Annotated in this window: 56 protein-coding genes (2 of these 56 only partly in view); 19 read left to right on the top strand and 37 right to left on the bottom strand. The window is 64.0% G+C overall.

Annotated features, from left to right (window positions below; genetic code table 11):
- The 25 genes from L8G49_RS19780 to L8G49_RS19660 all read right to left on the bottom strand — a co-directional run.
- Positions 1-482 carry the beginning of a hypothetical protein gene (locus L8G49_RS19780; protein ID WP_242187593.1) on the bottom strand. Its footprint begins 553 nt before the window's first position, so the window shows 482 of its 1035 coding nt (coding positions 1-482); the start codon lies at positions 480-482; its stop codon lies beyond the left edge, outside the window.
- A 664-nt stretch (positions 483-1146) separates the two neighbouring features.
- Positions 1147-2118, bottom strand: coding sequence for a phosphoadenosine phosphosulfate reductase family protein (locus L8G49_RS19775; protein ID WP_242187592.1), 972 nt, complete (start codon positions 2116-2118; stop codon positions 1147-1149).
- Positions 2115-3038: a zincin-like metallopeptidase domain-containing protein gene (locus L8G49_RS19770; protein WP_242187591.1), complete on the bottom strand. Its 924-nt coding sequence runs from the start codon at positions 3036-3038 to the stop codon at positions 2115-2117. The genes L8G49_RS19775 and L8G49_RS19770 overlap by 4 nt, the downstream gene beginning before the upstream one ends.
- Before the next feature lie 140 nt (positions 3039-3178).
- Complete coding sequence (locus L8G49_RS19765; RefSeq protein WP_242187586.1) at positions 3179-5242, bottom strand: ParB/RepB/Spo0J family partition protein; 2064 nt, start codon at positions 5240-5242, stop codon at positions 3179-3181.
- Between the two features lie 125 nt (positions 5243-5367).
- A complete protein-coding gene (locus tag L8G49_RS19760; protein WP_242187583.1) occupies positions 5368-9588 on the bottom strand; it encodes a strawberry notch-like NTP hydrolase domain-containing protein in 4221 nt (1406 codons plus the stop codon).
- A gap of 177 nt (positions 9589-9765) precedes the next feature.
- Positions 9766-10668, bottom strand: coding sequence for a replication initiator protein A (locus L8G49_RS19755; RefSeq protein WP_242187577.1), 903 nt, complete (start codon positions 10666-10668; stop codon positions 9766-9768).
- A gap of 265 nt (positions 10669-10933) precedes the next feature.
- Complete coding sequence (repC, locus tag L8G49_RS19750; RefSeq protein WP_242187575.1) at positions 10934-12268, bottom strand: plasmid replication protein RepC; 1335 nt, start codon at positions 12266-12268, stop codon at positions 10934-10936.
- 679 nt (positions 12269-12947) lie between these two features.
- Entirely contained in the window at positions 12948-13418 is a 471-nt protein-coding gene (locus tag L8G49_RS19745; RefSeq protein ID WP_133192490.1) for a winged helix DNA-binding protein, read from the bottom strand.
- Positions 13388-13867: a hypothetical protein gene (locus tag L8G49_RS19740; RefSeq protein ID WP_242187571.1), complete on the bottom strand. Its 480-nt coding sequence runs from the start codon at positions 13865-13867 to the stop codon at positions 13388-13390. Before L8G49_RS19740 ends, L8G49_RS19745 begins: the two co-directional genes overlap by 31 nt.
- Positions 13868-13890: 23 nt before the next feature.
- On the bottom strand, positions 13891-14232 hold the full coding sequence (locus tag L8G49_RS19735) for a hypothetical protein (RefSeq protein WP_133192488.1): 342 nt from the start codon (positions 14230-14232) through the stop codon (positions 13891-13893).
- Between the two features lie 39 nt (positions 14233-14271).
- Complete coding sequence (locus L8G49_RS19730) at positions 14272-14769, bottom strand: RNA polymerase subunit sigma-70 (protein ID WP_242187569.1); 498 nt, start codon at positions 14767-14769, stop codon at positions 14272-14274.
- 215 nt (positions 14770-14984) lie between these two features.
- Positions 14985-15296 (bottom strand): hypothetical protein, encoded by a 312-nt coding sequence (locus tag L8G49_RS19725; protein WP_240699159.1) that lies wholly within the window; start codon positions 15294-15296, stop codon positions 14985-14987.
- 233 nt (positions 15297-15529) lie between these two features.
- Positions 15530-15667, bottom strand: coding sequence for a hypothetical protein (locus L8G49_RS19720; RefSeq protein ID WP_242187567.1), 138 nt, complete (start codon positions 15665-15667; stop codon positions 15530-15532).
- Positions 15668-15967: 300 nt separating this feature from the next.
- Complete coding sequence (locus L8G49_RS19715) at positions 15968-16300, bottom strand: copper-binding protein (RefSeq protein ID WP_242187565.1); 333 nt, start codon at positions 16298-16300, stop codon at positions 15968-15970.
- Positions 16297-19458 carry an efflux RND transporter permease subunit gene (locus tag L8G49_RS19710; RefSeq protein ID WP_242187564.1) on the bottom strand — a complete coding sequence of 1054 codons (3162 nt, stop codon included), beginning with the start codon at positions 19456-19458 and terminating at the stop codon, positions 16297-16299. The genes L8G49_RS19715 and L8G49_RS19710 overlap by 4 nt, the downstream gene beginning before the upstream one ends.
- Complete coding sequence (locus L8G49_RS19705) at positions 19455-20669, bottom strand: efflux RND transporter periplasmic adaptor subunit (protein ID WP_242187562.1); 1215 nt, start codon at positions 20667-20669, stop codon at positions 19455-19457. The genes L8G49_RS19710 and L8G49_RS19705 overlap by 4 nt, the downstream gene beginning before the upstream one ends.
- Complete coding sequence (locus L8G49_RS19700; protein ID WP_242187561.1) at positions 20666-21919, bottom strand: TolC family protein; 1254 nt, start codon at positions 21917-21919, stop codon at positions 20666-20668. Before L8G49_RS19700 ends, L8G49_RS19705 begins: the two co-directional genes overlap by 4 nt.
- Before the next feature lie 90 nt (positions 21920-22009).
- The gene (locus L8G49_RS19695) at positions 22010-22378 is read right to left on the bottom strand and encodes a hypothetical protein (RefSeq protein ID WP_242187559.1); all 369 of its coding nucleotides are present in this window, start codon (positions 22376-22378) and stop codon (positions 22010-22012) included.
- 138 nt (positions 22379-22516) lie between these two features.
- Complete coding sequence (locus L8G49_RS19690) at positions 22517-22891, bottom strand: DUF305 domain-containing protein (protein WP_242187646.1); 375 nt, start codon at positions 22889-22891, stop codon at positions 22517-22519.
- Between the two features lie 77 nt (positions 22892-22968).
- Positions 22969-23553 (bottom strand): DUF305 domain-containing protein, encoded by a 585-nt coding sequence (locus L8G49_RS19685; RefSeq protein WP_242187558.1) that lies wholly within the window; start codon positions 23551-23553, stop codon positions 22969-22971.
- Between the two features lie 39 nt (positions 23554-23592).
- Complete coding sequence (locus L8G49_RS19680) at positions 23593-24813, bottom strand: copper resistance protein B (RefSeq protein ID WP_242187553.1); 1221 nt, start codon at positions 24811-24813, stop codon at positions 23593-23595.
- Entirely contained in the window at positions 24810-26762 is a 1953-nt protein-coding gene (locus L8G49_RS19675; protein ID WP_242187551.1) for a copper resistance system multicopper oxidase, read from the bottom strand. The genes L8G49_RS19680 and L8G49_RS19675 overlap by 4 nt, the downstream gene beginning before the upstream one ends.
- Positions 26763-26829: 67 nt before the next feature.
- Complete coding sequence (locus L8G49_RS19670) at positions 26830-27399, bottom strand: RNA polymerase sigma factor (protein WP_010165211.1); 570 nt, start codon at positions 27397-27399, stop codon at positions 26830-26832.
- Positions 27396-27836: a periplasmic heavy metal sensor gene (locus L8G49_RS19665; RefSeq protein ID WP_242187547.1), complete on the bottom strand. Its 441-nt coding sequence runs from the start codon at positions 27834-27836 to the stop codon at positions 27396-27398. The genes L8G49_RS19670 and L8G49_RS19665 overlap by 4 nt, the downstream gene beginning before the upstream one ends.
- A complete protein-coding gene (locus L8G49_RS19660; protein WP_242187545.1) occupies positions 27833-28108 on the bottom strand; it encodes a hypothetical protein in 276 nt (91 codons plus the stop codon). Before L8G49_RS19660 ends, L8G49_RS19665 begins: the two co-directional genes overlap by 4 nt.
- 126 nt (positions 28109-28234) lie before the next feature.
- Between L8G49_RS19660 and copC the strand changes: the two genes are divergently transcribed.
- The 4 genes from copC to L8G49_RS19640 all read left to right on the top strand — a co-directional run bounded on the left by copC (position 28235) and on the right by L8G49_RS19640 (position 32594).
- Positions 28235-28603: a copper homeostasis periplasmic binding protein CopC gene (copC, locus tag L8G49_RS19655; protein WP_242187544.1), complete on the top strand. Its 369-nt coding sequence runs from the start codon at positions 28235-28237 to the stop codon at positions 28601-28603.
- A gap of 4 nt (positions 28604-28607) precedes the next feature.
- A complete protein-coding gene (gene copD / locus L8G49_RS19650) occupies positions 28608-29534 on the top strand; it encodes a copper homeostasis membrane protein CopD (protein ID WP_242187541.1) in 927 nt (308 codons plus the stop codon).
- A 409-nt stretch (positions 29535-29943) separates the two neighbouring features.
- Complete coding sequence (locus L8G49_RS19645; RefSeq protein WP_347272086.1) at positions 29944-32214, top strand: heavy metal translocating P-type ATPase; 2271 nt, start codon at positions 29944-29946, stop codon at positions 32212-32214.
- Positions 32211-32594 carry a MerR family DNA-binding protein gene (locus L8G49_RS19640; protein ID WP_242187538.1) on the top strand — a complete coding sequence of 128 codons (384 nt, stop codon included), beginning with the start codon at positions 32211-32213 and terminating at the stop codon, positions 32592-32594. The genes L8G49_RS19645 and L8G49_RS19640 overlap by 4 nt, the downstream gene beginning before the upstream one ends.
- A gap of 214 nt (positions 32595-32808) precedes the next feature.
- On the opposite strand, the gene L8G49_RS19635 is transcribed toward L8G49_RS19640, so the two are convergent.
- The 7 genes from L8G49_RS19635 to L8G49_RS19605 form a co-directional block, all read right to left on the bottom strand.
- Complete coding sequence (locus tag L8G49_RS19635) at positions 32809-33495, bottom strand: transporter (RefSeq protein WP_242187536.1); 687 nt, start codon at positions 33493-33495, stop codon at positions 32809-32811.
- A 10-nt stretch (positions 33496-33505) separates the two neighbouring features.
- Positions 33506-34480 carry a cation diffusion facilitator family transporter gene (locus L8G49_RS19630; RefSeq protein ID WP_242187534.1) on the bottom strand — a complete coding sequence of 325 codons (975 nt, stop codon included), beginning with the start codon at positions 34478-34480 and terminating at the stop codon, positions 33506-33508.
- 10 nt (positions 34481-34490) lie between these two features.
- Entirely contained in the window at positions 34491-37718 is a 3228-nt protein-coding gene (locus L8G49_RS19625) for a CusA/CzcA family heavy metal efflux RND transporter (protein ID WP_242187533.1), read from the bottom strand.
- A 3-nt stretch (positions 37719-37721) separates the two neighbouring features.
- Positions 37722-38894, bottom strand: a complete 1173-nt coding sequence (locus L8G49_RS19620; protein WP_242187531.1) for an efflux RND transporter periplasmic adaptor subunit — start codon at positions 38892-38894, stop codon at positions 37722-37724.
- Positions 38891-40156, bottom strand: coding sequence for a TolC family protein (locus L8G49_RS19615; RefSeq protein WP_242187529.1), 1266 nt, complete (start codon positions 40154-40156; stop codon positions 38891-38893). Before L8G49_RS19615 ends, L8G49_RS19620 begins: the two co-directional genes overlap by 4 nt.
- 64 nt (positions 40157-40220) lie before the next feature.
- A complete protein-coding gene (locus L8G49_RS19610) occupies positions 40221-40586 on the bottom strand; it encodes a hypothetical protein (protein ID WP_242187527.1) in 366 nt (121 codons plus the stop codon).
- The gene (locus tag L8G49_RS19605; RefSeq protein WP_242187525.1) at positions 40573-41232 is read right to left on the bottom strand and encodes a cation transporter; all 660 of its coding nucleotides are present in this window, start codon (positions 41230-41232) and stop codon (positions 40573-40575) included. The genes L8G49_RS19610 and L8G49_RS19605 overlap by 14 nt, the downstream gene beginning before the upstream one ends.
- A 69-nt stretch (positions 41233-41301) precedes the next feature.
- Between L8G49_RS19605 and L8G49_RS19600 the strand changes: the two genes are divergently transcribed.
- Positions 41302-41706: a helix-turn-helix domain-containing protein gene (locus tag L8G49_RS19600; RefSeq protein ID WP_242187524.1), complete on the top strand. Its 405-nt coding sequence runs from the start codon at positions 41302-41304 to the stop codon at positions 41704-41706.
- 123 nt (positions 41707-41829) lie between these two features.
- On the opposite strand, the gene L8G49_RS19595 is transcribed toward L8G49_RS19600, so the two are convergent.
- From L8G49_RS19595 to modA, 3 genes are read right to left on the bottom strand one after another with little or no spacing between them, the layout of a single operon-like run.
- On the bottom strand, positions 41830-42540 hold the full coding sequence (locus tag L8G49_RS19595; protein WP_242187523.1) for an ATP-binding cassette domain-containing protein: 711 nt from the start codon (positions 42538-42540) through the stop codon (positions 41830-41832).
- Positions 42533-43198, bottom strand: a complete 666-nt coding sequence (modB, locus tag L8G49_RS19590) for a molybdate ABC transporter permease subunit (protein WP_242187520.1) — start codon at positions 43196-43198, stop codon at positions 42533-42535. The genes L8G49_RS19595 and modB overlap by 8 nt, the downstream gene beginning before the upstream one ends.
- Before the next feature lie 9 nt (positions 43199-43207).
- On the bottom strand, positions 43208-43999 hold the full coding sequence (modA, locus tag L8G49_RS19585; RefSeq protein ID WP_242187518.1) for a molybdate ABC transporter substrate-binding protein: 792 nt from the start codon (positions 43997-43999) through the stop codon (positions 43208-43210).
- 101 nt (positions 44000-44100) lie between these two features.
- Here modA and L8G49_RS19580 point away from each other — a divergent pair, with 101 nt between their 5' ends.
- From L8G49_RS19580 to arsH, 10 genes are all read left to right on the top strand, one after another.
- Positions 44101-44484, top strand: coding sequence for a LysR family transcriptional regulator (locus L8G49_RS19580; RefSeq protein ID WP_242187517.1), 384 nt, complete (start codon positions 44101-44103; stop codon positions 44482-44484).
- Positions 44465-45040: a chromate transporter gene (locus L8G49_RS19575; RefSeq protein ID WP_242187505.1), complete on the top strand. Its 576-nt coding sequence runs from the start codon at positions 44465-44467 to the stop codon at positions 45038-45040. The genes L8G49_RS19580 and L8G49_RS19575 overlap by 20 nt, the downstream gene beginning before the upstream one ends.
- Positions 45037-45573 carry a chromate transporter gene (locus L8G49_RS19570; RefSeq protein WP_242187503.1) on the top strand — a complete coding sequence of 179 codons (537 nt, stop codon included), beginning with the start codon at positions 45037-45039 and terminating at the stop codon, positions 45571-45573. The genes L8G49_RS19575 and L8G49_RS19570 overlap by 4 nt, the downstream gene beginning before the upstream one ends.
- A 115-nt stretch (positions 45574-45688) precedes the next feature.
- Entirely contained in the window at positions 45689-46054 is a 366-nt protein-coding gene (locus L8G49_RS19565) for a hypothetical protein (protein WP_242187501.1), read from the top strand.
- A gap of 55 nt (positions 46055-46109) precedes the next feature.
- Positions 46110-46463, top strand: a complete 354-nt coding sequence (locus tag L8G49_RS19560; RefSeq protein ID WP_242187499.1) for a metalloregulator ArsR/SmtB family transcription factor — start codon at positions 46110-46112, stop codon at positions 46461-46463.
- Positions 46460-46999, top strand: a complete 540-nt coding sequence (locus L8G49_RS19555; RefSeq protein WP_242187497.1) for an arsenate reductase ArsC — start codon at positions 46460-46462, stop codon at positions 46997-46999. The genes L8G49_RS19560 and L8G49_RS19555 overlap by 4 nt, the downstream gene beginning before the upstream one ends.
- Complete coding sequence (gene arsC, locus L8G49_RS19550; RefSeq protein ID WP_242187495.1) at positions 46996-47421, top strand: arsenate reductase (glutaredoxin); 426 nt, start codon at positions 46996-46998, stop codon at positions 47419-47421. The genes L8G49_RS19555 and arsC overlap by 4 nt, the downstream gene beginning before the upstream one ends.
- Positions 47421-48707 (top strand): arsenic transporter, encoded by a 1287-nt coding sequence (locus L8G49_RS19545; RefSeq protein ID WP_242187493.1) that lies wholly within the window; start codon positions 47421-47423, stop codon positions 48705-48707. The genes arsC and L8G49_RS19545 overlap by 1 nt, the downstream gene beginning before the upstream one ends.
- 5 nt (positions 48708-48712) lie before the next feature.
- Complete coding sequence (gene arsN2, locus L8G49_RS19540) at positions 48713-49138, top strand: arsenic resistance N-acetyltransferase ArsN2 (RefSeq protein WP_242187645.1); 426 nt, start codon at positions 48713-48715, stop codon at positions 49136-49138.
- Positions 49138-49884, top strand: coding sequence for an arsenical resistance protein ArsH (gene arsH / locus L8G49_RS19535; protein WP_242187491.1), 747 nt, complete (start codon positions 49138-49140; stop codon positions 49882-49884). The genes arsN2 and arsH overlap by 1 nt, the downstream gene beginning before the upstream one ends.
- Before the next feature lie 1604 nt (positions 49885-51488).
- On the opposite strand, the gene L8G49_RS19530 is transcribed toward arsH, so the two are convergent.
- Entirely contained in the window at positions 51489-51737 is a 249-nt protein-coding gene (locus tag L8G49_RS19530) for a hypothetical protein (protein WP_242187488.1), read from the bottom strand.
- A 278-nt stretch (positions 51738-52015) separates the two neighbouring features.
- Here L8G49_RS19530 and L8G49_RS19525 point away from each other — a divergent pair, with 278 nt between their 5' ends.
- The 4 genes from L8G49_RS19525 (at position 52016) to L8G49_RS19510 (ending at position 56553) form a co-directional block, all read left to right on the top strand.
- Positions 52016-53134, top strand: coding sequence for a site-specific integrase (locus L8G49_RS19525; protein WP_242187487.1), 1119 nt, complete (start codon positions 52016-52018; stop codon positions 53132-53134).
- An 86-nt stretch (positions 53135-53220) separates the two neighbouring features.
- On the top strand, positions 53221-54426 hold the full coding sequence (locus L8G49_RS19520) for an SIR2 family protein (RefSeq protein ID WP_242187485.1): 1206 nt from the start codon (positions 53221-53223) through the stop codon (positions 54424-54426).
- Positions 54423-56321, top strand: coding sequence for an ATP-binding protein (locus L8G49_RS19515; RefSeq protein WP_242187483.1), 1899 nt, complete (start codon positions 54423-54425; stop codon positions 56319-56321). The genes L8G49_RS19520 and L8G49_RS19515 overlap by 4 nt, the downstream gene beginning before the upstream one ends.
- 13 nt (positions 56322-56334) lie before the next feature.
- Positions 56335-56553: a KTSC domain-containing protein gene (locus tag L8G49_RS19510; protein ID WP_165954609.1), complete on the top strand. Its 219-nt coding sequence runs from the start codon at positions 56335-56337 to the stop codon at positions 56551-56553.
- Between the two features lie 87 nt (positions 56554-56640).
- On the opposite strand, the gene L8G49_RS19505 is transcribed toward L8G49_RS19510, so the two are convergent.
- Positions 56641-56977 carry the 3' end of an AAA family ATPase gene (locus tag L8G49_RS19505; protein WP_242187479.1) on the bottom strand. Its footprint extends 2294 nt past the window's final position, so the window shows 337 of its 2631 coding nt (coding positions 2295-2631); its start codon lies off the right edge, out of view — the gene reads right to left on this strand; it ends in the stop codon at positions 56641-56643.

The raw sequence follows: 56977 nt of genomic DNA, 5'->3' as shown, positions 1-56977 counted from the left end.
AAGAGGTAATCAATCATGTAGAACGCGCCGTATTGCGCGATGCCGGTGGCATAGAGGACACCGAGCGCGGCGCCGGCGGGAATGGACGCGCGGGGGATGAGCACCAGCACTGCAAACGCGAGCTGGACGCCAGCCAGAACCCTCCCGCGACCAAGAAGGTCAGGCGTGAGAATCGACCCGACCGAGCTGTCCGCCCACATCACCACGGCCAGATTGGCCCAGAGACAAACCGCGTAGGCGGACATGCCGACGCGCAGGATCAGTTCCCCGATCGCGTCCCTGCCTGTGAACCTTGCCGCCGATCCCAGCGCGGTTCGGGCAAGAACAGCGTCGAACAGGGCGCCGGCCGCCACTAGCATCGCGAAGAGCGGTACTGCCAGCAGAAAAGTAGGCGACAGCACGTCGCGAGGCGCTGCTGGCGGAAGCGAGGGGTCAATGACGCCGCAGAACCACTTCACATGGGCTTGCGCTGCGCTCGCCATCGTCAGCGAACAGCACATCGCCAGTGCCGCTCTGCCGGGACGGAACTGAAATCTAGCTCTCACGGTCGCCCTTCCTGTCCGATGCTCGCTCACGTGAGCCGGCAGGTGCGCTCCGCCGCAACCTTGCGAACGTATAGGCGCCTACGGTCCCCATGTAGCCGAAGGACGGCACGTCATGCGGTTAATTACGTTTCGTCTGCGACTGCGGATGCGACGACACCTGACACGTTATGCGGGTATAGCGCTTTCCCGATTGGGAAGGCTGAACGGGAAAGCCGGGGCGTGGCGGTCGTGTCGTCACCCACGAAGGAGCCGCTTTCTCAAAATCTGTTCCCAATTGAGCTTTCCCGAAATTGCGTCCCAGACATGGAAAAACGGGAATTGTGCGGTTGGCTCGAACAGTCGGTTTGGGGATGGCCCACAAACAGACTGAACGACCGGTTGGACAATCGCTGCCGTCATAGCATCCTGTCGACTGGATAGGCAGAGCGGGAGGCGGCGTCATAGCCTTGTTGCCAGGCGGTGCGGAGCTTGCTCCCTCGGCGGTAATGGCAACGGTCGTTGCCCATGACGAAGCAGCGCCATCCCGATTTCTCGGCTTCCCAAAGCGGGTCTTCCCGCGTGGGAGCGAGCAGGTCCATAAGATCGACGCGCGTGGCGGCGTTCATGGCGGGCCTGCATGGTCGCCGAATGCGCCGGCAGGGAGCGTCCAGCGATCCGCCAGGATCGAGAGACGCCAGACCGGATCATCGGCTTGCGCCAATTCGTCGGGATGGAGCGTCGCAGCCGGGAACGCCGTGCCGCGGTCAGCGAGCTGCGTGACGGTGAGCGAGCGATGGATCGTCTTCCCGCTCGCGACTTCGCGAGCCGCAACCCGTCGGAAAGCGGCAGGGAAGACGAGCCGGAGTGTCGCCCATTGGTCGGGCGAGCCGAAGATGCAGGCCCGACACGACAGACGCCCCCATCCGAGGACGTAGGCCGGGTGGGGACGGATGCGCGCTTGCGAGATCGCGTCCCAGGTCAGGCGCTCGGACCAGTCATGGACCGGGCGCCAATGATCGACCGCACGCGCAAGGGTGGAGGTGCGATGCGGCTCAAGCGTCGCATAGCGCGCACGCAAGGGACTTTCCTCTGCGCGCTCGCCGGTGATGACCAGCGTGCGGCCATCGAGGAAGCGCGGCTGATTCCGGATCGCGGCGGCGAGGACGTCGATCTTCAAAGCGGGGCTGCACCAGCGCACCCGAAGATCGGGAGACGTCTGGGGAAAGAGCCCGCGCGTGCCGGCAGGGCCGTTGCCCCCGGCACGGCCGATGCCAGTCGGCGTCTCGAACGCGATCGGCGCGGTCGGCGCGTCGTCGCGCGCCAGCTCGCGCGCGAAGCCGCCCTCGCGCCACGAGACGTAGAGAGCGATCCCGAAATGCTCGGCGATCGCGCGGACATAGGCGGGGGTGCACGGCCAATCCATGAAGGTCGGGCCGTGGCCGTCGACATCATGGTGATGCAGCTCGATCGCGTGTGCCGGCACGCCGAGATTGAGGAGGTGGAGCAGGGCGGCAAGGCTGTCCTTGCCGCCGCTGAACGCCACGACGAAGCGCCGGTAGGCACCGAGGTCGGGGAGGGCAGCCGGATCGGTCATGCCGCTTCACGGTTCTGTTCCTCGATCTCGGCCGAGGCGTCGAGCCCGGTCGCGCGGAGCAGATAGCCGGCTGCGGCTTCGGCCTTCGCAGCGGCGGTCATGATCGCGCGGCTGTCCTTGCGCAGCACCTTCAACCACGAACCGATATAGGCGGCGTGGTCGTCCATATGCGACGTCGGTAGACCGAGATCGGCACCGAGCAGCGCTGAGGTCATCTCAGCGCAAAGCTCTTCGAACGCATAGGCGTCGTCGCCGAAGCGCTTGCCGAACGTGCGATCGAGCCGGTCGGGATGGCCGGTCCAGTGGCCAGCCTCATGGGCGAGCGTGGCGGCGTGGTAGGCGCGGGTCGAGAATAGCTCGACGGGCGGCATCGTGATGCTGTCGGCGGTGCGGTCGTAGAACGCGCGATCGCCGCGCGTGTGGACGGTTGCCGGCAGCGCATCCAGGAAGCGCTGCGCGCGCTCGTGGAGCGCATCGGCCGGGGGCACGATGCTGACAGGGCTCGGGTAGAAGTCAGGAGACAGCCCGTCGATCTGGTCGCAGTTGAACACGGCGTAGGAGCGCAGCACGCGCCGCATCTCGTCGGTCGTGTCGCCGGTGACGACGGATTCGACGGTCTTGCTGTAGGATTTGTAGAAGATCGCGATCTGCGAGCGTTCGCCCTCGCGGACCTGGCCGCCAAGTGCCTGCGCCTGTTTGTACGTCATCCAGGTGCGCGAGTTGTAGCCGGTCCCCTCCGCACACAGCCACAGCCAGAAGCAGTTGATGCCCTTGTAGGGGTCGCCGGTCGCGCGCAGCGGACGGCCGCCAAGGCCGGGGCGCCACGGCTTAACCCAGGGACGCACCCCGGATTCGAGCTTGTCGATGATGGTGTTGGTGATGATGTCGGCAGGCGAGGGCTTGTCGGTGATCTGTGCCACGATCGTTCTCCTGATTGAATTGAGGCAAACCCGCGTGAGCATCCTCCCCTCTGGGAGGGGTCGGTGCCGGGTCACAAAAAGAGGGGCGACACTCCGCAAAGAGTGCCGCCCCCAGGTGCCTCGAACTGTGCAAGCCGGTGTCAGGCCGCTTGGCTCAAATCCTCCCCTTCCTCGTGATCGATCACTGCGTCCTCACCGGTATCGAGGTCGGTATCCTCGTCCTCGTCCGGATCGGTGCCGGTTTCGTCATCGGCGAAGCTCGAGCGCAACGGCGTGCGTGCCGGCTTCTCTTGTCCCTCGAAGCGCATGGCTTCCGGCAACCAGGCCGTCGCCTTCTCGCGGATCTCGGCTTCGACGATGCCCTGGCCGTTGCACAGCGAGGCACAGGTGCCGGCAAGGTCGCTCTTCTTGGCGTCCTTGTAGCGGCCGCGCAGGATCGGGCCTCCAATCTCCTCGAGCGCGTCGAGCATGACGGTCTTCTTGACCCGGCCGAAGAAGTTCTCGGCCGTCGGGCGCCACCAATTTTCGACCTGGATGTCGAGGAGGCGACCAAGATGGTCGTGGAAGCCGTTGCTCCGATAGCCCTCGGCGACGTTGAGCGTCGGCTCGAGAGTTCGTGCTATCGAGTATGAAACCCATGCGCCCCGGGCCTCGTCATCAAGCGCCCGGAAGGCGTCGAAGCGTTCGGTCATGGTCGGCAGACCCGCCCAACTCGTGTCGAGCTTCTGGCGCTGGTCGTCGATCGTCTGCGACGCCATCGATCCCTCGTCGCGGAAGGCGAAGATCGGGAAGCCCGCGGCGCTCGACTTCAGGGTCGAGTGGTTGGGGATGTGCGCCTGCTCGAACACCACGTTCTGCGCCATCAGGAAGATGGTCAGGTCGAGTGCGAGTCCCGGGTCGCTGGCGACGCGGGCGGCGAGGATCTGGCGGCGCTGCGTCGCCAGTTCATCGATCAGCGTGGCGCTGAGCTTCGGACCCTGCTCGGCGTCGCCGGCATCGCCGTCCCCGGTTGCGCCGCCCGACTCCTTGGGCGGGGCGTTCGGATCCACGACCGGCTTTTCGCTGAAGAGGCGGGTGTGGACGCGGGGTTCGCCATCGCCCCCGATATAGACGAACGTCCCGATCTGGCTTTTAAGCGCCGGATCGATCTCGTGCCGGGCGTCCTCGATCATCTCCAGCTCGCGCTCGATCGCCTCGATACGCGCGTTCGCCGCCTCGGCTTCGGCGCTGCCGTCGGGCAGTTCCTGCTCGAGCTGGCCGATCAGCGCGTCGTTCTCGGCCGACAGAACCTCGACACGCGCGGTCTCGTCCTCGGTAAGGGCGCGGGCGGGAGCGTGATACTCGTGAAGCTGGCGCTCGAGGTCGTAGGGAACGTGCGTCGCCGCGATCGGCGTGACGAACGCGAGGCCTTGGTCTCGCGCCAGTTCGGCCGCTGCGGCTTCGAGCTTCGAGGCGGCAAGCGTCTCGATCAGGTCGACGTCGATCCAGTTCTCATCGCCCTCCGTGGCGAACAGGTCGCCCTCGATGCGACCGCCTGCGGCAACATAGGCTTCGCGACCGACGAAGCGGGCCTTGGCGTCGTTCGCCTTGACGGTGCCGTTGAGGATGGCTCGACGGATGTTGTCGGGGTTGTCGCCATAGTAGGACGTCTTCATCTGGGCGAATACGCGCGTCTGGCGATCGACGTCGGTCGTGACGGCGTAAGCCTGCGCAACGCCGAGCGTGATCTCGCCGGCTGCGAGCGCCTCGAATACTGGCGGGGCCAGCTCGGCAAGGCGTACGCGCTGCTCGACGAAGCGGGTGGTCACGCCTTGGCGCTTGGCGACGTCCTCGGCGGTCATGCCCTTCTGGATCAGGAAGTTGAACGCGGTGCATTCATCGGCCGGATTCATCGGCACGCGCTGGAAGTTCTCGGCGAGGCTCGCCTCGATCGCGTTGTCGTCGTCGCTCAGCACGAGGACCGGGACGGTGTGATCAGCGGGGAGGGTGCCCTGCTCGATCAGACGTTGGAGCGCGCGCAGGCGGCGACCGCCCGCCTTAACGGTGAACGTGCCCGCCTTCTTGAGCGGGGTGACGATCAGGTTCTGCAACAGCCCCTGGGCTGCGATGTTCGCGGCGAGGGTGTCGATCCCCTCGTCACGGTTGGATTTGCGCACATTGTCCTTCGACAGCGTCAGGTTCTTGACCTTCACGGACTGGATCATCGGTCGTCTCCGTTTGGAAATGGCGCGCCGCGTCCCGCGGTCACGCGAGCCTGGTCCTCCAAGCTCACAAAGCCGAAGGCTCCCTCCCCTCCCTTTGATGACCCGGGAAGAGAGCCTCGATCGTGTCAGGCGGTGATACGGTCGATCACGGTCGCGGCAGTCGCGACGGGAATGAACATCCGTGTCTTGTGCTGGATGATCTCGGTGAAGCACCCGGCTGCCTTCAGTTCGGGCAATCGCGTATGCGGCCAGTCGAGCAGCTCAAGGCGCTGCTGGCCTGCGACCAGGCTGCGCTTCAGCCGGTACGCACCGAGCGCGGTGATCTCGGCAGTGCCTAGGACGTGCTTGGCGGTTTCGGCCCCCGACACCGTGATGGTGGCGGCGATGCCGAAGGCGTCCGCAAGCTTGGTGACGAGCGGGGCGGGGACGATGCGGCCGAGGAAGGACTGGCCGTCATCGGTGTTGAGACGCCAGACCTGGACGTGATCGTCGGGCAGGCGATCCCAGACCGGCAGAAGCAGGCCGGTGACGAGGTAGAGCGTATTGGTGCGGGTCTTGCCCGACATCTCCTCGACCTCGGCCTGCCAGAGCGCGGAAAACTCCGCCTCGCTCGCATCTTCCCACATCGTCTCGACGAGAAGATCCTGCCGCATCCGTTCGGTGCGCGTCGGGCGGACCAGCTCGTAGCGGCGCACGATCTCGCCGTCGTCGTCGGTGAGCGAGTAGGTTCTGCACCGGATCGCGGCCTTGCCCGACTTGCGGTTGACGATCGGGCGGGCGTCGTCGCCGAGAATCCGCAAAGCGCGATCAAGCGCGAGCGGCTTGTAGCGCTCCTCGGTCTCCAATCGTAGGATCTCGGTCTCGGCGCCGCTGGTCTGGTCGCGCCGGATGACGGTGCGATCGAGGATTGTGATGCGCTCGGCGCTGATGCTCTCGACGCCAAGATCGAGCGTACCGGCTTCCTTCGCCGCCTCGATCCGCGCCTCGATCAACCCGAGATACTCGTCGAAGATCGCGTTCTGCATGGCGATGCGCAACGCCAGGATGCGATTGAGCCAGCGCTGGATCGGGGGCATCTCCTCCTTGAGCCCGCCACCTTCGCCCTCCAGCTCGAGGCCGGTCAGTTTCTGGAACTCGTCCAACGTGGTCGAGCGCAGCTTGCCATTGGCGAGCAGGCGAAACCACTGTTCGAGCGATTCCTTGGCATAGTCGCTTTCGAGATTGTCGCGGGGGTCGAACAGGCCCTGACCGCCGGTCTGGCGCTGCCCGCGGGTGAGCGCGCCCAGGCTGTCGAGCCGGCGTGCGATCGTCGAGATGAAGCGACGTTCGCCGCGGCAGTCGGTCGACACCGGCCGGAACAGCGGTGCGATCGCCTGGTGGGTGCGATGCGTGCGTCCGAGCCCCTGGATGGCGGCGTCAGCACGCCAGCCCGGCTCGAGGAGGTAGTGATTGCGGCGCGACTGGTTCTCGCACGTCAGGCTCGCATGATAGCTGCGTCCGGTGCCGCCAGCGTCGGAGAAGATCAGGATTTTCTTGGCACCGCGCATGAAGGCGTCGGTTTCGGCCAAGTTGGTACGGGGCGAGCGGCTTTCGACGCGCTGGCGACCGTGCGCGTCCATGATGACGCGACGGCTACGCCCCGTGACCTCGGCGACCGCATCGGTGCCGAAATGCCCGATAATATGGTCGAGCGCGGACCCGACGATGGGTAGTGCACAGAGCTGCTCGAGGAGGTTGTCGCGCATCTCGAGCGCCTCCTGGCTGAAGACGGGGCGGCCGTCTTCGTCCGACATTGGTTCGGAACGGGTTTTGCCGGTCTCGTCGACGAAGGTCTTCATCTGCCGCACCGGGAAGGCGGCCGTGAGGTACGACATGAGGAACTCGCGGGGAGAAAGCTCGATGTCGAGATTGGCGCGTTCTTCGACGGTCAGCGCGGCCAGTGCCCGGTTGAGCATCGCCTCGGACGTCGAGACGAGCTGGATCACCACGCTCTCGCCGCGCGCGAGATCGGCGCGGACCGCGGGAACGAGTGAGGGCAGCTTCATGCCGATCAGGAGTTGGCAGAAGAAACGCTGCTTGGTGGACTCGAAGATCGACAGCGCGGCCGCCTTGGCGCCGCTGTTATAGGTGTCGTTCGAGAAGCTGTCCGTCACGCGGGTCGCGTCCAGCGCCGCGCGCAGGTTGCTGTGGATGATCGCCCACGCATCGGCATAGGCGTCATAGACCTCGATCTGGTCTGGTGTGAGGTTGTGCTGGAGGATATCGTATTCGACACCGGCGAAGCTCAGCGCGCGCGAGACGTAGAGGCCCTGCATTTTCAGGTCGCGCGCGATCAGCTCCAGCGCGGCGATACCGCCCCGGCGCAGGGAGTCGACGAAGGTCCGGCGATCGGCGAACGCCGTGCCCGGACCCCACAGGCCAAGCCGCGTTGCATAGGCAAGATTGTTGACGTCGGATGCACCGGTCGCGGAGACGTAGAGGACGCGGGCGCGCGGGAGGAGGTTCTGGAGACGGACGCCGGCGATGCCCTGGTCGGAGCCTTGTTTGGTGCCGAAGCTGCCTTCGCCACCTGCGACACCGGCCATCTCGTGCGCCTCGTCGAAAACGATCATGCCGTCATAGTCGTCGCCAACCCATTCAAGGATCTGCTGGAGCCGGGTGCCCTTGTCGCCGCGATTGGAGCGCAGCGTCGCATAGGTGAGGAACAGCACGCCCTCGCCAGCACCGATCGGCGTTCCCAGCTTCCACTGGTTGAGATGCTGGATATCGAGTGCGAGACCGCCAACAGCGGTCCAGTCGCGCCGCGCATCTTCGAGCAGCGTCTCGGTCTTGGAGACCCAAATGTGCTTGCGGCGACCGCGCAGCCACTGGTCGAGAATGATCGCGGCGACTTGGCGGCCTTTGCCAGCGCCGGTGCCGTCACCGAGGAAGAAGCCGGTCCGATACGGACGGCCATCCTCGGATGGTGCGATCGATAGCCCCTCCTCGACAGGTTTGAACAGGCCGGGGATGTCACGCTCGAAGGCGTCGCCGGCATAGATCAGCGTCTCGAGCTGTGCGTCGGAAAGCGTCTTCGCGTCGACGACGGCTTGCGGGAGCGTGGGGACGTAAGTCGGCCGCGGTGCGGTGATCGAGCCCATGGCGATCGATTCCACCAGCGCGGTTGGATGCGCCGATGCGCAGCCGATCGCGATCCGGCTGGGCCGGTATGGCAGGTACACACCGACAGACTCGCCGGTCGGGAGTGGCTCGGCGAACACGGTGTAAACGATCGGCGTCGCGGTCTGCGACCTCGCGGCTTTTGCAGGTGGTGCGTTGAGGCGCGGTTTGCTGGCGAGGCGGCCAAGCAGCGAGCTGCGCCCTGCAGGGCGCGCGAGCAGCGAGGCGGTGCGCGGGACAGGCGCGGATACGGGGGAAGCGGCCTTTGCCGCGATCGCCGCGAGCGCCTCGGCGAGCGTCGCGCAGCGGATCAGTTCGGCCGGCGTGCCGGTGCCTTTTTCCAACACCATGATCTTCACGGCCTGGCTGGTGCCGTGCTTGGCATAGGCATTTGCCGGCAGCTCAAGGTGCGACGTGAGGGTGCAACCCTCCGTCGCTTTGGCCCAGGCGCGGCTCGATGTGTCCACGCGATCGGGCAGGATTGCGGCGCAGCGGCCTCCGGTGCCGAGACGCATCAAGGCGACGCGAAGATGCCGGAACGCTGCCAGCGGGTCGGCGTGGCGACCGATGCTGCGCGAGAAGGGAGGATTGATGAGGACGGCCGTTGGCCGGATCGTTGGTTCGAGTAGATCGTGGATCAACTCGCCGTCGTGCCGCGTGACAGCAACGCCCGGGAACGCGGCAGCGAGCATCTCAGCGCGCGCCGGATCGATCTCATTGAGGACCAGGCGGGCACCGACGCGGTGCGCGAAGGCGGCGAGTAGGCCTGTCCCGGCAGACGGTTCGAGGACCAGATCCGTGGCCGCGATCCTGCCGGCGAGCGCAGCGAGGTAGGCGATCGGGGCCGGGGTCGAGAATTGCTGAAGCTCGATCTGCTCCTCGCTGCGAACGGTATGCGTCGGCAGGTTGGCGACCAGCTCGGTCAGCGCGGCAAGGCAATCGCCGGGTGTGGACGGCAGGTCGGCCTTCGCCAGGTGCATGACCTCGGCGAGTTCGAGCATGTCGTAAGCGTCGCGTAGCGACCAACGACCGTCGGCCGAGGATCCGCCATAGGCTTGCTCCATGACCCACAGCAGCGTTTCGCGCTGGAGCGATCCGTTCCTGGCGATGGTGTCGGCGACCGCCTTGGCGGCCGTGATCGAGGGTTCGGTGAAGTCGAGTTCGAGAGCTGCGGCTGAGGTGCGCATCGAGGGCTTCCTTCTTGTCGCCCGGTGCCCATCACCGGATCAACAAGCCGAAGGCTCCCTCTCCTCTGCACGCCTTGTGCCCGACGAAGCATCGCTACCGCGAAGCCATCTTCCAAAGCCAGTCGGGACGCGTCGGCCGCAGATAGTTGCGCAGGACGTCAGGCATATGGATCGATATCAGGCGGCCAACGCGGCTCGAGTTCCTGTCAAACGATCCTTGGGCTTCATCACGACGACCGTCTCGGGCTTCCCGACCCGTCGGCCTAGTTTATCCCGCGCAGGAACTTCCGGAACAACTTCCCGCACTTCGATTGAGTAGCTCGGCATTTTATTCTCGACTGCGATCTTCTTCAGCTGACTTTTCAACGTGCGGAGCGGCGACGTTGAGCCGATCTTCGCACCCAGCATTTCCAGAGGCATTTCATATTCTTCATCACGACAATAGCAGTGCGCCAATTCATAAAGGCGTCGTTCAATCGAGCCGAGACGAAAATAGTCGTTGTGGTAGTCATAGATACGGCTGTCACGAGAGACCGCGCGGACGAGCCAGTCACAGAGCTGGACGCGGACCGGCATGAGTTGATCGACGCCGCTCGCCGTTTCGCGAGTGGTCGCCTGCGCTTCCGCGAACCAGGAGAAGAAGCCCTTCGTCCCCACGGTGCCAGTTTTGATGTTCGTCCGGATCTGCGTGCCCTGCAAACGACCGAGCGCTTCGATGAAGCGATCGTAATCACGCTTTGATGGGCGTCCAACGCCGGTCGCCCGGAAGAAGTCGTGTGCATTGAAGGTGAAGACGTTCTGTACTTCACCCCCGGTCCGACCAATATGCTGCACCATCAGCGACAGGACGTAGATCAGGACCTCTTTATCCCACATCGTCGCGATACCGCTCGAACTGGGCTTGATCTCGATTTTGACGCCGTCCATCTCGTAGGTCATCGCCTCCATCTGAGGCCGCTTCGCTAACGAGAAGAGTGGAAAGTCCATGATACTCTGCTCGCCACGGACTTTGCCGTGCAGCGGGCTGTCGAGATAGTCGAACAGCTTACCCTGGGTGAGAGCGACTTCTCGCGAATCCATCGTCGGGGCTCCCACCAGCTTCACTTAGCAAAGCCGCTTATAGCGGATCGGCCGCAAACCTGCAGTCGGATAAGCGACCGCGTTATCGATAGCACGAGGATTTGGAGCGATTTAGCCGGTAAATCGGGGTGTGTTTCACATTTCGGTAGGTGCGGGCCACCGCAAACTCGGTCGGGACTCGTGCTATCGGTAACGCCGTGAAAGCCGTTCGAAGACCAGGTGTGCAGTACGAGCTCCAGGCCTTTGAAAAGATGACGAGATCCCGTCATCGTAGTCCGGCTCCCCGGGAAACCAGCCGCGACATCAGGCTCCCGATCGGCGTTGCAGCGGTCCCATCGGACATCCCCCGCATGGCGACCGCGCGGCTCGTGTCCTTGAGGCCGTGGAGCGTCCGCCCAAGGTTCAATTCGCCCTTGTCAGCTTTGCTGCTCATTCCGCGAAGATACGCGCCGGGCCGCTGAACCTCGCCGCGCCGGTATTTCTGGATGGTGGCGATGACGGAGGCAGCAGCACCTCGCTGGCCCATGATGCGACAGGCTTCCTTGAACGCGTGATTGCTGATCCCCGACTGGCCCGCAAGCCGCTCCGCGGTGGCGACCACCTCGCCCCACGATCCATCGCGGTAGGGCAGACCGGAACAGAGCTCCGGCGCGATCGACATCATGAATTCCGGGTCGACACCGTGTTTCTCCAGATCGTCGTCGACTGCAGTTTGAGGTTGAGAGGGGAGCGCGTCCCCATTCTCACTACTTTTATTCGCCAAGCCACTACGGGTATCTGCTTTAGCAGATTGGAGTTGATTTGTAGTTGTAAAGTGGATGTCCTCAGGTCCATCCCAGCATGAACAATCATCCTGATCGCTAACCATATTGGGGACGGCAATCTTGGCCGAAACAGCCTCGGCAAGACGACGCGCACGCTCTTCGATCTGCTCCACACAGGCCGTCAGAAGGCCGGCATCGCGGACGCAGCGCATCTGGTCGGTGGCCATCAACGCCAACGCGAGATCGTCACCCGCGTTCAAATCGTGAAGGTCGGCGTCGAATGCCGTTTGGGCCAGAGCCCTGATATTCCTGCGGGCAGCGGCAAGGCGCTTGCGGAGCACTGTCAGTGCCGCGTCCTCTGCGGCTCCCTTGGCCGCGCGGGCAGCAAATTCTTGAAGCCTGGTCCCGATCGGAGCGAGCACGATGCCGTAGCCCCACGTGATGAAGCCGTCGGCCCCGCGGCGTCCACCACGATGACCGTTCGGACTATCCCGAAAGCTGATCAGACCGAAGGCCTGTGCCTGGTTCAAGAGCTTTTGAACCTGTCGAACGGTTACGCCCAGCTTTTGCGCGAGCAGGTCGTTCGACGGCCAAACGACGGGGATTTGTCCACCCTGCCAGTCCTGCGGCTTCGTCCAGGCAAACAGGAGATCGATGACGGAGACCACGCGCAGGGGGACGCCCATATAAGGAGCCGCCCTTTTGAGCGCCGCAAGCGCGTTGGAAGGTGCCATTCCGGTCTCGAGCCCGCAAAATCCATCGACAAGCTTCGTCGCCTTGGCGGCATGCTCGTCAAACCGGCGTAGTCCCCGACCGGGGCTTTGGGCAGCAGCCATTGTTCGTTCTCCCTGGGAGGGGAGCCCGTGCAGACACAGCGACACCGTGGCGCCACGGTCGACGCTTTGGGGTAGCAATATGAAAGGGAGCCAGCTAAGTGAGGGTTCTCACATCCGCCCTAGCAGGCGTCCCGAAAAGCCCGGCCTCGTGCCGGGTTTTTCATGTCCGCACAGCGTCCCCCTTGATCGTTGTGGCGCCCGCCCGGGTGGACGGCGGCGGTCAGCGTTGAGCCGATCCACAACGTCGATTGTTAAGCATCGCTGGCGGGTCGGTCGTGCGCGATGAATCGTGCTATCGGTAACGGAACGGGCAATAATCACGTGCTATCGGTAACGAAGCGTCGATCTTCGCTCGTGCTATCGATAACGCCGTGCCGCTGAGACACGTGCTATCGGTAACGCCGTCGCGTTCTCGCTCGTGCTTTCGGTAACGGCGTGAGAATCGTGCGATTCGGCTGTCTTACGTGACATGTAGCGCAGAAGGAGAGCATCCTCCTCTGCGCCGCGCCGGATAGGCGTGGCGGAAAAATTGCAGTTAAGGCGGCAAGGGCCTGCAAGTTCAGGCTCGAAATTGGCTACCGCCGTCTGTCCTAGCAGTAGATCGAATGGGACTTTTTCGATCGTTCGATATGTCACTGGTGACCGAAAGAACGGAGTCGAGCGTGACCCGTAGAAGTCGTCAGCCCGATCTCCGATCCTGTATTCGGGACTCGGCGATTTGAAGATCGAGCCACTGCTCCGAAGCAGCAAGAAGGGGAGCGAGCGTGCCGACAATCAGGCGGCGTCCGTCCTCGGGATCCGTTTGTCTGACTATGTATCCAAGCGCCTCGAGATGCTCGATGTGGCGCAAAGCGGTGGTCGTCGAGCCTCCGCTAAGCTTACAAAGCTGGGACACAGCGATGCGGCGCCGCTCGCACGTGGCCACGTAAAGCTCCAGGATCATGTCCCAGCTCGGATCATAGAAGCGGACCCCGTTGAAGTGGGTCGCCCGCCGACGCCGGCCGACCAACACCGCCCTGGCCTCGGCAAGCCTGCGCTCGGACAGGTCTCTCGCGTCTGGCGGCATAGACAGCAAAGTGTCCTCGATCGCCTTGCGCGGCAGCCGCACGACGACGTCGATCAGGTCGTCTCCTTCAGATGCTGCACCCATAATCGTCTTGATCCGTTTCGGATGTAGGGCTCGGCGTTCGCCGGCAAGCGGAACGTGCCGAGTGCAAGCGCGCCGAGCGCGAGGTAGGCGTAGATTCCAAGCCCGGTGTGGTAGGCAAAGAGCGGCACGCGGGGCAGCAGGGCGCCGAAGATGCTCATGAAGAGGTCGGCGACTGCGAAACCGGCCGCCCAGACGGGCCAGAAGCGGATTGTAGTTACACCCAGCCAATAGAACCCGCCCGCTACAGCGAGATCTATTAGCAAAGTGATCGTTTCCGCGGGCGCGAAATACGATGCATCCATCAGCCGAAGGGCGGTCGTCACGACCGACGCTATAAGATTTATAGCCGCTCCGACACGCTCAGGTCGCCCGCCCTTCAGTGCGGCATAGCCACAAGTGAGCAGCAGTGTGACGTCGAACAGCAGAGCCAAAATAATCTGCAGCGACATCACTTCTCCTGAGGGGTTCGCCCCTAAATTGGATGGCTCTCAAACTCGGGCAAAGTGGCCAATGCGGGCTTCGGTGCGCCTTCCCCCCAACTCGTCTCGGTCAGCCCCAGCTGTCGCCCGACCTTTTCGATCGAAAGATGCGCTCGTATCGCCATGTGATCTTGGCCTTCGATGAGGGAGGCCAGAGCTGCGACGGTAGCTTTAACGGTCCGCTGTGTCATCGCGGGAGCTAGGCGGTGCGCCTCCGTCGCATCAAGCGTCGTCAGTAGAAATTGCGCGGTGTCGCGCGCGGCGAGGTTGATCGACCGCTCCGCCTTTCGGAGCTCATCCGCGATTACCCGGCTCGTATTGGAAAGTCCTTGCATTACGGCTCCCTTGGACGATCAGCGCCCATCATAGTGGTTTCAGCCAAGCAGGAGGAGCAGCGTTACGACCGCCATGCCGGCCGCAGTTAGGCCCAAGGGGGTCACGATCGAGATGATCGCGGTCCAGAAGGCAACCTGCTTCCAGGTGAGCATATTCGCTGCCGCCCCAGCGGTCGGCAACGGGAGGGGAAGCGGGAAAGTTGATGGCGGTGAAGGTAGGTCGTTTGCAGGGGGTAAAGGCTCTACCCCTCCGTCGTACTCCGCCAGGAGCCGCGCGGCATCGAAACGGGTCGGCACACCGAGGATATTATTGGCCTTTAACAGCTGCTTATCGACCGCCCGGTGGCTGCTACCCGTGGCCGCCGCGATCTCCTTCGAGTTGCGGTTCTGAAGCACAAGACGGAGATAAGACCGTTGCCGATCGGTCAGGCGGGCAATGCGATCAGGTGCGCTTACACCGGGCGTCGGGGTTGGGGGCGTCTGTTCGGCAGGACGTCTATCCGGTTCGTTGGTCAGCATGCTCTCGAAAATACTCACGATGCGGAATGATTCGGCTCCAGATCAGCGATAACTCCTGACGGGCTCTGTCGATCAAATTGACATCGCGAATGGGTTCAGTCGGCGCGCGAACGCGGCGAACGGCTCCTGTTCGAGCGCCCACGACGCCTCGCCGAGTTCTCACTTTGAAGCAGGCCGAACCCATGCGCACCTTGGCGATCAGCAGCGGCCGCCAGTCAGCATGAGTGATAGCCCTAGTGAACGGACGGAAAATTGCCGAGAGTTGCGGCTGTGTCGTTCAAGCGTGAGGCCCAGAAGGAAAGGATCTGTCCCTCGGCAGGGCGATCTTCGGCTGTATGCGCGGCAAATTCGGACAGGGTGCGGGCGAGTTCGGCGCCTGTAATCACGCGTTCGCGTTCCAGTATCGTGGCAAGAAGTGCCAGCCAATCACCATGTGCCTGCACCAGCGCTTCGACCTGAAGCATTCCCGAACCACTTCCGGAGAAACCCTTTGAAGGGCTTTGATGCCGGCGGAACCTCGTAAGCAAACTTTTGATCAAGGACATGGCGCGCGTTCCATCAACCGCCCGTAGCCGGGACGGTTGAACACGCGGGAACACTGGTAACCACGCCCCACGTATTCCCCGCACCGACAAGCGGTAGCAAGGTCTTGTATTTCGCGGGCCGCCCGACGGAAATCGGGGACCCAGCATTCGACCGCACATGCGGGCCAAGGATGGTGTTCAAGCCATGCCCAAGCCCGACCGCTATGGCACAAGGCTCAGGCGAAAACACGCTGTCATTGCAAATCCAAGCAGACCCCAGCATCCTGGAAGTAGGCGTCGCGCTCGTTGCCGGATCGATCTGCCGCATGGCGGGCGGCGCGGGAGCTCGCCCGGACGATCGTCGTGTCGATCGCCTCCGTGGGGGAGGTCATCAACAACGATCGGCATTGCTCGCGCGCTGCGCGTCCACAGGTGTGCCACGTGGCACACCTCAAGCGAGGATCCTCACCCGCGAGGGCAGAGACGCTGGCACGGTGGCTTGGTCGGCGCAAATGCGCCGATGGAGCCGTGCCCGGTAGGGTCGCGCCCGATCATCGGCAAAAGAGTATGTATCTCACAAGCCGGCAGCGGCGACGGCTACCGCGAAGATCCGGATACTTGGGGGGATCGGCTGAGTTCGGGAAGGTGCGATGGTCGCCGCGTACCGATGAAAACGATCGCACCGCCCAGGATCAGCGCGCGCGGATCGCTGTAACCTCCGCCACGGAACCGCGCATCCTCATGGCAAAGTCGACCCGCTGTCCGACTTTCACGGTCTTGAGCAGTGCCGGTGGGATTGCCGTGAACGCCATCGTCATCGCAGGCCAGCTCAGTGCCGCGATCGGCCCATGCTGGATTGTAACCTTGGCGGCCTTGGGATCGATCGCGGTCACGACACCACTGCCGCGACCGACCTTCACGGCCCCTTTCATCGGCATGCCGTGCATGGAAGCGCTCGACTGCGCCGATGCTGTGGTCGTCGTGAGGCCCGCGAGGACGGCGAATGCCAACAGGGTGTTCTTCATAGCGTATTCCTTTGCAGCGGTGGGACTGGGATTGAAGGGTGAGGGGAACGCCGGGAGCGCCGCAGCAGCAGGAACGCTGCCGGCAGTACCAGCATCGAGAGCAACGGTGCGGTGAGCATGCCTCCGATCATGGGAGCCGCGATCCGGCTCATCACTTCGGAGCCGGTGCCTGTACCGATCAGGATCGGAAACAGGCCAGCCAGGATCACCGCGACCGTCATAGCCTTGGGCCGGACACGAAGCAGGGCGCCTTCGCGCACGGCCGCTTCGACCTCGGCATCGTCCGGCACCGGGCCTCGGGCATCCAGCGCATGCTTGAGGTAGATCAGCATCACCACGCCGAACTCCGCTGAGACACCGGCGAGCGCAATGAACCCAACACCGGTCGCGACCGATTGGTTGTAGCCGAGCAGATAGAGCAGCCATAGACCGCCGGTGAGCGCGAACGGGAGCGTGCCCATCACCAGCGCGGCTTCATCGAGCCGGCGAAAGGTCGCGTAGAGCAGCAGGAAGATGATGACCAAGGTCGCCGGAACGACGATCTTCAATCGCTCGACCGCGCGCTGCAGATACTCGAACTGGCCGGTATAGGTGACACTGACGCCGGGCGGCAGTTTCACCTTGGCGGCGATCGCGTTTTGCAGATCACGAACGATGGTGGTGAGTGGCGCGCCGCGTCCGTCGATGTAGATCCACGTCACCGGTCGACCGTTCTCGCTGCGCAGCATCGGCGGTCCATCGGTGATGCGAACGTCGGCGACGGTGCCGAGCGTGATCTGCTGCCCTGCCGGCGTCAGCACGGCCAGGTTTCGCAAACCCTCGATGCTATCGCGCAGCTCGCGCGGATAACGCACGCTGATCGGATAACGCGCGAGGCCTTCGACGGTCTGGCCGATCGTTTCTCCGCCGATCGCGCCCGACACGATCGACTGCACGTCGGCGACGTTGAGGCCATAGCGTGCCGCGGCGGCCCGGTTGATATCGACATCGATATACCGCCCGCCGGTGAGCCGTTCGGCCAGCGCCGATCCGACCCCGGGCACGATTTTCGCGACCTGTTCGATCTCGCGCGCGGCCGCATCGATCTCGGCGAGGTTCGCGCCTGCCACCTTGATGCCGATCGGACTCTTGATGCCGGTCGACAGCATCTCGATCCGATTACGGATGGGGGGGATCCAGAAATTGGCGAGGCCTGGCACCTTTACCGCCTTGTCGAGCTGATCGATCAATTTGTCCTGCGTCATGCCCGCGCGCCACTGATCCTTGGGCTTGAAGCGGATCGTGGTCTCGAACATTTCGAGCGGGGCAGGGTCGGTCGCGGTATCGGCGCGACCGGCCTTGCCGAACACGCTTTCCACTTCGGGTACGGTCTTGATGAGCCGGTCGGTGAGCTGGAGAAGCTGGCCGGCCTTGGCGGTCGAGATGCCGGGCAGCGCGGAAGGCATGTAGAGCAGGTCGCCCTCGTTCATCTGCGGGATAAACTCGCCGCCTAGCTGGCTTATCGGCCAAAGGCTGGTCGCAAACACGAGGCCGGCGATAACCAGCGTCTGTTTCGGCCGCGCCAGTACCCAGTCGAGCGCGGGACGGTAGATGCGGGTGAGGACGCGGTTGATCGGATTGGCATTCTCGGATGGAATGCGCCCGCGGATCAGTAACCCCATCAGCACCGGGATCAGCGTGATCGACAGGATCGCAGCCCCCGCCATCGCATAGGTCTTGGTGAAGGCGAGCGGCGCGAACAGCCGCCCCTCCTGGCCCTGGAGCGAGAAGATCGGCACGAACGAGAAGGTGATGATGAGAAGGCTGAGGAACAGCGCCGGGCCGACCTCGACCGCTGCCGCGGTGATCACGCGCCAGCGCTCGGCACCCGCCAATGTCTCATCGGGATGATCGTGCGCCCAATGCTCGAGATGTTTGTGCGCGTTTTCGATCATGACGACGGCCGCATCGACCATTGCGCCGATGGCGATGGCGATGCCGCCCAGCGAGAGGATATTAGCGTTCAGTCCCTGCACGCGCATCGCAATGAACGCGATGAGGATACCGAGCGGGAGCGTGAGGATGGCGACCAGCGCCGAACGGACGTGCCAGAGGAACAGCGCGCAGACGAGCGCCACGACGATGAACTCTTCGATCAGCTTGGCGGTCAGATTGTCGACCGCGCGATCGATCAGGCCTGACCGGTCATAGGTGGTGACGACCTCCACGCCGGGTGGCAGGCTCTTCTTCAATTCGTCCAACCGGGTACGAACCCCGTCGATCACCTCTCGCGCGTTCTTGCCCTGGCGCATCACGATGACACCGCCTGCTACCTCGCCCTCGCCATTGAGCTCTGCCAACCCGCGCCGCATTTCCGGACCGATCTGAACCGTGGCAACGTCGCCGAGTGTCACGGGCACGCCGCCAACCGTCTTGAGCGGCACGCTGCGAAAATCATCGAGCGTTTTCAGATAGCCGGTCGCGCGGACGATATATTCCGCCTCGGCCATCTCGAGGACCGATCCGCCGCTCTCCTGATTGCCGCGCTTCAGTGCCTCGGTCACCGCCTCGTGGGTGATCCCGTAAGAGGCCAGCTTCTGCGGATCGAGGACGACCTGATACTCTTTCACCATCCCGCCGATGCTCGCGACCTCGGCGACCCCCGGCACGGTCTTCAATTCGTAGCGCAGGAACCAGTCCTGGATGCTGCGGAGCTGTGCGAGGTCGTAACGCCCGGTCCGGTCGACCAGCGCATATTCATAGACCCAGCCCACCCCGGTAGCATCCGGGCCGAGCGAGGCCTTCGCACCCTCGGGGAGGCGGCTTTGCACCTGGCTCAGATATTCGAGGACCCGGCTGCGCGCCCAATAGAGATCGGTCGCGTCGTCGAACAGGACATAGACGAAGCTGTCACCGACGAACGAATAGCCGCGCACTACGCGTGCGCCCGGCACGGACAGCATCGTCGTCGCGAGCGGATACGTGACCTGGTTCTCGACGATCTGCGGGGCCTGGCCCGGATAGGTGGTGCGGATGATGACCTGGACGTCGGACAGGTCGGGCAGCGCATCGACCGCGGTCGAGCGCAAAGCCCCCACCCCGACGACGATCAGCGCGAGGGCTGCGAGCAGGACGAGGAAGCGCGCCTTGACGGACGCCTCGATGATCCGCGCGATCACTTCGTGTCCCCCGTGATTGGCCGTGCGGCGATGCCGGTCAGGCTCGCCTCGCTGTCGAGCAGGAACTGGCCCGATGCGACGACCTTCTCGCCTGCCGACAGTCCTGCGAGGATTTCGGTCTGACCGCTCGCCTCGCGCCCGATGCGGACCTCGGCCGGTCGGAAACGACCCTTGCCGTCTGCGAGCATGACGAGCGTGCGCTTGCCGGTGCGGATTACGGCTTCGCTCGGCACCAGCAGCCCGGTGTCGGACGTGCCGCCCAGATGGACGGTCGCGAACATGCCGGGGCGCAGGCGACCGCCCGGGTTACGCAGCTCGATCCGTACCGTCAGTGTTCGGCTGTCCGCCTGCGTCGTCGGCAAGACGGCGATGACGCGGCCGGTGAAGCGCTCGCCAGGGAACCCCGCCAGCTCGGCATTCGCGGTCTGCCCGACTTTGACTGCGGTTGCGCGCACTTCCGGCACTGCAGCGTTCAACCAAACCGTGCCGAGGCCGTTGACCTGCGCCAGCGTCTGACCGGGTGCGAGCGTAACGCCGGCGCGAGCATCGAGTGTCTGGATAACGCCCCTGATCGGGCTGCGGATAGTGGTCATCCCGTGCCCGCCCGCCACGCCGCCCGGAATGCCGATCAGTCGCAGACGCTGGCGTGCGGCAGCGATCAACGACGGGTCGCCGGTTTTGCGCACCGCTTCATATTCGCCCTGCGCGCCGCCCCATTCAGGGACCAGCACGTCGGCGATCGGCGCCCCGGCACGGATTATGTCTCCCGGTGCGCGGCCATAGACCCGCTGGATGAAGCCTGCGGCACGTGCCTGCACGATTGCGATGTCGCGCTGATTGAAGTCGATCGCGCCGGTCACATCGAGCGTGCCGGCCAACGTGCCGGTGGTCGCGGTCGCGAGCCGAATGCCGAGGCTCTGCATCGCCGAAGGGTCGATGGTGACGCCTGGCTTTGCCGTCGGGCCACTACTCGCGTCGGCATATTTGGGGACTGTCTTCATCCCCATAGACGACAGGGAATCCGGATTGTCGTAATGCTCCTGCGGCACCATCGGGTCGTAATAATAGAGCGGCCTGCGAGGAGTATCCGGTGTCCCTGCGGAAGGTGCCCCATTTCGCGAGCCGGCCAGATAATAGCCTCCAGCACCCGCGACGAGGGCGACAGCGGCAAGCGTCGCAGCGAGCTGCGACCGTTGAAGTGACGTGGTCATTGGTCGGCGCTCGCAAACAGGAGAATGAGCCGCGCGCCATCCGCGGCGACAGTCGCCTCGCGATCGAGCGTGGTGAGGACCGCGTCGGCAAGCGCGGCGTGCGCGTCGGCGATGTCGGTGAGGGTGGCGCGCCCGGCGCTATAACTGCCGGTCTCGAGCCTCACCCGCTGCTCGGCGAGCGGCTGCAGCACGTCGCGCGCGCGCGACCATTGCGCGTGGTGCATCGCGTGATCGGCAAGACCTGCTTCGAGATCGGCGGTCAGTTCGCGCAAACTGGCATCTGCGCCGGCGCGTGCACTGTTGGCATCGGCAGCGCGGGCCGCGATCAACGGTTCCTGGCGCCGCTTTTTGAATAACGGCAGGCCGATCGTGACGCCTGCAGACACATAATCGCCGAACCGGGGATCGCGGCGTTGGTAGGACAGATCGACGCCGAAATCGGGACGCCGTTCTGCTTCAGCCATGCGGAGGTCGGCATCCGCGCGACCGATCGTGGCACCCGCCAACACCAGCGTCGGATGTTCGCGAAGCGACGCGCGCAGGCGCGCAGGCTCTACCGTAAAGTCCGGGATCGGACCTGCGATGTCGGGGTCGGCTTCGCCCGTCCAGCGCGTGAGGTCGGCGCGCGCGCGGCCGACCATCGACACCAGCTCGTCGCGGCGGTCCTGTAATTTCGCAACCGCTTCGCGCCCGGCGAGCACCTGTGCTGGCCGGGATGCTCCCGACGCGACCGCACCTGGCGACGCTTTGACGAAGCGGTCGAGCCGTTGGAGCACCGTGTCGAGCGCTGCAAGTCGCCGCTCGGCATAAGCGAGACTGATCCAGGCAAGCGCGGCTTGGACCTTGACGATGCGCGCCTCCACGCCGGTTTCTGCGTCGGCGACGCCAATGTCCGCCTCGGCGCGACCACGTTGCGCGCGACGCTTGGCGAGATTGGGAATGTCCTGCGAAACACCGACGCGCGCCCAGGTGAAGTTATCGCGCTGCGGCGCGAACGCGAGCGGTCCCGAGATCGGAAAGCTGTCGATCCCGAGCGCGAGCTTGGGATCGGGCAACTGTCCTGCGGCGCTTCGCGCCGATCGTGTCGCATCGGCGCCGAGCGACTTCGCCTTGATCGACGGCGCATCGGCAGCGGCTTTTTGCAGCGCCGCTTCGAAGGTCAGCGGTCCGGCAATCGCCGGCATACTGACCGACGCGAGCGCGAGCCATACCAGCGCGCGCGGCGCGCGGCGGCGTAAGAGGGTCCGCATTTCGTCATGTCCTGATCCTTGAGTTCACATCGCGTCGTACCCGGCGCATGCGCGCCGGGTCGCGTGGCGGGCACGCGCGCGGACTTGAAATCAGATCAGGATTGAAGGCGGTTCTGGTTCCGGAGCGGTCGAACGGCCCCGTAAGGCTGCGAAGATACCGATCTGCTCGTCACGATCGGAGCGAGCCACAGCCTGCAGAACCATCGATGCGTCGGACAACATCATCGGTCCGCCCGACGCCATCATGGCGATGCAGCCGGCCAGGCCGCACTTGCACGGCTTGTGGGCTGCGTTCTTCTCCGCCGCTGACATGCAGTCCGGCATGGATGCCATGTCGCTGGATGCCATCGCTGCCATGTCCATCGCCCCTGCCGGGGCGGCAAGCGCCTGAGCCGGCTGCTGCACAGCCAGTCCGACCATCACGCCGATCAGCATCAGGAAAAGGAATAGGCGCTTCACATGCACTTCCTGCGGGGCGCCTTTGAACCTGTCAATCGGCCAAGTCTTCTTCGCGAGATCATCGATTTGGTTACATGATGAAATCGAAAGACCCGCCCTGTTGCCCGTGCTTGGGGAAACAGGGCGGGGCAACACCCGTTATTGCGGGCGCTTACCGTGCTTGCGGATCCACGCCTGTAGCTCTGCAATATCCTTTTCCTGTTTGGTGATCGTCATCTGCGCCATCTGCCGCGTCTCGGCATCCTTGGCGTCGCGCACCGCGACACGCGACATGGTGATCGCGCCGCGGTGATGCTCGATCATCTTGCGGGTCCACATTTCCGATGGGTCGCCCTGCTTTGCGGCCATCATCTTCTGGTGCATGTCCATCTCGGCCTGACCGTACGGATTGCCAGCCATCATCGTGGCCATGTCGTTGTGGTTCATGCCTTTCATCTGGCTATGATCCATGCCCTGCATCCCGCCCTGCTGCGCGAGCGCGGGGGTGGCGAGGATCGCGAAGGCTGCAAACATCGGTATCAAACGCATTCTCGATCTCCTCGGTGATTACTCAACCTTCTACGCGGCAAAGCATCGCATCCCTCACGCCGTCAGCGGATCGGCTGCAGGGTGTTCACCCCGGCGCTCTCGTCGGTTTCGGGCGGGGGAGGGGGAACCTGCTTGTCGCGGTAGGACGGTAGGTCCGGCGCGCCGTTCGGCGTGGGGTGCGCTTCCAGCCGCGCAATCATCCGCTTCATGTCTGTAATTTCGCGAACCTGGGCATCGATGATCCCGTCGGCCAGTCGGCGAACTTCGGGATCTTTGATGTGCGCCCGCTCGCTCGTCATGATCGCGATCGAGTGGTGTGGGATCATCGCCTTCATGTAGCTCACGTCGTCCACCGTCTCCTGGCTGCGGACCAGCCATAAGGCGAGCACGAAGACCACGGCGCTGCCGGCTAGAATCGCCAAATTGACGCTCCGGTTCTTATACATCGACCACATGAAGCCGAGCATGATGATGGCCATCGTCGCCCCCATGACGATGGCCATCCACGTTCGGGTCTGGCTATATTCGACGTGACTCCACGTGTAGGTGTTCAGATACATCAGACCGAACATCACGATGGTCGAAGTCGCGATCATCGCGGCAAAACGACCGTAACCCGTTCCGCTACTTTTCTCGTGGTTATCCATCTTCCTGTTTCCCTATTTGCGCCCCCGCGTCTTTCATCGTCAGAACCACACCCGCACACCGGCCACGAAGCTGGTGGTGGTCGGATCTTTGCCCTCGGCGCGTGTGAAATCGGCGGTACGTCCGGTCTGTGCGACATAGGAGACGCCGATATAGGGCGCGAACTGCCGCCTGATGTCGTAGCGGAGCCGGAGCCCCAGCTCGGCGTCGGTCAGCCCCGCACCAAGCCGGTTTTCGGGCACGTCCTGCGCCGATAGATTGAACTCGACCCGCGGCTGAAGGATCAGTCGCTGCGTGATGCGCTGGTCGTAATACCCCTCGAGGCGACCGAGCAGATCCCCCTTGGTCGACAGGAACAAAGCACCCTCGACTTCGAACATATAGGGTGAAAGACCCTCGAACCCGACGGTTGCATAGGTGCGGTTGGGTGACGGCTGGAAGTCGTGGCGGACGCCTGCCTGAAGGTTGAAGTACGGCCCGACGGCTCGACTGTAGAGCGCCTGGACTTCGGCACTTTCGACACCCTCGCGTAACGCGCCCTCGCCCTCGCTCTTCAGCCACAAGCGATTGATGTCACCGCCGAACCACGCCTCGCCATCCCAACGATATCCGTCGCGGCCTTGGCGTGCCTGATATTCGGCGAGATTGAACATGACCTGGTAGAAGGGCTGGCCGCCTTGCTCGAACATCATGTCGTGCCGCGCCTTGGCCATATCGGCCGGCGCGAACTGACGATCGGCGTAATGATCCATCGGCGGCGCGGGGGCCGGTGCGTTCCCGGCGGAAAGCGCCGTGCCGGTCTGCTCCATTCCGGGCATCGCCATCCCGACCATGCCCGGCATGGGCTGCATATCATGGCCGCTGTGCTGCTCGCCGGATATATTCATCCCCGGCATTGCCTGCTGAGCGCCCTGTGGAGCCGTTTGGCCGCTCGCGGGCATCTCCATTCCCTGCATGGATTGGGACGCGCCCTGCGCTGGCTGTGAGGCATCGCCGGGCATGGCCATGCCCGGCATCGCCGAATGGTCCATGCCCGCCATGTCGGCCATCGGGTCAGCCGTGGTTTTCGCGGGCGCCTTGCGCTTCGCGGCAACGGGCTTCGCCTTGGCGCGCTTGGCTGGCGCGGACGATTTGGCCGCAGGTTTCTTCTGAGCCGGCATCGTCATGCCGGGCATGTTCATACCCTGCATCGACTGCGCAGCGACCGGAGCCGCGAGGGTGAGCATGGCGACCGACGCCAGCAGGGGAGCGAGGCGCGTCATGCGGCGTCTCCCCGCGGACGGACACTCACGGTTCGCATCATGCCGGCGTGCATGTGGTAGAGGAGATGGCAGTGGAACGCCCAATCGCCGACTGCATCGGCGGTAAAATCCCACGTCACCTTGCCGCCTGGCTGGACGATGACGGTGTGTTTGCGCGGCGCATGATCGCCGTGTCCCGTCACCAGCTCGAAAAAGTGGCCGTGGATATGGATCGGGTGCCCCATCATGCTGTCGTTGATGAGGTTGATCCGCACGCGCTCACCTTCGAGGAAGGGGATCGGCTCCATTATGTCGGACATCTTCACGCCGTCGAACGACCACATGAAGCGTTCCATGTTGCCGGTCAGGTGAATGTCGAGGCTGCGGCTGGGAGCCCTCACGTCCGGGTTGCGTTCCAGCGCCATCAAGTCCTGGTAGACCAGCACCTTGTGGCCGACATTCTCAAGCCCCTGTCCGGGGTCGCCGGTGCGATCCATCGGCATCGGCGAGATGGTCTGGACACCCGGTCCTTTCTTGACCTGCGGGGCTTTGGAGAAGTCGCGCATCTTCATGGACCCCATGTCCATGCCGGCCATGCCCTGCTGGCCGCCCATCGAACTGTGGTCCATCCCGGCCATGCCGCCCGCGCTGCCGCCCGTCGCCATCGCACCGTGGTTCATCGCCGAATGATCCATCCCTGACATTGTGCCGCCTTGCGGCATTCCGCCCATTGCCATCGCGCCTGCTGCCATGCCGGCGCCGGGGGTGGTGAGACCGGCGGACGGGTTCTTTTCATTGGTCGGGTCGGGGCCGCGCATCCCGCCGCTCGACATATCCATGCCGCCCATCGACGACATATCCATGCCCATGTCCTTCATCGTCGCGAGCGGGCGCGGACGAAGCGCCGGCACCTCGGCCGCCATGCCGGGGCGCGGGGCGAGCGTGGCGCGCGCCAGGCCGGATCGGTCGATCGCCTCGCCGACAAGCGTGTAAGCTCGGTCGTCGATCGGGGTAACGATTGCGTCGTAGGTTTCGGCAACACCGATCTGGAACTCGTCCACCTCGACCGGCATGACGTTTTGCCCGTCGGCCTGGACGATGCTGAGCTTGAGACCGGGGATGCGGACATTGAAGGTTGTCATCGACGATGCATTGATGACGCGCAGTCGCACGCGCTGCCCGGGCGTGAACAGCGCGGTCCAGTTGTCGCGCGGGCCGTGGCCGTTGACGAGATAGGTATAGGCGGGGCCGGTCGCGTCCGAAATATCTGTGGGGTCCATCCGCATCTTGCCCCAATCCACGCGATCCTTGAGCGGCTGATCCTTGCCGGAAAGCAGGCCGGCGAGGGTCTGACGCTGATAGTTGAAGTGACCGGGGTCGACTTTCATGTCGCGGAAGATGGTAGCGGGGCTGAGCTGGCTGTGGTCGGACAGCACGATGACGTGTTCGCGGTCGGACTGCACCGGATCGGCGCCGGCAGGATCGATCACGATCGGCCCGTAATGCCCGAGCTGTTCCTGAAGCCCGGAATGGCTGTGATACCAATACGTGCCGTTCTGCCGGATCGGAAACTCGTAGAGAAAGCTCGAACGGGGCTTGATGCCGGGGAACGAGATGCCGGGCACTCCATCGAACTGCGGGGGAACGAGCAGGCCGTGCCAGTGGATCGAACTGTCCTCGTCGAGATCGTTGATGACATTGAGACGAACGGTCTGCCCCTCGCGCAACCGGATCAGCGGGGCCGGCACGGTGCCGTTAATGCCGATCGCCTTGGACGCGCGGCCATCGATCATCATCGTCTGGCGCGCGATGCGGAGCGTAATGTCGTTGCCGGTGACGGTCGGCAGCGGCGTGATGATGCCTGCCGAATTGGTCTGCGCCCATGCCGGCATGTAGGCAGACAGCGCGAGTCCGCCGCCTGCAAGGGCGGCACCGCGTAGCATCTGGCGGCGGTCGATAATGCGGCTCATACGATCCTCAAGGCTTTCGATCGGGGATGTCCCTCTAGCCTTGATACGCGGTGCGTCGTGCTACCCCTCAACGATCGCCTAATTGCTCGAGCAGCTTGGCGCGCGCGCGATAAAGCCGTGTTTCCACCGCCTTCTCGCTGATCGACAATACCGCAGCGGTTTCCGCCTGGCTCAAGCCTTCGATCGTCCGCAACACCAGCGGCTCCTTCAAGGCAACGGGGAGCGCAGCGATGGCGCGTGTCACCCGGTCCAGCTCCTGCCGATCGCTGGCGGCGTCGTCGATCGGCACCTGATCGTCCGTAACCGCCTCGGCCTCGATGCCGACCGGGATCGCGAATGAGAGGAAGCGGCGCACGGTCCGCTTGCGTCCCCAATCACGGCATTTGTTGAGCGCGATCGTGGAAAGCCACGCCCGCATCGACCGGTTGCCATCGTAGCGTGGCATGGCCTGGTGGGCGGCGACGAAGGTCTCCTGCAACAGATCCAGCGCCTCGTCGGGTTCACCGACGCAGGCGCGGACCATCCGGAAAATCGGTTGCCGATGGCGACGCATGATCTCGGCAAAGGCCGCTTCCCGCCCCGCGATGCTGAGCGTCGCAAGCTCGGCCTCGGTGAGCGAGGTCCAGTCTAGACTCAACGCTGATCGTCGGTGAGCGCCTTCACCACCGCCTGGTCGAACTGCCCGGTCTGGTTCGGCCGGAGAAGCTGTCGCATGGCGAATATATGCGCGAGCGTCGCCTTCTGGAGCTCGCCCATGACGGCGTGGCTCCGATCGACTGCCGCGACAACGCGCGGTCCGTTGCCGTGTTCGACTTCGATAGCCTCCGCGAGACGGGCATTGTCGGCCCGCAACTCCAGCTCGAAGGCGCGGCGTTGGACCGCGAAGCGCTGTTCCAGCACTTGCAGGCGTGCCTGCTGGTCTGCGTCCAGCGCCAGCTTGTGATGCAGCACTTCGTGCAGCTCCGCGCCAGGCTGCACCGGCGAGGGAAGAAGTACCCGCCCGATGAACACACCGCCGATCGCCGCTACAAAGCAGGCGATCACGCACACTATCAGCCCGACGCGACCGCTCATGGCGCGCCGGCGAGCAAGACCGACGGGGCGAGCGGCGACATTGGCCCGAGTGGCGAAAGCGCAGAAACCGCCCCGGCCTCTCTGGCCGGAAAGCCCGCGCTCAAGACGCCCATGACGAGCGCTACGGCGATCGTCACTGCGCCGATGCCCGTGCCGGCTCGTGCCGCTGGCCGCGCCGCGATGCGCGCAAGCACTCTGGCTTCCATTCCGTCGAGGCTGGCGGGCACGGGAGCGTGCGCCATCCTCATCAACACTGCGTCGAGGTCATCCATGTCGTTCACTCCACCCCTCTAGCATAGGTTACGCATGCCGTAGCCCAATCCCTCAACACGACCTTTCGAGGGGTAGTCGATTGGGGCGCGTAACGAAGGATAGTCCCTATTACGAAGGAGCCATCCATGCGCCGCTTCCCTGTCCTGATCGCCACTGCCGCTAGCCTTGCACTCGCCGGCACCGCCTACGCGCACCCCAAACTGCTGTTCGCGAGCCCGTCCGCAAATGCGACCGTTGCCAAGCCGACGCATATCGAGCTGCATTTCAGCGAAAAGCTGATGCCAGCCTTTTCCAAGGCAGAACTGACTATGGCGGCCATGCCCGGGATGGCAGCCATGAAGATGGCCAGCGTAGCAAAGCTGGGGCCTGATGGCCGTACGCTGATCGTCACTCCCAACGGCTCGCTCCCGCACGGCCGCTACAGCGTGGCATGGCAGGTGGTGTCTACAGACACGCACAAGGTCGCCGGAAGCTATGCCTTCGCGGTGAAGTGAGACGATGACCGATTGGTCGCTGATCGGCATCCGCTTCGCGCTCTACCTGACGCTGGCGGTGCTGCTCGGCCTCGCTGCATTCGGCATCTATGGGCTGCGAGCTGACGAGCGCGGTGATGCGCTCGCGCTGCGCGCATGGCTGGTCGGCAGCGCCGCCCTCGGCCTCTTATTCTCGGCCGCCTGGATCGTGCTGATGGCCTCCTCGATGGCGGGAACGCCAGCGTGGCCGATCGATCACGAAGCGATCGGCGCGCTGCTCACCGGGTCTGCGATCGGGGCGGCCTGGAAGCTCCGCATGGTCGTGCTCGTTGTCGCAAGTGTGGCGGCAATGATGATTGCCCGCCACGGAATCTGGCTGTGCATCGTCGCACTTTGCGGCGTCGTTGCGATCGGCACGCTGGCATGGACCGGGCACGGTGCGATGGATGACGCCGCGATCGGCTGGGTTCACCTCGGTGCCGATATTCTGCACCTCGTCGCTTCGGCGACTTGGGTCGGCGCCTTGTTCGGGCTGATCCTTCTTGTCTCGCGGCCCGCTGCGCGAGCCGATGCAGCACACCTCGAACTGACGCACCGCGCGCTGTGCGGGTTCGGGATTGTCGGAACGGTCGTGGTCGCTACGATCATCATCACCGGCTTGATCAACGGCTGGATGTTGGTCGGTGTCGACCACCTCACGGACCTCGGCAAGTCGCTGTACGGTCGGCTCCTGCTCGCCAAGCTGGTGTTGTTTGCAGTTATGCTCGGTCTTGCCGCCCTCAACCGCTTTAGGTTGACGCCGACTTTCGAGCGATCGATCGCCAGTGCCGATCATCGCAGGGCTCTCGGTACGTTGCGCGCGAGCCTCGTAACCGAGACCGGGTGCATCGTCGTCATCCTCGGACTCGTCGCCTGGCTGGGGACGCTTGCTCCCCCTGCATCGGTGATGTGAGGATCGGCCGGGCGGTCCTCGTACCTCCCGGCCTTCTGCTCCGATGGATCAATCGGCGGACCACTGCCGTTTGTTTCCAAGGGCAACCGACCCCGGCCGCGTAGAGTCTAGGTAGGCGGGCTTGACCTTGACACGATGTCAGACCCTACATGCCCTCGGGTAGAAGGAGTCTCACGCCATGAACGACCCTCATTCCCATACGCCTCAAGCCAGCGGGTGCGGCTGTTCCGGGCAGAGTACCACGGAGCCTGCGGCCGCGACTGTCTCTTCCGCGCCAGCGGCCTGCTGCTCGGGTGGAGCGGCTGAGGGGCCTCCCGAGACGGCGAAAAACGACGAGCATCACCCTCAGGCTGGAGGTTGCTGCGCTGGCGGCAAGGTCTCTGAAGGCGCAGCGACGGTTACGGACCCGGTGTGCGGGATGACGGTCGATCCGGCGAAAACGGCGCATCATGCCGAGCACGCCGGCCAAACCTATCATTTTTGCAGCGCCGGTTGCCGGACCAAGTTCGTCGCAAACCCCAACGCCTATCTCGGCGACAAGCCGAAGCCTGAGCCAACGGCGACGCCGGGGGCTATCTGGACGTGTCCCATGCACCCGCAAATCCGCCAGGAGGGACCGGGGACGTGTCCGATTTGCGGCATGGCGCTCGAACCGGAAGAACCGTCGCTCGATGATGGGCCTAATCCCGAGCTGGTCGATTTCACGCGTCGGCTGTGGGTGGCGGGCGTGCTCGCCGTGCCGCTGCTGGCGATCTCGATGGTCGCCGAAATGCTCGGCATCGATGTCGTCAGTCCTGCCGCTTCCCCTTGGGTACAGCTCGCGCTCAGCGCCCCGATCGTACTGTGGGCGGGCTGGCCGTTTTTTCAGCGGGGATGGACGTCGCTTCGCACCCGCCATCTCAATATGTTCACGCTGATCTCGATCGGGGTCGGTGCCGCCTTCCTCTACAGCCTGGTCGCGACGGTCACGCCCGGCATCTTCCCCCCGACCTTCCGCATGCACGGAGGTGTGGTCCCGGTCTATTACGAGGCGGCCGGAGTGGTGGTGGCCTTGGTGCTGCTCGGACAGGTCCTCGAACTGCGTGCCAGAGCGGCAACAGGACGCGCGATCCGCGCCCTGATGGATCTTGCCCCCAAGACGGCGCGCCGGGTGCGATCGGACGGGTCCGAGGAGGAAGTCAGCCTCGCCAACGTGGCGGCCGGTGATCGGCTTCGCGTTCGTCCCGGGGATGCGATCCCGGTTGACGGCGTAGTGGTCGAGGGACGCTCCTCGGTCGATGAATCCATGCTCACCGGCGAGCCGGCTCCTGTCCTCAAGGAGGCCGAGGCGGCCGTCACGGGTGGTACGGTCAACGGCACGGGAAGCCTCGTCATGGAAGCGCGCGCGGTCGGGTCGGATACGATGCTGGCGCGGATCGTCCGCATGGTTGCGGACGCGCAGCGCAGCCGTGCCCCGATCCAAGCCGTCGCCGATCAGGTGTCTGGCTGGTTCGTGCCGTTGGTCGTGCTGGTTTCTATCGCGACGTTCGTGGTGTGGTCGCTGGTCGGTCCTGAGCCGCGCATGGTTCATGCGCTGCTTAATGCCATTGCCGTGCTCGTTATCGCCTGCCCCTGCGCGCTGGGTCTCGCTACGCCCATGTCGATCATGGTCGGGACGGGCCGCGGGGCTCAGGCCGGCGTTCTGGTGAAGAACGCGGAAGCGCTACAGGGGCTCGAAAAAGTCGATACACTGGTCATCGACAAGACGGGCACGCTCACGGAAGGCAAGCCTAAGCTCATCGCGGTCCAGACGATCGGCTCGGTCGTGGAGAACGACATGCTAGCGCTTGCTGCGGCCGTCGAAGGGCAATCGGAACACCCGCTCGCACACGCAATCGTCGTTGCCGCCAAGGATCGAGATTTGCAGCTCGGCACGGTCACGGACTTCGCCTCGCAAACCGGTCTAGGGGTCAGCGCCAAGGTCGATGGCCGTTCGGTCGTGATCGGGAACGCCGAGCAAATGAGCCGGATTGGCGCTGATCCCAAGGCGCTCGATGCCGATGCCGATCGTCATCGCGGCGACGGTGCAGGCGTAATCCTCGTGGCGATCGATGGCGCTCTTGCCGGCCTGCTCGCGGTCGCCGACCCGGTCCGCGCCAACGCCGGAGAGGCAATTGCCGCACTCCGCCAGCAGGGCCTCCGCGTCATTATGCTGACAGGCGACAATCAGACGACTGCCGATGCGGTCGGCCGCGCTGTTGGCGGACTCGACGACGTGCGCGCCGGCCTGCGCCCGGAGGACAAGGCGCGCATCATCGGCGAGCTGAAAGCGTCCGGTGCCAAGGTTGCGATGGCCGGCGACGGAATCAACGATGCGCCCGCTCTGGCGGCTGCGGACGTAGGCCTCGCCATGGGCACGGGAACAGACGTAGCGATCGAAAGCGCCGGCATAACGCTTACGCGCGGCGATCTGTCGGCGATCGTGCGAGCGCGGAAGCTCGCCCAGGCGACGATGCGGAATATCCGTCAGAACCTGTTCTTCTCGTTCCTGTTCAACGGGATCGGCGTGCCGGTCGCGGCCGGGGTGCTCTACCCCGTGGCGGGCATCCTCCTCTCGCCGATGCTAGCCGGCGCGGCGATGGCGCTCTCGTCCCTTACCGTGGTCCTCAACGCGCTACGGTTGAACACGGTGAAGCTATGAACATCGGAGCGGCATCGGATGCCAGCGGTGTCTCGCAGCGCATGATCCGCCATTACGAGAAGATCGGTCTCGTGCCCGCGCCGCCCCGGCGTGGGAGTTACCGCGACTATGCCGACCCCGACGTTCACCGCCTTCGTTTCATTGCCAACGCGCGTGACCTGGGCTTTCCGATCGATGAGATCAGGACGCTGCTCGGCCTCTGGTCGGATCGCAGCCGTTCGAGCAGCGAAGTCAAAATGCTTGCGCAAGCGCGCGCTGACGAACTCGGACGTAAGGCGGCTGCGCTCGAAGATATGCGATCGACGCTGCTGGAATTGGTGAACCGCTGTCACGGAGACGATCGACCGGACTGCCCGATCCTTCGCCGCATGGAAGCGTGAGGCCTCGCTTAGTCGTTAGGGCGACGAGCAACGCCGTCCCGCCACGGTCGTTGCGAAGAGCGAAGCGTGATCCGCAGCGACGCTGCCCTGCCGCGGATCGCGTCCATCGTTCGTCCCATCTCGCGCGCGATCTGTCCGATGGTCTGCTTGGCCGCCACGCGCCGGCGTAGCTCGGCGTCGGTCTCGGCGGTCCAGCGTGTGCCATGCTGACCGGTCAGCTCAATATCTCCTCGATCAGGAGAAGCCCCAAAAAGCCGATGAAGAACATGGCGCTGATGAGCGGGGTGTCGGGCTTTTCGTGCGCCTCGACCAACAGCTCCTCGGTGACGAGGTAGAGCAAAGCCATCAGCCCGAAACTCAAAAACCCGGCGATCACGACGGGCGAGAGGAGCGCAACGGGTGTTGCCAGCGCCGCGCCGATCGGGAGCAGCAGCGCGATCCCCACCGTGATGGCCACGATGCGAGCCTTCGATCGGATCGTCTCGCCGAGTTCGGTCGTCACGGTCAACCCGAGGAACAATACCTCGAGCGTCAAGGCGATGGTGAGCAATATGCCCGCCTTGCCGCCGGTGACGAACGCCAGCCCCAGCACCAGCCCGTCGATCAAAATGTCGACGCCGACCGCGCCGAGCATCGCGACAGGCCCCTTGGCCCGACCCTCGATGGCTTTCAGCGAAAGCATCACGGTGATGCCAATTGCCCCCCCTATGAAGGTCGCGATGGGCGACCCTTCGTGCATAACTTGCGGAAGGATCTCGACTGCCGCAGCGGCGAACACCACGCCTGCCGCCAGATGTTGCATCGCGCTTACGACGGCTTCGCTCGGTCGTCTGGTAACGGCAACCAGCGAACCGAGCAGTACGGCCGCGACCGGGATTAGGGTGAAGACTAATGCCTGCATGTCGCGAGCCTCAAACGGTCTTGTCGGATTCGAGCGCGCACGGCGTTCCCGGGTCGGTCTCGATCTGGATCGTCGCGTGGTCGATCCCGAATTTCTCCTTCAGGGCTGCCGCGACGCCGGCCGTGTAGGCGTCGCCGGGATAGCCGCCCGGGACGAGCAGATGCACGGTCAGTGCCGTCTCGGTCGTGCTCATTGGCCAGACGTGGAGGTCGTGGATCTCCTGCACGCCCTCGCGTCCGCGCAGGAAGGTACCGATCTCCTCGGGGTCTAGGCCGGGAGGTGCGGCCTGAAGGCTCATGTTCACGGAATCGCGGAGCAGCCCCCACGTCCCGATCGCGATTACCGCAACGATGACGAGGCTCGTCACCGGGTCGATCCAGGTGAGGCCGGTCTTCACGATGATGAAGCCTGCCACCACGACGCCGGCCGACACCGCGGCGTCGGCTGCCATGTGGAGGAACGCGCCCTTGATATTGAGGTCGCCCTTACGCCCCGACATGAACAACAGCGCGGTCGCCGTGTTGACGACGATACCGATCGCCGCGACGATCATCACCGTCCCGCCCGCAACCGGAGCCGGCTCGGAAAAGCGCCGGATCGCCTCCACCGCGATCACGACGATGGCGACGAGCAACAGCAGAGCATTCAAGAACGCTGCCAGGATCGACGAGCTGCGGAAGCCATAGGTGTATTTGCCGCTCGGGCGGCGCTTACCAAGCGTGGCTGCCCCCCAAGCGATAAGCAGGCCCAGCACATCGCTCAGATTGTGGCCGGCATCGGCCAGCAGCGCCATCGATCCCGACGCGATGCCGTAACCGGCCTCGATGATGACGAAGCCTAAATTGAGGGCAGTACCGATCGCAAAGGCACGGCCAAAGCTCTTGGGGGCGTGGCTGTGCCCATGCCCCCCGTGAGCGTGGCCGTGGTCGTGGCCACCCGGTTCGCTATGGTCATGGGCGTCTCCGCCCGCTGCATGATCGTGCATGATCTGTCTTTCAGTGTGCCGCAGCGGGCAGGGGAGGGAGTTCGAGATGGCTGTCCGACGACGCTGGCAGCTTGCGCGCGCCCAAGCGGGCGTAGAGCGTCGGCAGCACGAACAGGGTCAGAAGGGTCGCGGAGATGAGACCTCCGATAACCACGGTCGCGAGAGGTTTCTGCACCTCGGCACCGGCACCGTGCCCCAGCGCCATCGGTACGAACCCGAGCGACGCGACGAGTGCGGTCATGGCAACCGGCCTGAGCCTGGCGAGCGCCCCTTGGTGCGCCGCCACAGCGCGATCCACGCCGTCGCGCATCAGGTCGTGGATGGAGGACACCATCACCAACCCGTTGAGCACCGCGATGCCCGACAGCGCGATGAAGCCTACGGCCGCGGAAATGGAGAATGGCATCCCCCGCAGCACCAGCGCCAGCACTCCGCCTACCAAGGCCAGGGGCACACCCGTGAACACGATCAGCGCGTCCCGTACCGAGCCTAGCGCTCCGTAGAGCAGCAGCATGATGACGGCGAAGCAGATCGGCACGACGATCGCGAGCCGGTCGCGTGCAGACGCCAGATTTTCGAACTGACCGCCCCATTCGAGATAAGTGCCCGGAGGTAGCTTCACCTGGCTGTCGATCGCGGCGCGCGCATCGGCGACGACACCTGCCACATCGCGGTCGCGGACGTTCGCTTGCACAACAACACGCCGCTTTCCGTTCTCCCGGCTGATCTGGTTGGGACCGTCGACGACGGCGATATCCGCGACCGTCGACAGCGGCACGAAACCGCCGCCTGCGGTCGGCACGGGCACCTGAGCGACCGCGGTCAGATCGGATCGTGCGCTTTCCGCCATGCGGATCACGACGGGGAAGCGGCGATCGCCTTCGAAGATGACGCCGGCTTGGCGTCCCCCGATCGCGGCGGCAACCGTGTCCTGCACGTCGCCAGCCGTCACCCCGACCCGCGACATGGCGGTGCGGTTAGGACGGATGTCGAGCATCGGCAGACCTTCGGTCTGCTCGACCCGGACGTCTGCGGCGCCGCGCGTCGCACGCAGGATGCCGGCGATGCGATTTGCGGTCGCGTTCATCTCGCCGAAGTCGTCGCCGAACACCTTGATCGCGATATCACCGCGCACACCGGCGATCAGCTCGTTGAAGCGCATCTGGATGGGCTGGGTGATTTCGTAGGCGTTGCCCGGCAGGGTGGAGAGTCGCCTTTCCAACTGCTCGACCAGCGCCTCCTTGGACAGACCGGGGTCAGGCCATTCGTTCTTGGGCTTCAGGATGACGAACGTGTCGGTCGCGTTAGGCGGCATCGGGTCCGATGCGATTTCGGACGTGCCGGTGCGCGAGAAAGCGAACCTGACTTGCGGCGCCTTGGCGAGCGCCTTTTCGACCTGGAATTGCATGGCCTGGCTTTGGTCGACCGACGTGCCCGGGATGCGGACCGCCTGCACGAGGACATTGCCTTCATCGAGCTGGGGCAGAAACTCTTGGCCCAAGGTAGTGAAGGCGACACCGGCAAGCGCGAGCGCGCCGACCGCGACGCCGATGGTGAGGCTCGGTCGGCGCATGGCCGCATCGAGCCCCGGTTCGTAGCGTCGCCGCAGGAACGCGACGATGCGGCTTTCCTTCTCCTCGACCCGCTTGCTGAGCCAGATGGCGATGGCTGCGGGCACGAAGGTCAACGACAGGATGAAGGCGAAGACGAGCGCGATGATGACGGTGAGTGCCATCGGCTCGAACATCTTGCCCTCGACGCCGGAGAAGGTGAGGAGCGGCGCATAGACGAGGATGATGATCGCCTGCCCGTAGACAGACGGGCGGATCATCTCGCGGGCGGAGGCAGCGACCAACCCGAGCCGCTGTTCCATCGTCAGCTCGCCTTCGCGGCCGTGCTGCGCCTCGGCGAGGCGGCGCAACGCATTCTCCACGATGATAACGGCGCCGTCGACGATCAGGCCGAAGTCGAGCGCGCCGAGGCTCATCAGATTGGCGGAGACCCCGGCTTTCAGCATCCCGATGCTGGTGAGGAGCATCGTGATCGGGATGACGAATGCAGCGATCAGCGCCGCCCGGAAATTGCCGAGCAGCGCGAACAGGACGACGATGACCAGCACCGCACCTTCGGCGAGGTTGCGGGCGACCGTGGCGATGGTAGAGTTCACCAGCTCGGTCCGGTTCATGACCGGCTTCACCACCACGTCGACCGGCAAGGAACGGCCGATCTGCGTCAGCCGCTCGGCCACACCCGTCGATACGGTGCGGCTGTTTTCCCCGATCCGCATCACCGCCGTCCCGACCACGACTTCATGACCGTTCTCGGACGCGGACCCCATGCGGAGCGCCTGGCCGGTGCGGACGGTCGCGATCTGGTTGAGCAGGATCGGCACGCCCTCGCGCGTAGCAATGACGGTGCGGGCGAGTTCGTCGGCGTTGCGCACACGCCCGTCCGAGCGAACGGCAAGCCCTTCACCGTTGCGGTTGACGACACCCGCGCCGGCGCTGGTGTTGTTGCGCTCCAGCGCCGTTGACAGATCCTGCAGCGTGAGGCGCATCGCCGCCATCCGCTGGACATCGGGAACGACGAGATACTCCTTGGTGTAGCCGCCAAGGGAGTCGACGCCGGCCAAGCCCGCCGTGCTTTTGAGCTGCGGCGTGACGATCCAGTCTTGCACGGTCCGCAGGTAGGTCGCCTTGTCGGCGTCGCTGACGAGGTGATCGCCCTCCGGCGTGATGTAGCTGCTATCGCGTTGCAGGCCGGGTTCGCCGTTGCGGTGACGGGTCTGATCCAGCTCGCGGTATTCGACCGTCCACATGAAGATGTCGCCGAGCCCGGTCGCGATCGGCCCCATCTCGGGGTTCACCCCCTGCGGAAGGTCTTCCTCGGCAGTGCGAAGCCGCTCCGCGACCTGTGCCCGTGCGAAGTAGATATCGGTCTTTTCGGAGAAAACAGCCGTGACCTGAGCGAAGCCGTTGCGGCTGAGCGATCGGGTATATTCGAGGCCGGGGATGCCGGCGAGCGCAGTCTCGACAGTAAAGGCGACCTGTTTTTCGATCTGATCCGGTGAGAGGGCGGGGGCGACGACGTTGATCTGCACCTGGTTGTTGGTGATATCGGGCACGGCGTCGATCGGAAGCTGGCGCAGCGCGCCGATCCCGATCAATGCTGCGGCGACGGTGAAAAGCAGGATCAGCCAGCGCTTTTCGACGGAAAGGGTGACGATGTGACCGATCATGGCTCAGTCCTCGTCCGCGCCCGAGCCCTTGCCGAGTTCGGCCTTGAGCGTGAAGCTGTTGGTGGACGCGATCCGCTCGGAACCGGTGAGGCCCGATGTCACCACGACCTGACCGCCATTGGTCCGGCCCAATGTCACGGGCAGCGCGCGGAACCCTATCGGGGTCCGGACGAAAACGAATGATTTGTCTTCGATCATCTGCACCGCGGCCGAAGGCACTGCGACGGTGCGGTTGCCGCTTGCGGGTACGAGGATCGACACGTTGACCGTCTCGCCGACCCGCCAGGTGCTGCCGGCATTGTCGAGCGTCGCGATCACCGGCACCAGCCGGGTCGTCTCGTCCAGCACTGGCGAGACGAACGTCACCCGACCCTCCTGACGCCGACCGGGGGCCGTGACCTCGACGCGCGCACCGGGCTTCACCCGGCCGGCGTCGTTCGGCACCAGCGACGTAGTGACGGTGACTTTCGAGAGATTGGCGACGCGGAACAGTTCGGCGTCCGCCGCGACCGTCTGCCCGAGCGTGGCAGACCGTGCGATGACCTGACCGCCGATCGGGGAGCGCACCGCAATGCGGTTGAGCGCGCCGCCCCCGCTGCCGGTCGCCGATAGCTGCTGCTGCGCCAAACGCAGCGCGATACCGGCTTCCGTCGCCGCGGTCCGCGCCGCGACGAGATCCTGTTCCGGCGAGACCCGCTCGGCGAACAGGCGCTGTTCGCGGCGCAGGTTGGACCCGGCGAGGGCGGCACGCGCACGTGCCGCCTCGACTTCGGCCTTGAGCGATGCTGCCTCCCGGCTCTCGATAATCGCGAGCGGATCGCCGCGGCTAACGGATTGGCCGAGATTGTGGGTGAGCGAGACAAGGCGCCCTCCAACCGACGCCGACACGACCTGTACGCCCTGCGGATCGCCTTCGATCGTTGCAGACAGCTCGATCGCGCCGGCTTCGCCGCCCACGGTCGGGCGCGTCACCTCAATGCCGGCGTCCGCGATCTGCTGCGCGGATAAGGTGACGACATCCTTGGCCGCTTCCTTGGTCTCGCCAGCTTCGGTCTTCTCGGTCTTTTCAGCTCCGGCTTTTTCGCCGGCTTCGCCGCTGCTGCCGCCACTACCGCAGCCCGCAAGGATGAGAGCCAGGGTCACGGGTGCAAGCGCCCGGATGATGATCTTCGTCATTGATTGGTTTCCTCGAACGAGGGCGCGGCAGCAACGAGCCGTTGGAGGCGTGCCTTCGCATCGTGATAGGTGGCGAGCGCGTCGATCGCGGCGGTCCGCGTTTCGGACAGGGTCCGCTCGGCATCGAGAAGGTCGAGCTGACCGAACTTGCCTTCGCGGTAGCCGATCCGGGCGATCCGCGCGGCTTCGGTTGCCGACGCGAGCGCAGGTCCGCTTGCGTTGCGAGCGGACGTAGCTGCATTCGCCACCTCGACTTGGGCGCGTGCGATATCTTGTGCCGTATCCAGCTCGGCTACACGTCGAAGCGCCTGCGCCTGATCGCTCTGGGCGCGAGCCTGGGCAACGGCCGCCTTTCCATTGTTGAAGACGGGGAAGGGGATCGACACCCCGAACACTGCCGCGACGTCGTTGGTCGCCTCGAGACGACGCGCACTGGCGCTGAGCGTCACGTCAGGGACGCGCTGCGAACGTGCGAGCCTCACCTGTGCTTCGGCTGTGGTCGCGTCCGCACGCGCAGCGGCCAGCGCAAGCGTGCCGGCGGTCGCAATCGGCTTCGCCGGACCATAGCCCTCAACGCGATCGTACCACGCCATGTCCAGGGCGCCGATGACGGGTTGGCCGATGCGGCGCGTCAGATTGTCGCGCGCAACGTCTGCGAGACGCTGCGCGCGCTCGACGGCGGTTTCGGCATTGATACGCAGCACGTCGGCCCGCTGCTGTTCGAGGGGCGATGCCCGCCCCGCCTGCACGCGGACGCCAGCTGCGCGCAGCGCTTCCCGGGCGATCCCCGCCTGCTCGCGTGCCGTGACGAGGCGACGGTCGGCCGCGGTAGCCTCGATGTAGAGTTGTGTGACGGCAAGTCGCAGATCGGCTTCGGCCAAGGCAGAGCCGATCCGGGCGCGACTACCGATCGCGTCGGCCACTGCGATCCGCGCGGACCGCTTGCCCCCAAGCTCGATCGGGAACGCCAGGCCGGCCGTTGTCTCGGCGCTGCGCACCCCGCGATATTGTCCGCTGCCCGCGACGTTCTCGGTTTCCGCGACGATCGAGGGGTTGGGGCGATAGCCCGCGACGGTGCGACCCGCCTCTGCCGCCCGGACCCCGGCCGTCGCCGCGTCCAGCGCGGGCGCCGTCGCGCCGGCGAGCGCCAGCGCCTGTTCGAGCGTAAGGGTCAGACTGGTCGATATCGGCTCGGAAGATTGCGCCTGCGCGATCGACGCGCATGACGCCACGGCCAATAGGGCCGCGATTAAACGCTGCATGGGTAAGGATCTCCTGACGAACGCTGGAATCCGCGCCGGTGGCCGGGCGGAGCTTAGACGTCGGTCAGGCTTGGGGAGGTCGTAGCGCCGGGTCCGACGGCGCCATCGCCATCGGACCATTGTTCCAGGTTGAGGGCGTCACGCGCAGCCCCGTAGCGGATGCGACCGGATCAGGCGCCATCGGAACGCCGATATCATGGCCGTGGCATCCACCATGGTGATGGGGATAGCCCTTCTGGCTGTCGGCAGGCACTTGGTCGCCATCGCCGTCGGCATGGCCGATCGACGTAGATGCGGATACCTCGACCCCCGGCCCCTCGGCCGCGTGCGCGACCGATCCGAACCCGAGCGACAGCGCGAGCATCAGACAGAGGAAGAGGGCGGACAGGCGCTGCATCGGCCCGGCTCGTAGCAGCTTAGCGACTGCCATGTAATGATCCTCGGAGATCGACGGACGCGGGACGCGGAGAAGACCGCAATTCCGCTTGGGCCTGCCGCATGATCTGGAAGCCGCCAGCCAATCCCAGCGCTGCCATCAGCGCTGCAACAAGAATGTCGGGCCAGGCACTGTTCAGGCCGAACACGCCGCCTGCGGCCAGGACAACGGCGATGTTCCCGATCGCGTCGTTGCGCGAGCAGATCCAGACCGATCGCATGTTCGCGTCACCGCTGCGGAAGCGATAGAGCATTATTGCCACCACCAGGTTCGCGATCAAAGCGACAACGCCGACAATCCCCATCATCTCGGCATGTGGCACGGTTCCGTGAAGCGCCGCCCATCCTGCCGCGATCAGGACGTAAAGACCGAGTACCGCAAGCGTCGCACCTTTCAGCATCGCCGCGCGGGCGCGCCAGGCGAGAGCCATACCTGCGACGCCCAGACTGATCGCGTAGTTCGCCGTGTCACCGAAGAAGTCGAGGGCGTCGGCCTGGAGCGCCTTCGAACCGCCCGTGATGCCGGCGACGATCTCGATCGCGAACATGGCCCCGTTGATCGCGAGCGCGATCCATAGCGCGCGCCGCCATCTCGGGTCGTTGGTGCCCGTCTTGTCGGACGCGCAGCTCGTGCAGGCCATGTTCGCCACCTCGATAGAATCGATCTGGCAGCCTATATGCACCCTCTAGTCGCTAGAGGGTCAAGCGCCATGTCCGAAAAACTCACGATCGGAAAACTGGCTGGAGCAACCGGCACCAAGGTCGAGACGATCCGCTACTATGAGCAGATCGGTTTGCTGCCGGCACCAGCGCGATCGGCTGCGAACTACAGGACGTATGAGGCCGCGCATCTTCGCCGCCTGTCGTTTATACGGCGCGCGCGGGATCTCGGATTCTCAATCGACCAGGTAAGGGAGTTGATGGGGCTCGCTGACCGCCGCGATCAATCCTGCATCGCGGTGGATGTCATCGCCAACCAGCACCGAGACGCGATCACGCAAAAGATCGCCGACCTGACGGCGCTCGCTGGCGAGCTGGATGTGTTAATAGATTCCTGTAGCCGTAACACCGTCGCCGACTGCAGGATTATCGAGGCATTGGCTCCGAGCGTCTGAGACGATCAGCGTGCCGTCAGCATCCGGATTAGGCGCAAATGTTATGCTTACCCTATGCTACAACCAATTTGTCGAGCATTCTTACGGCTAGGCTGGCTTTCCGTAACTGCACCGCCTCATGGATTATCCGGCGAGCCACCTTTCGAGCGGGCTATTGCCGCCTTTATGTATTTCGACGCTGCGCCTCGTCTCGATGAGACTGCCCTCTCGAAGGAAACACACCCGATCGGCGCTTGCGGCTACGTCCTCGATATCATGGGTGACGAATACGATCGGCACCGGCGTCACCGCACGTAGCTCCGCGATCAGGCGATGCAGCGCACGCCGTGTCGGTCGATCGACTGCTGAGAAAGGCTCGTCGAATAGCAGCACGTCGGGATCACGCGCCAAGGCGCGCGCGAGTGCGACACGCTGCTGCTGCCCGCCTGACAGCAACTCCGGGCGACGATCTCCTAACCCGTCGAGGTGGACCCGTGCCAGCATCTCGACCGCCGCCCGTTGCCGCTCCGCCCTGGGGTGGTCGACCATCGCCTCCATGACGTTCCCGATCGCGGTAAGGTGAGGGAACAAGGCGTAGGATTGGAACACGACGCCGACGCGGCGTTGCCGTGCGGGTACGTCGATCCTCGCGCTGTCATCGAACCAGACATGCCCATTCGCGACGATGCGGCCCTGCCGTGCCGGATAGAGTCCCGCGATCGTTCGCAGGATCGTCGTTTTGCCCGCACCCGATGGCCCGATCAGCGCCAGCGTCTCATTCGGCGCGACCGTTAAATCTACCGCAAGCGGGATCGGTCCTGCCTGATGAATCGAGACATGCAGCCCGTCAGCCATGCCGGCGTCTCCGACCGGTCAGTACGAAGCTGAGTGTCACCGCGACCAGCGATATCGCCATCAAAACCGCCGCCATGCGAGCGGCTGCCGGATTATCGAACGCCTGCACCCGATCGTATATCGAAAGCGCGAGCGTACGGGTTTCACCGGGGAGCGAACCGCCCACCATCAGCACGACGCCGAACTCTCCCATCGTATGGGCGAAGGCAAGCACCGCTCCGGTTATGATTCCCGGCCACGCCAGCGGCAGTTCGATCCGCCAGAACGTCCGCCAGCGCGAATGCCCGCAGGTGGCCGAGGCGTCGCGAAGCGGCTGGCCTACGGCCTCGAACGCACGCTGCGCCGGCTGGATCGCAAAGGGCAGGTTTACGAGAACGGACGCGACCAGGACGCCTTGGAAGCTGAATACCAGCGCCCCGCCGAACAGCGCTGTCCATGCGCGGCCGATCGGCGAACCCGGCCCCATGCCGACAAGGAGATAGAAGCCGATAACAGTCGGGGGCAGCACCAGCGGCAGCGTCAGCGCTGCCTCGATCAGCGCGCGACCGCGCAGCCGCGTTGTCGCCAGCCAACGCCCCGCGACGATCGCGACCGGCAGTAGGATCGCGATCGTCAGGCACCCGAGCAGCACGGATAGGCGAAGCGCCTGCCAGTCCATCGGCCGGGATCAGCGCTCGCCGGGAAGGGCGAAGCCGTAGCGCACGAGGATGCGCCGTGCGGCCGGCTGTTGGACATAGGCATAGAAGCGCTGCGCCGTTGCGTTCGCGCCCTTCATCAACACCATTCGCTGCCGGAGCGGCTGATGCCAAGTGGCCGGCAACAGCTTGTAGCTGGCGCGTGCCGCAAAGGCTGGGTCGAGCACAAGCGCATAGGAAACGATCCCGCCCTGCGCACCTCCAGCGGTGGCAAATTGCAGCGCCTGTGACACGTTTTCGCCCATGACGATCTTGCCCGCGAGCGGTTGCCACAGCTTGACGTGCTGCAACGCCTCGCGGGCGCGCTCGCCGTAGGGAGCATGGTCTGGGTTCGCGATGGCGAACCGGGTGATCTGCCCGCGTGCCAGCGCACTGCGCAGCCCAACCAGATTGCTATCGAGCGTCAGCGGCGATCCCTTCGGCGCGACCACGGCGAGCCTGCCGATCGCATAGAGCTTGCCGGCATTCACCGCCTTGCCTGCCTTGGCGAGGTCGATCGCATATTGCTCGTCGGCCGAGAGGAAGAGCTGGAATGGCGCGCCCTGCTGGATCTGCTGGAAGAACGTACCCGACGATCCGAACGTCAGCTTCACCTCCTGGCCCGTGTCGCGCTTGAACGCCGCTGCCACGTCGGTCAGTGCCACCCGCAGATCGGCCGCAGCGGCGATGTTCGGCACGTCCTGCGCCATTGCCGGCGTCGCCGCGCCAAGCGCGATGCCGATCAACAGAAAGCGCCGGGAAATCGGGGAAATCGGCTTCATCATTGCCTCGGTCGTTGTATGCTCGGGCGCACATCGCAACCCGGAGACCGGACTGTCAATGCAACATGCTTCCGAACGTCCGGTCGCTCCTTTAGGTTACGACGATGGCGCGCGAGACAGATACCGGCCTGTTGAAGGTGAAGGCGCAAGTTCTCGTCGGACGCTCGATCGCGATCGGACCCGGCAAGGCCGATCTGCTGGCGGCGGTCGCGCGCACCGGATCGATCGCGGCAGCGGGACGCGAACTCGGCTTCAGCTATCGTCGCACGCGCGACATGATCGACACGCTCAACGCCTGTTGGAAGGTGCCGCTGGTCGTAGCGGCGCGGGGAGGCAGTCACGGGGGTGGTGCGACCCTGACCGACGCGGGGGTAACGCTGCTCGAACGCTACCGTGCGCTCGACGCGGCGATCCAGCGCGCGGCGAAATCACATTCCGCTCCGCTGATGGCGCTGCTGGGGCCGGTCGATGACCCCGCCGGAGACTGAGACGGCACCTGCGCGCCCGACGCTAGGCGCCATCGCGGACGTGTTCGTGCGCTATGCCAATTTCACGCTGGGGGGCGGAAGCCTGACGGTCGCCGTTCTGCACCGCGAACTCCTCGACAAGCGGCGCTGGATCAGCGTCGATAATTTCACCTTGTGCTTCGGTCTCGCCCGCCTGACGCCGGGAACGAACGTGTTGGCTTTCTGCACGGGGGTCGGATGGCTGCTGCGCAGCTGGTGGGGTGCGCTGGTCGCGCTGCTGGCGTCCTCGATCCCCTGCACGATCATGGTCGTTGTCGCGACAGCACTATTCAGCGAGGCGGAGGGCAACCGCTGGGTCCAGGCCGGCATCCACGGCGCGATCGCCGCGGCCGTGGCGATCACCGTCAAGACGTGCTGGACGATTGCGCATCCCCATTGGAAAGGGCGAGCGCGGCTCCGTGTTGCGGTAATCGGTGCAGCGGCCTTCCTGCTCTACGTCGTGGCCGGCTTGTCCGCGATCGAAGTGCTGTTGCTGGCGGCGGTTGTCGGCGCGGTTCTGCCCCCGGTGCGCGCATGAACATCTTCCTGCTCTACCTGCTGCTGCTCAAGGGGACCGTCACCGCGTTTGCCGGGTTGGCATCGCTGCCGGTCATTCAGGACTCCCTCGTCGCGCATCACCACGTCCTGACCGACAAGCAACTCAACGAGGCGGTGGTCATCACCCGAAGCTCGCCGGGGCCGGTCGGCCTCTACATCGTCAGCGTCGGCTATTTCGTTGCCGGCATACCTGGCGCGATTGCCGGGTGGCTGGCGATGATAACCCCTGCGGGCATCATGATCCCACTCGTCCATTTCGTCGGGCGGCGCATGGAGAACCCGCGCGTCCGGTCGGTCCTGCAATGCGTCGTGATCGCCAGCGCCGGCCTGCTGCTCGCTGCCGCGATCCCGCTGGCGAGGGACGGACTGACTGATCCCGTGACGATCGGGATTGCGTTGGTCAGCTTCGGACTTCTGCTGACGACCAAGATCGACACGCTGTGGATCATCCTCGGCGCAGCGATCGTGTCGTTATCCGCTGCCGCCTTGGGGACCATGGTGCAGCTTGGGTAAGCCATCGTACTCATTGCAGCAAAGCATCCGTTGGGCGTCTTTCTAGAAATCTGTCTGTTGCTCCATTCCTCGTTTCTTGTATCTTGGAAACGTCGAATCGGACAACGGAGGAATTATGAAGTCGCATCTGCTGCTAGCCGCATCACTGGTCGCCGCCCCCGTTTTCGCTGCTGATCCTGCACCGACGCCCACGGTTATGACCATCACCGGCGAGCCGGGTGCCAGTATGCAGTGTCACGTCTTTCCCAGGAACGGCGATGAATATGTCCGTTTTCTCGACAATGGCCGAACCAGTCTTTCCGCGCCCGCGCTCCGGAAGCTTGAATGCGAGTACAAGGGTAGCTCGCACGGCCCCGCGACGATCACGATCAACTCGCCCACGCTCGCCTGCCCATTCAAGGGCGCGACCGCAGACGCCTGCGCCATCACGCTCCGTAAGGGAGCGGTCGGCTCGTTCGAGGCCAAGGAAAAGCGGAACTGATCCGCGCGCGATCGTGCGGCGTTGCTCGTCCGGTCGTTTCCGCTAAAGTCGAAACATGGAAATAAAGAACGCAGTCGCCGGGCTTTCCGCTTTGGCTCACGAAGGACGCCTTACGGTTTTCCGGATGCTCGTGCAGGCGGGACCGACCGGAATAGCTGCCGGCGAAATCGCCCGGCAGATGGAAGTGCCGCCCAACACGCTGTCTGCGAACCTCACCATCCTGTCGCATGCCGGCCTGATCGACAGCCGTCGTGAAGGCCGGTCGGTGATCTACACCGCGAAGTACGAGAACATGTCCGATCTGCTCGAATATCTGATGAAGGACTGCTGCGGCGGTTCGCCCGAGATATGCGCGTCGCTGGCCGATGTTGTCCTGCGTAGTCGCTGCGACATGCCGGCGTCCGCATGAGCGCTTCCGTAACCAACGTTCTGGTGCTGTGCACCGGCAACAGTGCTCGATCGATCCTGGGCGAGGCGATCATCAACAAGCTCGGGAACGGCCGCTTTCGCGGCTTCTCGGCCGGATCGTTTCCCAAGGGGCAGGTGCATCCGGGGGCGTTGCGGCTGTTGGAGCGTCATGGCTATCCTACCAAGGGCCTCCGCTCGAAGAGCTGGGACGAGTTCGCCGGAACGCACGCGCCGAATATCGATGTCGTCGTCACCGTATGCGACAATGCGGCAGGGGAGGTTTGCCCGATCTGGCCGGGTCATCCCGTCAAGGCGCATTGGGGCTTGCCCGATCCTGCTGCCGTCGAAGGTGACGATGTAGCTGTCGATGCGGCGTTCGAGGCTGCTCACGACGCTTTGGCCAAGCGCTTCGCGAAGCTGGTCGAGCTGCCGATCATCGACCGGGAAGTGCCCGCTCTCGCTGTCCGTCAGCGCCTACAAGCCATTCACGACGACCTCGTCGAAGACGAAAATACCAATTCGGGAAACCAAGCGTGACCGACATCATCATCTATCACAATCCCGAGTGCGGCACGTCGCGCAACACCCTCGGCCTGATCCGCAATGCCGGCATCGAGCCGCATGTCGTGGAATATCTGAAAACCCCGCCTTCGCGCGCGCTATTGATCGAGCTGATCGACCGCGCCGGCATGACACCCCGCGATCTGCTGCGCGAGAAGGGTACGCCCTATGCGGAGTTGGGCTTGGGCGACACGGCGCTGTCCGACGATGCGCTGGTGGACGCGATGATGGCGCATCCGATCCTCATCAATCGGCCGCTGGTCGTCACGCCGCTTGGCGTGAAACTCTGCCGACCGTCCGAAGCCGTACTCGATCTGCTGCCGGGCGATCAGCTAGGCGCGTTCGCGAAGGAAGATGGACAACAGGTGGTCGACGCTTCGGGCCAGCGCGTCGCCTAATGCTTCTTGCCGTCCTGATCTTCGTCGCCACGATCGCACTCGTCATCTGGCAACCCAAGGGCCTCGGCATCGGGTGGAGCGCCATGGGCGGCGCCGTCGTGGCGCTGCTCGCGGGCGTCGTCACGCTGTCCGACGTGCCGGTCGTGTGGGGCATCGTGTGGAACGCGACGGCCGCGTTTGTCGCGATCATCGTCATCAGTCTCCTGCTCGATGAAGCCGGATTCTTCGAATGGGCGGCGCTTCACGTTGCCCGCTGGGGCAGGGGGCATGGTCGCCGGCTGTTCGTCCTGATCGTGCTGCTCGGCGCGGCAGTGTCCGCACTGTTTGCCAACGACGGCGCGGCGCTGATCCTGACGCCGATCGTCATCGCCATGCTGCGGGCGCTGGGCTTCAAGGACAAGGCGACCTTGGCGTTCGTCATGGCGGCCGGGTTCATCGCCGACACAGCCAGCCTGCCGCTGGTCGTGTCAAATCTCGTCAACATCGTGTCGGCCGACTTCTTCAAGATCGGGTTCGGCACATATGCGTCCGTGATGGTGCCAGTTGATCTCGTGTCGATCGCCGCGACGCTGGGCGCGCTGCTGCTGTTCTTCCGGCACGACCTTCCAGAAGACTATGACGTGGGGGCGCTGCGTGCGCCCCGCGAAGCGATCCGCGATGCCGCGACCTTCCGTGCCGGCTGGATCGTCCTCGCGCTCCTGCTCGCTGGCTTCTTCCTGCTCGAACCGATCGGCGTGCCGGTCAGCGCGGTTGCCGCTGCCGGCGCGATCCTGCTGCTGGTAATCGCGGGGCGGGGCCATGTGATCCAGACCGGCAAGGTGCTGCGCGGCGCGCCGTGGCAGGTCGTGATCTTCTCGCTCGGCATGTACCTGGTCGTCTACGGCCTGCGGAACGCGGGCCTGACCAACCATCTGGCCGCGCTGCTCGATCGCACCGCTCAAGGCGGCGTGTGGGGCGCCGCGTTCGGGACCGGCATAATCGCGGCCGTCCTCTCGTCGGTCATGAACAACATGCCGACTGTGCTGGTGGGGGCGCTGTCGATCGACGCGGCTCATGCCACGGGCGCGATCAAGGAAGCGATGATCTATGCCAACGTGATCGGCTGCGACCTCGGCCCCAAGCTGACGCCGATCGGTTCGCTCGCGACGCTGCTATGGCTTCACGTCCTCGGCCAGAAGGGCGTGCGGATTGGATGGGGCTATTACTTCCGCGTCGGTGTCACGCTCACCGTGCCGGTGCTGCTCATCACGCTCGCGGCGCTCGCGATCAGGATCAGCATCGCGTGACGAGAATGACAGCCGCGTTGCTCGATCCGGGCGAGCTGGCCGGGTTGGCATGGTTCCTTGATGCCGCGAGTTTGCCCAGCGCCGACCTTGCTGAGCCTGATCGCATGTTCTTTCGGTTCGAGGCCGAAAGCCTCGTCGGTTATGGCGGCCTAGAGGGGGAAGGGCCTGATCGCCTGCTCCGCTCGATCGTCATCCTCGCCGATCGCCGCGGACATGGCCTGGGGCAGGCATTGGTCGCCACCCTCGAACAAGTGGCCCGCAACCTCGGGGTGGAGCGCCTGCATCTCCTGACGACAACGGCTGCACCGTTCTTCCAAGCGCTAGGTTATGCCGACGCCGATCGCGGTGCCGCTCCCCAAGCCGTCGCCGCATCGCGCGAATTTACCGCGCTGTGCCCCGCGTCGGCCGCCTATCTCGTGAAAGCTCTCTGATGCCGCTCCGCACGCTCCACGATCCCGACACCTTGCCGGCGCTTGATCCTGCCTATGCCATCGAGCGGCCGGCCCTAGGGCTCGGATCGCTTGATCCCGCGCCGCGTATCCTGTTGCTCTATGGCTCGCTGCGCGAACGGTCTTTTTCCCGGCTGTGCGTCGAAGAAGCGGCGCGCCTACTCCGCTTCTTCGGGTGTGAGACGCGCATCTTCGATCCGTCCACCCTGCCGCTTCCTGACCAACACGCCGGCGACGATCATCCGGCTGTCCACGAGCTGCGAGAGTTGTCGTTATGGTCCGAAGGGCAGGTGTGGTGCAGCCCCGAACGGCACGGCCAGATTACGGGTATTATGAAGCTGCAGATCGATCATCTCCCGCTGTCGATGGGCGGGATGCGGCCGACGCAGGGGCGCACCCTGGCGGTCATGCAGGTGTCGGCGGGGTCGCAGTCGTTCAACAGCGTCAACACGCTGCGCGTGTTGGGCCGCTGGATGCGGATGGTCACGATCCCGAACCAGTCGAGCGTTGCCAAGGCGTTCAACGAGTTTGACGATGCCGGGCGCATGAAGCCGTCCAGCTACTATGACCGGATCGTCGACGTGATGGAGGAACTGGTGCGGTTCACTGTGCTGCTGCGCCCTCATGCGGTCCAGCTCGTCGATCGCTACTCGGAACGGAAGGAGGCCGGCGCGCCGATCGACACCGCAACGGATCTGTCGAGCATCGCGACCGCACGTCAAGTATAGCATGACAACGCCGCTCGCCCGCTTTGCGGGGGAGCGGCGCGCGATTTCGGGGCTGGTCGACGCGGAAGCTGCCGCGCCTGCCCCGGAACTCGCCCACGACGGCACCTTGGTCCCAATGGCGCGAAAGGATGCCGCGCCAGTTAATGCTGGGGATAGCCGTGCCCGGCAAGGTCGCGCCCGCGGGCTCGTAGATCAGGCCCAGATCGCTTCTGCGTCCCACCCCGTCAAAAAACAGCCTTGGATGGGACTTGCGAACGGCATCACCGGGAACGCCTGCCAATGCCCCTTCATGCGGGACGGCCTAGGATGTCACAGGATTGATCCGCCTGACGAAATAGCTAGCTATGGCCGCGGCACCATAGACACGCGTGCGCCGCTCCAGATCGCTACCAATATGCACGAGATGCGGTGCCTCGAACGGCTCGGGCACCAACGGCTGACGCCTGCGTTCCACAGAAGGGCAGGATGCTCGCTGATGTTGCGCACGAACGCGAGCGTCTTGATCCAGCTCACCAGCGTGTCGGGAAGACGGCCGTAGCACTTGGCGATGGTGGCACGATCTGATCGGTAAAACTGAGATGGTGTTTGGGGTAGGGCTGAAGCATCCGGCCCAGATATGACGAAGGCCGCCCCTTGATGCCAGCGGCAACAGAGGGGCGGCCATGTTGCATCCGATATATGCGGGTGCGCATGAGGCTTCAATTAAAAGTTGAAAGCCGCTCGACGGCTGTGCGCGTCTGGAAGCCTTTGGCACGGCGCGCGCGATCCGTGAGCGCCGGTCAATAGGCAGGCCTCGCCTTATTCCTCGAATGTGCCGACAGCGCACCCTTTCGCACTGTCGTCCACCCGGGAACGTGCGCTATCCTCCTCGCCAGGGCGTCTCAAAGGTTCTGCGTAGCGTTCTTGCGGGATCTGCCGCCTTCATCACCTGCGACGCGATCGGTTTGGTAAGATCGACGCCCCTGTCCAATGTAAGGCGGCCTTTGAGCGCACCTACACCGCGCACAGTCTGAAAATTACCCGTCTTTGGGTCGCGAACCGCGGTGCTCGTCGTGGTAGGCTGGGTCTTTGCCATAGCTCGAATATACTTCGTCGCTCGCGGTGACGAAAGGTGTGCCACGTGGCACACCTGCTCTATCGAAGCCCGATTAACAGGCACCAGCGAGGCAGTTGCTCTTTTCCCTACGGTCTCTAGACACGCCATACCCGCGGCCGCTTATCAAGCGTGTCCGTTTCCCGAAAGGGTACTAGCAGACCGGGGCTGTCGTATGGGCGGCCCCGGTCTCGCCCACGCTCGGTGTGCGACTTCCCGCAGCGTGCAGGTCATCGGTCGGCGAAAGCACGAACCGGAATGCCCACACGCGAGACGCACCTCAGTAGATGTCAGGCAAAACGATGCGAGTTCGTGCTTTCGACGACCGATCGTGATCGACCCGCATTGCGCACGAAGCGGCATGTAACCGCAACATGAGCGATCTGCCGAAGATCGCAGGCGGGTTGGAAGGAGGATGGAGTTGCAAAGCCGAAATTCGGTCGCCGCCTGAAGAACCCTCGGAACTTCTAACCCAGGCTAAATATATCCGTGCGGGATGAAACGAACGAACTCAGCTTCGGCTGCCCTGCTGGTAAAGCTGTAATATAAGGGTTGGCATCAATCTCGGTGGAACGCCCTCGTCAAGCATCATTGCAAATAGATCATCGTCATCTGCCGTCGGTTCAAGCCCCTCGATGACGAGGTTCGCGCGCGCTTCCGCCAAATCGTCACGCCAAAGTGCGATTTCATCTGGCGTACCGCGTTCAAACGTCATCGAGCGGATCTGCCTTCGCATCTCTGCTAGATCAACATTGCTCATCGTGGATCCGCCTACGTACGTTTGAGGGTGTCCTTGAACCTATACGACCGATGCAGATCGAAAAAGGAACGGGTCAGCGTTTGCGGCGCACCGTGTCGCAAAACTCATTCCCCGGGTCCCACCGAACATTACATGCCAAGCTCCGTAATTAGCGATAACGCTGATTCCCGCTAATTACATGCTGGCGCAGATTCTAGTGATCGGTTAGTCGGTTTCGCAGATTTCGGGCGGTCTGATGCACCGGCCGGTTGGATGAACGTGCGGAGCAGGAGGTCGGCTTGGCCGTTGATGACATCGATGAAGCGGCCCGCGTCGATCGCGCGGACTTGGACGCGATCGTGGCTGACGCGCTGGTCGTCGTTGACCGGGTCCAGTCGCTCGAACCCTATCTCCCGAGTCTCGCCCCCCAAGATCGCGAGCGCGTCGATGACTACGTTCGCCGGGCCTCGGCCGATGCGACACTCCGCGCCTACAAATCGGATTGGCGGCTATTTTGCGCATGGTGCCAGGAGAGCGGCTATCGCCCGCTTCCCGCGACGCCGGCGACGGTCGCCGCGTTCTTGACGCTGCTCGCCGACAGCGGGTTCAGTCCCCAGGAACTTCGCCGCACCAAGCGCGGCAAGGTGCTTTCCCGGAAGGAGCCCGTGCCCCTCGGCCGTGCGACTATCGGCCGGCGGCTTGCCGCAATCGTCTTCGCGCACCGCGCCGCCGACGTCGAACCGCCCACGTCGCAACCGGATGCGGCACGGCTGGAGCGCGCTATGCGAGGGATCCGCAAGGACAAGCGCGGCGAACTCCCCTGCAAGAAGCGACCCGCCGATGGCGACGTGTTGCGCGACATGGTGCGTGCGATCGTCGGCGAGGATCTGCGCAGCTACCGGGACCGTGCGTTGCTCGCGATCGGGATGGCAGGTGCGTTCCGCCGCTCCGAGCTTGTGGCGATCACAGTTGGGCACGTTAGCGAGGACAGCCGCGGGCTGTTGATACGGATCGCTACCTCGAAAACCGACCAGGAGGGCAAGGGTCACACCGTCGCGATCCCCGACGGGCGCAGGCTCGAGCCGGTCAGGCATTACAACGCTTGGCTGAAGCAGGCAGACATCACCAGCGGGCCGGTGTTCCGCAAACTGACGCCACAAGGAAGGCTGACGAACAAGCCGATGAGCGCCCAAGGCGTTGCTCTGGTCGTCAAGGCCGCCGCGATCGCAGCCGGCTACTCGCCCGAGCTGTTCTCAGGTCACTCGCTTCGCGCCGGGTTCCTGACGGAGGCGGGACGACAGAATGCCAACCTATTTAAGATGAAAGAGCACAGTCGGCATTCTTCGTTGGAGATGGTCGCGGAATATGTGCGTGATCATGAGCGATTTCGGGAGCATGCCGGTGATAATTTCTTGTAGCTTAGCTGTATCAGGCTTGGTCGTTCGGCTCGCGGCATGCTAATATATCGCTTCTCGTCTTTAGGTTTCCTTGTTCGCGGGCCATCATGATCCAGCACGACCCACTTCATCAAATCAGCTTTATTCAGCAAGCGCTCTCGCAAAATCGAAAGCCGATCGGTTTTTTCATCGGCGCCGGCTGCCCCTTGTCGGTTCGGGTTGAGCGTGAGGTCGGCGGTGTGACGAAAACTGAGCCGCTCATTTGGGATGTAGCAGGCTTAACCGCGATCATTCACCAAGCCTGCAAGGGCACCCCGGAGACGCCGTCCGCTTGGGACAGAGTTGTTACCGTGGTCGACGAGGATGGAGGAGATTCGAATAATATCGAACTTCTACTGAGCACCATCCGGCTTCTTATCAGTGTTGCAGGGGTCGGCACGGCGCGTGGCCTTCAACGAGACGAACTGCGCATCCTCGATGGAAAGATTTGTAAGGTGATCTCGGATGTCGTCGATGTCCCGCTGCCATCTCACGACACGCCCTATCACAATCTCGCGATCTGGGCGCGGTCTATCCACCGCGAGCAACCGGTCCACGTCTTCACGACCAACTACGACCTGCTTCTCGAACAGGCTTTCGAGGAAAGCGACGCGCCCTATTTCGATGGCTTTATCGGCGCGCGCCGAGCGTTCTTCGATCTTGGAGCAGTGGAGGACGAAACGCTGCTTCCATCCCGCTGGTCTCGCCTATGGAAAATTCATGGCTCGCTAAACTGGCGCCTCGATAAGACGGGGGCGGTCGTTCGCAGCGACGTCAAGAATGACGGGTCATCCTACCTGATTTACCCGTCTCACCTGAAATACAACGAGAGCCGCAAGATGCCTTACCTGGCGATGCTCGATCGGCTGAAGGCGTTCCTCCTGAAGCCGTCGTCTGCGCTCTTCATTTGCGGCTATTCGTTCGCCGACGAGCATATCAACGATGTCATCTGCCGCAGCCTTTCGACCAACTCGACCACGCAGGTCTTTGCCTTCATGCATGGCGCCCTCGGCGACGCGAAATACAAATCGGCCCGTGAGTGTGCATTGCGTACGCCCAATCTAAGCCTGATGGGGTTCGACGAGGCCATCATCGGACGGAATTCGGGTAGCTGGAAACCAAATGACGGCGATCCACCCGCCCTCCCGCCAAAAATCTATGCCTCGGACGGGACGACGGCATCGGTTCAGCTCGGCGATTTTGCAGCTTTCGGCAATCTCCTGCGAGGCCTGTCAGGCGTCAAGGAAGATACATCGACACCACCGGTGTCATGAGCATGCGGTCTGAAAACCTCAATGCGGCGACAGCGATCGGGTCGGTCCAAGATGTCAGCGGAACGTCCGTAAGCGTGACCTTACGCGCGGACCGCTTCTCGGGCCTCAGCTTCGTCGATGGACAGGGCTATCGGATCGGCCAGATCGGGAGCTTCGTGAAGATCCCGATCGGCTATATGGACCTGTTTGGGATCGTGTCGCAGGTCGGGGCCAGCGCCGTTCCTGAGAGTCTGGCCAAGGACTTGCCAAATGGATTGCGCTGGATGACGGTCCAGTTGATCGGCGAGGGCTATCGAACGGGCCGCTTCCAGCGCGGGATCTCGCAATATCCGACCATCGACGACGAGGTTCATCTCGTTTCTGAAGCCGACTTAAGGGTGATTTATGGCAAATCCGATCGGCAAAACCATCTGGTGCGTGTCGGGCATATCGCGGGCAGCGAGTCGATTGACGCTTTGGTCGACATCAACAAGCTCGTCACGCGGCATTCCGCAGTGGTCGGCACCACGGGCTCGGGCAAGTCAACCACCGTTGCTGGTTTACTCAACGTGCTGTCGAACGAAGAACGCTTTCCCTCTGCGCGCATTGTCGTCCTCGATCTTCACGGCGAATATGCCAAGGCGCTCGGTGATCGGGCGACCGTGTTCCGGATCAATCCAGACCCTCGCAACCCGAACGAGCAACGGCTTTGCATCCCCTTTTGGGCGCTGAGCTTTGACGAAATGCTGCGCGTGACATTTGGCGCGCTGTCGACCGATGGCAAGGCGCGTAATGTCATTCTAGAACGCGTGCTCGCCGCAAAGGCCGCAAGCCTCGCGACCTCGCCTATCCGCGGACTTACCGCAGAGAATCTTAGTGCGGACAGCCCGGTCCCTTTCTCGCTGCACAAGCTCTGGCATGAACTCTACGGCTTGGATTTCGCGACCTACTACAACAGCAAGGGCAGTCCCGCAGATCCGGCGACCTGGGCCTATGAGTTAGATGCGAGCAACAATGAGATCGTCGGCAACGCCGAGGCGGGCCATCCGCCGCGCTTTCGCAAGGTTAAGAACGTCAAGGACGATCCGGAGAAGATCAACTATGTTCCTGATGGCCTGAATATCCGAGCCCAACTCGAGGCGCTCGGATCGAAATTACGGGTGTCGCGCTACGATTTCCTGCTCCGTGCAGGAGACTGGCACCCAGATGCCGAAGGCATTGTCACCAAGGGTCTCGCCGACCTGATGAAGGCATGGCTCGGCAGCCCCAAGCCGATCACTATTCTCGACCTGTCCGGCATTCCATCGTCAATGACCAACGACATCATCGGCAATGTTCTGCGGGTGCTCTATGATGGGCTGTTCTGGGCAAGGAACCTCTCAGAAGGCGGCAGGGAGCGGCCGTTGCTGATCGTGATGGAAGAAGCCCACGCCTATTTGAACGACAATTTCGACAGCGCTGCCTCGCTGATTACACAGCGTATCGTCAAAGAAGGCCGCAAATACGGTATCGGCGCGATGATCGTCAGCCAACGCCCTTCGGAGATTAATGCAACCATTCTGTCGCAGTGCGGCACGTTCTTCGCCATGCGGCTGAGCAACGGCTCTGATCGCTCGCAAGTGACCGGTGCTCTTTCGGACAATCTTGAGGGATTGACCAATATGTTGCCGATTCTGCGAACAGGGGAGGCGATCATCCTTGGTGAGGCGGTTGGCCTACCGATGCGAACGATGATCCAGGCCCCGCCCAAAGGCAGGCGACCAGACAGCCAGGATCCGGTGATCTGTGACGAATTCTCGCCCGACGAGTCGATGACACCTGGTGGGTGGAACGTCAAGCCGCTCGAAGCGCCCAGTTACGATCCCTTTGTCGAAACCTGGCTTCAGCAAAACCCTATCCCGTCGAACAACCCATAAGGACAAGACGCAAATGGCATGGCAGCAATTTCCTGCGTTCACTTCGTCGAACATCAGCGCGATCAGATATGAAGACCAACAGCTGATCCTGGAGGTGACCTTTCACAATGGCGGCACCTATCAATATTACGACGTGCCCAATCATGTCGCGGCGGCCCTCAACGCGGCCGGCTCGAAGGGGGAGTACCTCGCCAGCGATATCAAAGGGAACTATCGGTACAGCAAGGTATGAACGAACGGCGGATTAAACGCCGGCCGTTGACAGCAGGATCGATTGAAAAGGCATGGGGCTGCAGCCTGGCGCCTTTTCCCGATCCTCTCAGATTGGACTGAGTGAAATCCGATTGCCTGGCACATGGCGAAAAGCTCGATCTCGGCAAGTCAGCAAGATAACCTGCATCCGCTCGGCAGCCTCGCTCAGTATCTCGACCATCAAATCGAGCCGGGCATCGTCAGCATAGACCAGCGGATCATCGAGGATCAACGACACCGGCTGACCCTGCTCGAGTAGCATGTCTGCAAACGCGATCCTCGTCAGAACCGCCAGTTGTTCCTGTGTGCCGCGCGACAGATCGCCGCACCCTTCGCTGATCCCACCTCGGACAACCGCATCCAACATAAGATCCTCAGAGAAGCTTAGATCACAGCCGGGCAAC

The sequence above is a fragment of the Sphingomonas sp. CARO-RG-8B-R24-01 genome, from assembly GCF_022662295.1.
Lineage (GTDB): Bacteria > Pseudomonadota > Alphaproteobacteria > Sphingomonadales > Sphingomonadaceae > Sphingomonas.
Note: the sequence above shows the minus strand (reverse complement) of the source record. Positions and strands in the feature narration are given on the sequence as shown.

Bases quoted from the DNA above. Each gene is read 5' to 3' on its own strand.
- L8G49_RS19555 (WP_242187497.1), top strand. From the start codon at position 46,460: ATGAGCGCTTCCGTAACCAACGTTCTGGTGCTGTGCACCGGCAACAGT.
- L8G49_RS19675 (WP_242187551.1), bottom strand. From the start codon at position 26,762: ATGAGCCGCATTATCGACCGCCGCCAGATGCTACGCGGTGCCGCCCTT.
- L8G49_RS19625 (WP_242187533.1), bottom strand. From the start codon at position 37,718: ATGATCGGTCACATCGTCACCCTTTCCGTCGAAAAGCGCTGGCTGATC.
- L8G49_RS19580 (WP_242187517.1), top strand. From the start codon at position 44,101: ATGGCGCGCGAGACAGATACCGGCCTGTTGAAGGTGAAGGCGCAAGTT.
- L8G49_RS19690 (WP_242187646.1), bottom strand. From the start codon at position 22,891: ATGTTTGCAGCCTTCGCGATCCTCGCCACCCCCGCGCTCGCGCAGCAG.
- L8G49_RS19630 (WP_242187534.1), bottom strand. From the start codon at position 34,480: ATGCACGATCATGCAGCGGGCGGAGACGCCCATGACCATAGCGAACCG.
- L8G49_RS19665 (WP_242187547.1), bottom strand. From the start codon at position 27,836: ATGAGCGGTCGCGTCGGGCTGATAGTGTGCGTGATCGCCTGCTTTGTA.
- L8G49_RS19530 (WP_242187488.1), bottom strand. From the start codon at position 51,737: ATGAGCAATGTTGATCTAGCAGAGATGCGAAGGCAGATCCGCTCGATG.
- L8G49_RS19605 (WP_242187525.1), bottom strand. From the start codon at position 41,232: ATGGCCTGCACGAGCTGCGCGTCCGACAAGACGGGCACCAACGACCCG.
- L8G49_RS19600 (WP_242187524.1), top strand. From the start codon at position 41,302: ATGTCCGAAAAACTCACGATCGGAAAACTGGCTGGAGCAACCGGCACC.
- L8G49_RS19715 (WP_242187565.1), bottom strand. From the start codon at position 16,300: ATGAAGAACACCCTGTTGGCATTCGCCGTCCTCGCGGGCCTCACGACG.
- L8G49_RS19595 (WP_242187523.1), bottom strand. From the start codon at position 42,540: ATGGCTGACGGGCTGCATGTCTCGATTCATCAGGCAGGACCGATCCCG.
- arsH (WP_242187491.1), top strand. From the start codon at position 49,138: ATGCCGCTCCGCACGCTCCACGATCCCGACACCTTGCCGGCGCTTGAT.
- L8G49_RS19610 (WP_242187527.1), bottom strand. From the start codon at position 40,586: ATGGCAGTCGCTAAGCTGCTACGAGCCGGGCCGATGCAGCGCCTGTCC.
- L8G49_RS19545 (WP_242187493.1), top strand. From the start codon at position 47,421: ATGCTTCTTGCCGTCCTGATCTTCGTCGCCACGATCGCACTCGTCATC.
- copD (WP_242187541.1), top strand. From the start codon at position 28,608: ATGACCGATTGGTCGCTGATCGGCATCCGCTTCGCGCTCTACCTGACG.
- L8G49_RS19565 (WP_242187501.1), top strand. From the start codon at position 45,689: ATGAAGTCGCATCTGCTGCTAGCCGCATCACTGGTCGCCGCCCCCGTT.
- L8G49_RS19520 (WP_242187485.1), top strand. From the start codon at position 53,221: ATGATCCAGCACGACCCACTTCATCAAATCAGCTTTATTCAGCAAGCG.
- L8G49_RS19615 (WP_242187529.1), bottom strand. From the start codon at position 40,156: ATGCAGCGTTTAATCGCGGCCCTATTGGCCGTGGCGTCATGCGCGTCG.
- copC (WP_242187544.1), top strand. From the start codon at position 28,235: ATGCGCCGCTTCCCTGTCCTGATCGCCACTGCCGCTAGCCTTGCACTC.
- L8G49_RS19775 (WP_242187592.1), bottom strand. From the start codon at position 2,118: ATGACCGATCCGGCTGCCCTCCCCGACCTCGGTGCCTACCGGCGCTTC.
- L8G49_RS19725 (WP_240699159.1), bottom strand. From the start codon at position 15,296: ATGTCCTTGATCAAAAGTTTGCTTACGAGGTTCCGCCGGCATCAAAGC.
- L8G49_RS19685 (WP_242187558.1), bottom strand. From the start codon at position 23,553: ATGGATAACCACGAGAAAAGTAGCGGAACGGGTTACGGTCGTTTTGCC.
- L8G49_RS19765 (WP_242187586.1), bottom strand. From the start codon at position 5,242: ATGATCCAGTCCGTGAAGGTCAAGAACCTGACGCTGTCGAAGGACAAT.
- arsN2 (WP_242187645.1), top strand. From the start codon at position 48,713: ATGACAGCCGCGTTGCTCGATCCGGGCGAGCTGGCCGGGTTGGCATGG.
- L8G49_RS19705 (WP_242187562.1), bottom strand. From the start codon at position 20,669: ATGACCACGTCACTTCAACGGTCGCAGCTCGCTGCGACGCTTGCCGCT.
- L8G49_RS19745 (WP_133192490.1), bottom strand. From the start codon at position 13,418: ATGGGTGCAGCATCTGAAGGAGACGACCTGATCGACGTCGTCGTGCGG.
- L8G49_RS19510 (WP_165954609.1), top strand. From the start codon at position 56,335: ATGGCATGGCAGCAATTTCCTGCGTTCACTTCGTCGAACATCAGCGCG.
- L8G49_RS19740 (WP_242187571.1), bottom strand. From the start codon at position 13,867: ATGTCGCTGCAGATTATTTTGGCTCTGCTGTTCGACGTCACACTGCTG.
- modB (WP_242187520.1), bottom strand. From the start codon at position 43,198: ATGGACTGGCAGGCGCTTCGCCTATCCGTGCTGCTCGGGTGCCTGACG.
- L8G49_RS19735 (WP_133192488.1), bottom strand. From the start codon at position 14,232: ATGCAAGGACTTTCCAATACGAGCCGGGTAATCGCGGATGAGCTCCGA.
- L8G49_RS19515 (WP_242187483.1), top strand. From the start codon at position 54,423: ATGAGCATGCGGTCTGAAAACCTCAATGCGGCGACAGCGATCGGGTCG.
- L8G49_RS19760 (WP_242187583.1), bottom strand. From the start codon at position 9,588: ATGCGCACCTCAGCCGCAGCTCTCGAACTCGACTTCACCGAACCCTCG.
- L8G49_RS19680 (WP_242187553.1), bottom strand. From the start codon at position 24,813: ATGACGCGCCTCGCTCCCCTGCTGGCGTCGGTCGCCATGCTCACCCTC.
- L8G49_RS19640 (WP_242187538.1), top strand. From the start codon at position 32,211: ATGAACATCGGAGCGGCATCGGATGCCAGCGGTGTCTCGCAGCGCATG.
- L8G49_RS19660 (WP_242187545.1), bottom strand. From the start codon at position 28,108: ATGGATGACCTCGACGCAGTGTTGATGAGGATGGCGCACGCTCCCGTG.
- modA (WP_242187518.1), bottom strand. From the start codon at position 43,999: ATGATGAAGCCGATTTCCCCGATTTCCCGGCGCTTTCTGTTGATCGGC.
- L8G49_RS19560 (WP_242187499.1), top strand. From the start codon at position 46,110: ATGGAAATAAAGAACGCAGTCGCCGGGCTTTCCGCTTTGGCTCACGAA.
- L8G49_RS19720 (WP_242187567.1), bottom strand. From the start codon at position 15,667: ATGACCTCCCCCACGGAGGCGATCGACACGACGATCGTCCGGGCGAGC.
- L8G49_RS19635 (WP_242187536.1), bottom strand. From the start codon at position 33,495: ATGCAGGCATTAGTCTTCACCCTAATCCCGGTCGCGGCCGTACTGCTC.
- L8G49_RS19755 (WP_242187577.1), bottom strand. From the start codon at position 10,668: ATGGATTCGCGAGAAGTCGCTCTCACCCAGGGTAAGCTGTTCGACTAT.
- L8G49_RS19575 (WP_242187505.1), top strand. From the start codon at position 44,465: ATGACCCCGCCGGAGACTGAGACGGCACCTGCGCGCCCGACGCTAGGC.
- repC (WP_242187575.1), bottom strand. From the start codon at position 12,268: ATGGCTGCTGCCCAAAGCCCCGGTCGGGGACTACGCCGGTTTGACGAG.
- L8G49_RS19570 (WP_242187503.1), top strand. From the start codon at position 45,037: ATGAACATCTTCCTGCTCTACCTGCTGCTGCTCAAGGGGACCGTCACC.
- L8G49_RS19620 (WP_242187531.1), bottom strand. From the start codon at position 38,894: ATGACGAAGATCATCATCCGGGCGCTTGCACCCGTGACCCTGGCTCTC.
- L8G49_RS19700 (WP_242187561.1), bottom strand. From the start codon at position 21,919: ATGCGGACCCTCTTACGCCGCCGCGCGCCGCGCGCGCTGGTATGGCTC.